This is a genomic window from Salinithrix halophila (genome assembly GCF_042650125.1).
Classification (GTDB): Bacteria; Bacillota; Bacilli; order Thermoactinomycetales; family DSM-45169; genus Salinithrix; species Salinithrix halophila.
The window spans coordinates 344,823-402,493 of record NZ_JBHSAP010000015.1 but is presented as its reverse complement, the minus strand read 5'-3'; the positions used below and the strand labels follow the sequence as shown (position 1 = coordinate 402,493).

The following is a 57,671-nucleotide window of genomic DNA, read 5'->3' as shown; positions in this document are numbered from 1 at the left end:
CATGGTCCGGAGCTACTCCAATCGCTCCCTCCGGTTCGGGGTGACCCTTCTTCCCAATATAGGCGATTTCGTATCCCTCCGCCACCTTCTCCCGGATCAGATCATGCGTCCGGGTGACATCAGGGCAAGTGGCGTCGACGATCGTTAAGCCTCTATCCCTGGCCCGTTGCCTTACTTCCGGAGAAACCCCGTGAGCAGTGAAAATGACGGTTCCTTTATCCACCTGTTCCAAGAGATCCAGCCGATTCTCTCCATCCAGGGTAATGATCCCTTCCTCTTCAAAGGCATCTGTAACATGTCGGTTGTGGACAATCATGCCCAGGATATAGATCGGGCGGGGCAGATCCAGGTTCTTGGCCGCTTCTCTGGCAAGCACCATAGCATCCACCACCCCGTAACAGTAACCCCTGGGGGTGATTCGCAGTACATCCATCCTATTACCTCCCAGGCCCGGAATCAGGGCCATCGTCCAGAGACATTCTTCCCCATTATAACGCACTTGGAGGGGAAGGCCAAGGCATCTAAAGGCTAAGACGGATCCGTTCAAAAAAGATGGGCTCGTTCTAACTGGTACAATTGCCAGGGGACATTCATAGGATAACGTGCCAGAATCAAGATTACAGGAACGAAAAGGAGTGAATAGGATGGGTGAAAAGAAACCACATCGTCCGGTACAGCCGATGCCGGTGCCCGAGCCTTATCCGGTTCCGCAACCGATGATGCCCGCACCACAGCCAATGCCGGTGCCGGTACCTGTGCCCCAACCGATCCCTTATGACCCCTGCGGTGGCGATCCCTGTGGTCCCGGCTTTCCCCTCGGTCACGGCTCCCATCACGGATATGACGGATTCGGCGGCTACATGAACCCCCACATGAACCCCCATATGATGCATTACTACCGATACATGGAAAAGTGCCACCGCAAATATGAGCGCAAGTGGATGAAACGGCACATGCACCATTGCGGAGGCCACTATCCAAAATACGAAAGTTCCAGTTCAGGTCGCTATGGCGAAAGTTCCCATCGATTCGGATGCTGATCAGACAGGATTCAAACTAACCGGTGCCTCCCGCCAGGGGGGCTTTCTTGTTGCGGCTAGGGTTATTTTCGATGGTTTTTCCCACGTTCCCGAATATAGAGAACCATCAAAGCAATTGAAATGATCAACATGAAAAAGATGAGCGCTTCTTCGAGCCAACCCGGGCCTTCCATAAACCCACCTCCCTTGCGGACGTGGTGTACTGGTATCAAGATACCTCTTTGAAAGCCGGATTGTACAGAGAAAAACCCCCTCTTTCATGCAAATAAGGAAAAGGACCTAGATCGTTCCAAATATTTTTACCGACAACATGAAGAATCAGCTGACCACCGAGTGATGAGCCATCGCTTCTTCCGGCAGCAAGCTCTGCCGGATCAACTGCAGATAATCGAGGGAAGCCTGGAATGCATTTTCCCTGGTGGTAAATACTTGTCGGTTTCCACAGAGAAGGGAACGTACCTCCACCACTTGCGGCGTGATCCCGAAAGAGCACACCGCCAGAACAACCGCCATATGAAAGAATGAACGAACCGCCTCTTCATGTCCGTCTACCGTATAACGGACAATCCGACAATGAATTCCGTCCCATTCCACCCGGTGGAAACAACCCTTCACCCCCAACCCTAATTCCTTCACCTCTGCCCGAACCTCTTTCATGGTGAAAAGAGGCGGTGGCACTACCCGATCTTCCTTCAGAAACTGCATGATATGGTCTGTTACCTTTACGCAGGTAAGAGCATAATGTTGGGCTGAAGGAAACCGTCGAAAATCCCGCACCCAATGGTTCTGGACCAATCGCAGAACAGTCTCGGCAGATCGGGTTTTCACCGGAAGGTTTTCATATGCCCCGATAATACGATCGATACTCTCCTGCACCTGATCTCTCCAGTGGGATTTTCTCTCCTCTCCCCTCACGATCCGATATCGGCACCGGGTACATGTACAACGAGCCAGCTGTTCGATGGATTTGTCGGACAATTCCAGGGTTGTACCCATCACGCTCATCCCTTCATCGAGGCGGAAACCGCCCGGATCAGATTAGCCCCTAGCTGTCGGCAAGCCTCCAGCTCCTCTTCTTCCGGGCTCAGTTCCACCTTGATCCCTGGTTGCAGGATCTGTGCCCCATATTTTTGGAGAAGGTTTTCCAACGTATCCACAGCCGCACAGAACAACGGGTAGGCGGTATCCCCTGAACCGAAGACTGCTGAGGGTACTCCTTTGAGATCCAACCCCTCCTCTATTTCATCGACAAAATCCTCAAACTCGTAAGGAAGGTCTCCATCCCCCCAGGTATAGGAACCGAGCAGAAGGCCGTCATATGCCGCCATCTCTGAGGGATTCGTATCCTCCACCGCTTTCAACGTCACGCGTCCCCCTGCACCCCGTATACCGTCTGCAACAGCTTCCGCCATTTCTTCCGTGTTGCCGGACATACTGGCGAATATTAAAAGAATATGAGGCAACCCGTTCAGCTCCCTCCATTGAAAATCATTCTCACTAACTCCTGCCTCCATCTTACCTTGATTGAGAATGATTTTCAATCAGAAAGTTGTGAAGCAGCATTAAAAAAACCGCCATTAGAGGCGGGTTTTTTGATGGTGTGAATGGGAATCCCTTACTGGTTAACCGCTTGGAGAGTCCGTTCCTTTTCTCGAATATATTGGGTCAATTCAGCCGTCATCCGCCAATAATGAAAGGGAGTGATCAGATAGATCCCATTAAAGTGCTTCACCGCTTCATCCAAGAGTTCCTTAGCTTGTGAAACACCGATTTCCCGGGCTTCCGGCCCTTTTTTCCCTTCCATCTGCGCCATGACGGGCGGGGGAATTTTCACTCCGGGCAATTCATTATGGAGAAAAAGAGCATTCCGGTGGCTGGTGAGGGGCATGATTCCGATAAAGACAGGAATACCGATATGACGGGTCGCTTCTGAGACACGACGGATGGATTCGCTATCGTAAACAGGCTGCGTCATGATAAAGTCCGCCCCCGCTTCCACTTTCTTCTCCAGACGCCGAATTGCCGGTTCCATCCTTGAAACGTTGGGGTTAAAGGCCGCCCCGACGACAAATCGGGCCTTCTGCTTCAGCGGTTTACCAGAGAAGGATATGCCTTCGTTCAGTTGCTTCACCATCCGGATCAGATCAAAGGAATTGACATCATAGATGGAGCTGGCTCCGGGCAGATCTCCGATCCGGGTCGGGTCCCCCGTCACCACCAGGATCTGGTCGATACCGAGAGCGTGCAATCCCATCAGGTGGGATTGCTGACCAATCAGGTTTCGGTCACGGCAGGTAATATGAACTAAGGGCTCTGCCCCGGTCTGGTGTTTCATAATCGAGCCGAGTGCCATGTTGCTCATACGGGTGGTCGCCATGGAGTTGTCTGCCAGAGTAATCGCATCCGCTCCGGCTCGGTTCAGTTCCTCCGCACCGATTAGGTATTCGGAGATATCCAAATCCTTGGGCGAGTCGAATTCGATGATCACCGTGGTCTCTTTTTTCACCTTTTCCACCACGGTTGGCCGGGACCGTACCTGTAGACGGGCGCGGGGCCCCGGTTCTGGTTCTGACGGCTGCTCCGGGTTGACACGAGGGAGTGGTTCCAACCCTTCCAGGCTCCGGGCCACCCTTTCGATGTGTGCCGGTGTTGTGCCACAGCAACCGCCGATCAAGTTAACCCCCTGCTTCCGTAGAGAGAGGGCTCGTTCCCCAAAGTAATCGGGAGTGGATTTATAGTGGAACTCCCCGTCGGTATGGCCCAGACGGCCCGCATTAGGAAAGACCGACAACCACACCTCCTCCGGCACGACTGTATTATCCAGGGCCCGTTCCAGCTCCAGGGGACCCAGGCGACAGTTGAGACCGACTCCGTCCGCTCCTGCTTTCTTCAGCTCACGAAATGCCTCCGACAGAAGGTGACCGTCCCGGGTGCGCCCTACTTCGATCATGGCTACATTGCAAAAGATCGGAGCATCGGTTAGAGGACGGATGGTCTCCAGAGCAAGCAATAGTTCCTCCAAGTCGAGGAAGGTCTCCAATACAATCCCTTCCACTCCCGCATACAGGAGTGCCGTTGTTTGTTCCTCATACATGTCCCGGTATTCCGCCCGGTCATAGTTGGGGACGCGCCCAGCGTTGATGGAGCCCACCGCCCCGACGACGTAAGCATCCGCCCCCGCCCCACGGCGGGCGATATGGACAGCTTCCCGATTGATACGGGTTAGCTTTCCCTCCATGCCGTAACGAGCGAGACGCTCCCTGTTAGCCCCGTATGTGTTGGTTTCGATTACACGGGCGCCGGATTCATAATAACGGCGATGGACTTCTTCGATCCAATCCGGACGGGAAAGGCAGAGTTCTTCCGCAGACACCCCCACCGGAATCCCCTGCTGATACAGGTAGGTGGACATCGCCCCGTCACCGACCAGGATAGAACGGGACAAGACGGACCTCAGATCCGGTTTCTCTCGCATCATCTTCTCCTCCCTTAAACCGCGTTGAAATAACGTCCTTCCGGATGGGCAAAGACCATCGCCGACACCGATGCCTCAGGCTCCATCATGAAGCCCTCGGTCAAGCGCACCCCGATCGCCTCCGGCTCCAGCAACTGAAACAGTTTGGCCTGATCCTCCAGGTCGGGGCAAGCAGGATAGCCGAAAGAGACCCGGATCCCCTGATAACGGGCACCGAAACGCTGCTGCATGGTCATATCCAGCGGATCCGGGAAGCCCCAGGCATCCCGCATGACATGGTGGATTCGTTCTGCAAAGGATTCCGCCAGTTCGAGAGCGAAGGCCTGCACCATATGGGAGCGCAGATAATCTCCGGTCTCTTTCCATCCTTCAGACAGTTCGCGCACACCCTTACCCGCGGTCACAGTCAGAAAACCTACATAATCCATCACCCCGGACTCCACCGGGCGAAGGAAATCGGCTAGGCACAAGTGGGGATCTTTCGTCTGGCGGGGAAACGTAAACGTGGTCAGCACTTTTTCTCCTGGGTGCTCCGGATCATAGATATGAATCGAATCCCCATCCGCCTGAGCAGGGAAAAAGCGGTACATCCCATCAGCGCAGATTTTCTTCTCCCGTGTCAGTTCCTCAACAAGTGCGTCCATCTCCCCTTTGAGCTCCAGGGCCTTTCTGTCCCCCTCAGCGAGGAGGGTACTCACATTCCCCTTCAGACCCAAATGCTTGCCAAGCAGCATTTGCTGGTTCACATAGGGAAGGAGGTGACTCACTGGATAATCCCGCAGGATGTGCCGTTTAAAGTCCGGTGGCTGGTAAACGGGGGCCTCCCTATCCACTGCGGAGCGAACAGGTGTTATAACAGCCGTGCCCCCACCTCCCTGCTCCTGCTTTTTCGCTTCTGCTGCCTTTAGGGAGGCTTCTCGGTTCCGGCGCAGCTCATCGATCAGCTGCTGCCTCTTGTCGGCATCCCGAAGTCGATTCGCCAGTTCCAGACCGTTCATGGCGTCCTTGGCATAAAGGACGGGTCCATCATACTGGGTAGCGATCCGGTTAGTCGTGAATTTGCGTGTAAGTGCCGCTCCTCCCACCATAATCGGCAAGTCGATACTGGCCGCCTTCATATCCTGGGCGGTTAATACCATCTGTTGTGCCGATTTGACAAGGAGGCCGGATAGGCCCACCACGTCGGGCTTTTCTCGGCGACAAGCTTCGATCAGTTGCTCCGGCGGTACTTTGATCCCCAGGTTAATCACCTGGTATCCATTGTTGGAGAGGATGATCTCCACCAGGTTTTTACCGATATCATGGACATCCCCCTTCACGGTCGCCAGAACAATCTTACCCTTGCTCTCCGTGGAGGCTTTCTCCATATAGGGCTCCAGGTGGGCAACGGAGGCCTTCATCACCTCGGCGCTCTGCAACACCTCAGCCACGATGAGTTGGTTATCGTTGAAGAGGCGTCCTACCTCATCCATCCCGGTCATCAACGGTCCGTTAATGATCTCCAAGGGATCATCATATTTAGCGAGGGCCTCATCCAAATCGGTGATTAAGCCGTCCTTGCTTCCCTCCACCACATAGCGGGCCAACCGCTCCTCCAAGGGAAGATCAGCGACGGGCTCTTTGGGGGCACTCTTTTTTCCCCGGTAAAAGGCAGCAAAATCCGCCAGCACGGAATCGTAATTTTCCTGGGTCGTTTCAAACAAAAAGTGTTCCGCCTGCTGCCGTTCTTCATCAGGAATGGAAGCATAGCGTTCCAGTTTCTCTGTATTAACGATCGCATAGTCGAGACCGGCTCGAGTGCAATGATAGAGATAAACGGCGTTTAATACCTCCCGGCCCGCCAAGGGTAAGCCGAAGGAGACATTGGAAACCCCAAGGATCGTCTGACAGGCAGGCAACTCCTTTTTGATACGCCGGATCCCCTCCACCGTCTCTGCCGCAGATCCGATATATGCCTGGTCACCGGTGCCCACGGGGAAGACGAGTGGATCAAAGATGATGTCCTCAGCCGGAATACCGTATTTATTCACCAACAAATCATAGGAACGCTTGGCTACAGCCAGCTTCTTATCCGCTTTGACAGCCATCCCTTCTTCATCGATGGTACCGACGACGACAGCGGCTCCGTACCGATGAATGAGGGGAACCACCTCGGTGAAGCGCTCCTCCCCGTCCTCCAGGTTGATCGAGTTGATGATCGCTTTTCCCTGGGAGTACTTCAGGGATTGTTCAATCACTTCATGGTCGGTGGAATCGATCATCAAAGGCACCTTTACCTTGCGAACGGCAAAATCGAGGAATTTCACCATATCCTCGGCTTCGTCCCGATCCGGGTCGGCAAGGCAGACATCGATAACCTGGGCGCCCCCTTTTACCTGACGGCGGGCGATTTCCGATGCGTCCTCATACTTCCCTTCCTTGATCAGATCTCGAAATTTCTTCGACCCGATCACGTTGGTCCTCTCCCCGACCAGCACCGGTCGGTTGTCCGCCTCTAGGTAAAGGGGCTCAATCCCTGATACCGCGGTGAGCGGCTCGACGCTTCGCCGGCGAGGAGATTTCTCTGCCAATGCCTCTGACAGTGCTCGGATGTGTTCCGGAGTCGTCCCACAACAGCCGCCGGCCATATTCAGCCAACCCTGATCCGCAAATCCAGCCAGTTTTTGCGCCAGCCCCCGAGGGGTTTCATGGTAGTTGCCATCCTCATCAGGCAAGCCCGCGTTGGGATAACAACTAACCCCGCATTCGGCCATACCGGCCAATGTCCGGAGATGATCTCGCATAAATTCGGGGCCCGTAGCGCAGTTGAGTCCAACAGTAAGAGGTTTCAAATGCTGAATGGAGAGGTAAAAAGCCTCTACATTCTGCCCCGCCAGCATCGTCCCCATCGGTTCGATCGTTCCAGAGATCAGCAGAGGAAGATTTGTACTCGTTTGTTCAAAAGCCTGTCGGATCCCGATGCCAGCCGCCTTCACATTGAGCGTATCCTGGGAAGTCTCCAACAGGAGTGCATCGACTCCCCCCTCAATCAGTCCCACCGTCTGTTCCTGGTAGTTATCAATCAGCTCATCGAAGGTGGTCCCTCCGGTAACAGATAGGGTCTTGGTCGTTGGCCCCAGTGCACCGGCGGCGTAGCGGGGATGTTCCGGTGTGGAATACTTCCTCACGGCTTCCACAGCCAATTGTGCCGCCACCCGGTTGATCTCTAGCGCCTTCTCCTCAAGACCATACTCCGCCAAGACAAGGGCCGTGGCACCGAACGTATTGGTTTCAATGATGTCGGCCCCTGCCTCCAGATAATTTTCGTGGATGCGACGGATCACATCGGGGCGGGTCAGGTTGAGATTTTCGTTACAGCCGTCATATTCTTCCCCCCCGAAGTCTTCCGGGGAAAGGTTTGCTTCCTGTAATTGGGTCCCCATCGCCCCGTCCAGGATGAGGATTTTCTCTTCCAATCGCTGTACAAGCGGCTTCTTCTTTTCCAGTGTCTGAGCCATATCCACCATCCCTTTTGATAATCAAAAAACCTTTCATCTCTGTCGATGAAAGGTTGAGTGTACTGTACCCTCTCTCATCCGCCAGAGAATTTCTCTGCAGGAATTGGCACCACACCGCCGCGACTTCGCGGGGTAGGTTGCCGGGCTTCATCGGGCCAGTCCCTCCACCACTCTCGATAAGAGAATCCTATAATTTTGTTCGGTTATAAACCGCCAATTTTCTTAACTATAGGGAATTCCAACGCAATTGTCAACCGGCAGATACCTGGAGGAACTTTTACTGGATCTGTAGGTACACCCTCTTTTTCCAGAAAGCGGAATTAAACACATGGACCGAATACCTTTCCTGGAAAGAAAAGCACGAACCTTTTTTCAAAAAGAGCTTTCGCTATATCGGGGGACTGGTTATGATGGGATAGGTCAACAATAGGAATGACGTCTATTAAAGTCGAAAAATCATCCGTCCCCTTCATGGGGCGAAAAAAGGAGTTTAAGCGATTGATCACCTTTTATGAATTAGAATTGGATCACCAGGTCGTTCGGGCCATCAGCGACATGGGGTTTGAAGAGGCTACCCCGATCCAGGCCCAAGCTCTTCCCGTGGCGCTGAACGGAAAAGACTTGATTGGACAAGCTCAGACCGGGACTGGGAAAACAGCTGCTTTCGGTATCCCATTGGTGGAGAAAGCTGATACGGAACAAGACAAAGTCCAAGGAATCGTCATCACCCCGACGCGGGAACTGGCCGTTCAGGTGGCGGAGGAATTGAATAAGATTGGGCAATTCAAAGGGATTCGCACCCTGCCTGTTTACGGTGGCCAAGACATCAACCGACAGATCCGTTCCTTGAAGAAACGGCCTCATATCATTGTTGGAACACCGGGGCGTTTCTTGGATCACCTTCGCCGTCGGACCATTCGCATGGATCATGTGAAACTAGCAGTGCTGGATGAAGCGGACGAGATGCTCAACATGGGTTTCATCGATGATATCGAAGAAATTCTGAAACAGGTGCCGGAAACCCGCCAGACCCTTCTCTTTTCCGCCACCATGCCCGAACCGATCCGCCGCTTGGCCACTTCGTTTATGAAGGATCCCGAGTTAATCCGGGTGAAAGCGAAAGAAGTGACCATGCCCAACATCCAACAACAGTACATGGAAGTCCCCCAACGGCACAAGTTCGATATCCTCTGCCGCCTGCTGGACATCCAATCACCGGACCTCGCGATTGTTTTCGGTCGGACAAAAAGGCGAGTCGACGAACTGGCAGAGGGGCTTAATAAGCGGGGGTACTCCGCAGAAGGCATCCACGGTGACCTTACCCAGGCGCGGCGGGATACGGTTATGCGTCAGTTCAAGGAAGGAACGATCGACATTCTGGTAGCGACGGACGTGGCGGCTCGTGGCCTCGATATCAGCGGTGTAACCCATGTCTATAACTTTGACATCCCCCAGGATCCGGAAAGCTACGTACATCGGATTGGTCGGACGGGACGGGCTGGGAATGAAGGGTTGGCCGTCACCTTCGTCACATCACGGGAAATCGGTCACCTCAAGTCGATCGAACGGATCACCAAGAAGAAGATGGCACGTCAGCCAATTCCCTCCGTAACTGCCGCAATGGAAGGACAGCAGCGACTAACGATGGAAAGGCTGATGAGCCTTGTCGAACAAGGCGGCTACCAGCCCTATAAAGAGTTGGCCGAAGAGCTGCTGCAGGAAACCGATTCCGTTACCTTACTAGCAGCTGCTCTAAAACTGTTGACCCGGGAACCGGACACTACCCCGGTCCGTCTGTCTGAAGAATCCCCAGGTTTCCGCGGGAAAAAACCGGGCGGACGCTACCAAAAAGGAAACCAACGCCAACGCGGTGGCACCGGCGGCGGACGCCGCCGCAAACGATAAAACCCGTCAAAGGACCGTTGATCGCCCACGGAAAAACCCCGCCTTTTATGGCGGGGTTTTTTTACCCAGTCACTTCAGAATTACCTTCAGCATCGGCTCTCCAGATTGGACCTCTCCGGATACGAGCGTCTCTAGCTGTTCCACATGATCCATATTGGTAATGACCACGGGAGTAACGGTACTGGCCGCTATTTCTCGTACCTTTTCCAGATCAAACTCAATCAGGGGCTGGCCCGTCTTCACTTTATCGCCGACTGCCACGCGGGCCGTGAATCCCTCCCCTTCCATGGAGACGGTCTCCAGTCCAATGTGAAGAAGCAATTCCACTCCTTCTTTCGTCCGGATCCCGATAGCATGGGCTGTGTGGAAAAGTTGGACCACTTCCCCATCCACCGGGGAGGTCAAGATGCCCTCCGAAGGATCGACAGCCATCCCGTCCCCCATCATTTTCCCGGAAAAAACCGGATCCGGAACGTCGGCAATCGGTACCCCCTTCCCTGACATCGGCGCTGTTAAAGTGAGTTCTTTGTTCTTTTTCTTCAACCAATTTTTGAACACGAGAATTCCTCCTTATGGGTCGGTGATTCTAAAAATCCCGGACACCCGGGGAGTCTGATAGATTGGTACAGGCGGTTCGGTTTCTATCGCCCTTCCCCCTCCCCTTTTCTCTATAAATCCTACCAACATGGTGGCGTTAAGAAAAGAGGACATTGATCCCTACAGAAATCCGGTACAAATTCTTTTCACGAAAAAAAGATCGAAGGCGCACATAAAATCGGGCCCAAAAGAACAGGACATAGATAAGCACGTAAAAAGGAGACCCGATATGAAAGCAACCAAAATAAGACTTGTTCACGTCATGTTGTGCACCTTCCTCGCCGTTACCGGTTGCGGGATGGGGAACACAGGGGGAAATAATCAATCTGCCCCCTCCCCCCCCGAAAACGGGACCGCCCGCCAACACCCCGGGCCGACTCAACCCGAACGGGTCACCTTCCCTCGGAAGGTGACTGACACCAAAAAAGCCAAGCAACCCGTGATGGAAATCAACGGGTATCTGGAACCTGCTACTCCCAAGGTGGACCGCCGCATCGCGAAAAGCACCGCTCCATACCTGACTCACCTCAGTCCCTTCAGCTACCGCGTTCGTGCCGACGGGAGCATGATCCCCCCGAAGGATGAGCCCGCATTGTCAGCCCTTCGCCGGACCAAGGTGGTACCGATGATGGTGATCACCAACTTTGAAGAGGGGAATTTCTCTCCAGAGATCGCCCGGTCCGTATTTAGAAATCCGCAAGCCAGAGAGCGGCTGATCCGAAATGTCATCAATACCCTGGAGAAAAAGGGGTATTATGCGCTAAACATCGATTTTGAACACATTAAACCGGCCGACAAAGCAGGGTACAACGACTTCCTCCGAGAGATCGCTCCCCGTGTTCGAAGAGCTGGCCACCCTGTCTCGACAGCCCTAGCTCCGAAGATCAACGCCAAACAGTCCGGCGGTTGGCACGGAGCCCACGATTATGCTGTTCACGGAAAAGTGGTCGATTTCGTTATCCTCATGACCTACGAATGGGGCTGGACCGGCGGACCTCCGATGCCTGTCGCTCCTATTCCAAAAGTTCGGCAAGTGCTGGACTATGCCACCTCTGTCATTCCCCCGGAAAAAATCATGATGGGCGCCCCCCTCTACGGTTATGACTGGACGGTTCCTTATCGAAAAGGAACCAACGCCAAAAAGATGAGTCCCGTACAGGCCTCGGCTCTCGCCAAGCGGGAAGGAGCGGACATCCATTATGACAAGAAAAACCAGGCTCCCTGGTTTCGATATACAGATGACCAGGATCGGGAACATATCGTCTGGTTTGAAAACGGACCCAGCGCCCATGCTAAGATAAACCTGGCTCAAAGGTACGGCTTGCGCGGAATAAGTTACTGGGTTTTAGGCGATGACTTCCCGCGCAATTGGGAGCTTGTTAAGGAGCACTTCCAGATCCGGAAGTACAAATAACCCGCTGACAGAAAGATTGGGCGTCCCATCGGACGTCTTTTTTATATATTTTGCGAGCGGGAAAACCCTTAGATGGATGAAAGCGAGCGTCGTTCGGTATCCCCCTGCGGGGATACTTAGAACGACAAATTCGGAAAATTCATTTACAAACATACGTTCTATGGCTTAAATTAAAAGTAGTTGCTCTTTGAAAAATGAATAGCATATGGGGTTGTGCAAGCCAATCGTCTTGCATGTAAAATGCTATGCGTACCTCCATGGTTGGAATGTCATGCGAAAACCAAGCAGTCATTTCAGCCTGAGACATGGCAACGAAACGCTTTTTTAACCGTGGGGCCCACGGGGTTCACTTGGTCCATTTCTCCGGGTTACTGGAGATTACCCAAGAGTCCCCTGCGTTTTCGCATGGGGAGTGGTCAATGGAAGCAATACAGGGTATAGAAAAGAAATAGAATACGATATTTTGGGAGGGAAACCATGACCACCGAAACCCCATACTCTGTTAAAAACCGGGCCGATGGTGATTGGATCACCCGGCTTCGTCGATATATCCACAGCCGTCCTGAAACTGCTGGCAACGAGGAGAGAACCGCCCGATTTATCGCGAAAAAACTCGAACAACTGGGGATGAGAGAGATCCGTACCGGCATTGCCGGGCACGGTCTGATTGCCCTTCTAGGGCCAAAATCGGAAGGACCCGTCGTCGCCCTTCGCGCTGATATGGATGCTCTCCCCGTCGAAGAGCAAACCGATGTATCCTTCACCTCTCAGCATCCCGGGGTCATGCATGCTTGCGGGCATGATGCCCACATGGCAATATTGCTGGGGGCCACCCGGATCCTCAAAGAAATGGAGGATTGCCTCCCCGGAAGGGTCCTCCTCCTGTTCCAACCTGCTGAGGAGAATAGCCCCACCGGCGGAGCCCAGCCGATGATCGAAGAGGGAGCTCTTACAGATCCGCGGCCTGACGCCATCTTTGGTCTTCATGTCTGGCCTGACCTTCCTGTCGGCCAAATCGGTGTGAAGCCGGACTTCCAGATGGGGGCCTCTGATCGATTTGAAATCCATATCCACGGACAAGGCGGTCACGCAAGTATGCCCCACCGGACGATCGACGCATCCTTGATCGCCGTCCAAGTGGCCCAGTGCCTCCAGACCGTGGTCAGCCGTAACGTCAATCCTCTGGAAACCGCCGTCCTTTCCATCACCAGTATCCAGGCAGGCGAAAATCACAATGTCATTCCCGGCTACGCCAGGCTGACTGGATCCGTTCGCACCCTCAAGTCCGAAATCCGAAACCTCATGGAAAATCGCCTACGCGAGGTGGCCATCGATGTGACCCGCGCCATGGGTGCCGAAGCGAAGGTCCATTATGAACGCGGCTATCAAGTACTCCACAATGACCCTGCCATGGTGGAAACCGTAAAGACGACCGCAAGGGATTTGTTGGGAGACACCTCTCTCCCCTTGATCGAACCAGCCCTCGCTGCTGAGGATTTCTCTGCTTACCTGAAGGAGGTTCCCGGAGCTTTTTTCTGGCTTGGCTGCGGGTTTTCCGAGGAATCGAAAAACTTCTCCCTCCATCATCCTCGCTTCCTTGTGGACGAACGAGCCCTCCCCCTCGGGGCGGAAATGATGGCCGGAACCGCTATTCGTTTTCTGAGGGAAAAAGCTCATGGATGAGGCAGTAAAAAAATAAGACCCGTCACCCGGGTCGAGAAAAGAGCTCTTTAAGCTCGTTTTCGATTTTAGCAAGGAGTTGTTTTTGAATAGGAGGCGGTTGCCGTTTGATCAAAAAATAGGCCTCCGTAGCATAATCATCCATGCAGTCTTCCTCTTTCATCTGACTGATAATATGTTCTCCCACGGCAAGTTTCATCATTTCCGCATCCGTTTTAGCTTTGGCATCCACAAACACCACCTGAACCATTCGACCGGCAACTGCCAAGAGCGCCTGTTCCACTTGTTCAGCATACCGCGACTCCAGCCAGTCTCGCCTCAAACGGTCCTGTACCAAAACGAAGAGACGACCCTCTTCCATCTTTAGAGCCTGGGTACCTTCGAACCACTGCTTAAAAGCCGGATGGGAGAGCTCTTCTCTCATATATACGAGCGCTTTGTTCCACATCATACGGGCTTCCATTTCTGACATATCGTGACCCTCCTTACTCCCTCTTTACCCGTATCCCCTGAAAAAGACACAAGGATCGGTTTTCGATCTTTTTTCAGCAGGAACCTGTACAAGTGGGACAGAATAAACATGACGAGGTGATTACTCTGAATGTACATCATGAGAGTGAAGAACGGCTGGAATACGAACTGGAGGTGATCGCCCGCTGGGAAAAAGATCAGAGGGATCTCTGGTTTTGGGAAAAGATCGGGCGTATCCCCTTCGCCCTACTAGACAGGGTGACTCCCCGCAAGGTGCATGAATGGATTGGACAAGCATTGGATGAACTGGGCAGCTATATTCAGACAGGTGGTCAATACCTAATTAACGACGACACAGTCCTGAATCATCTGTCTACGGAAGCGAAGATCTCTCCCACCTCCCTCCGCCTGGAGGATGTGTCTGAGCTCGTACCCCTCTCCGCCATGAACCAAACTTCCGACAAACTAAAACAAGCCCGTGTCCAACTGGCCACCTTACAAGGGGCAACCACGGGGGTCGGAGGAATCTTCACCCTGGCTATCGACATCCCTTTCCTGCTCGGTCTGTCCCTTAAGGCGGCCCAGGAGATGGCCTTGGCCTACGGGTATGATCCCCGGGAAAAAAAAGAACGGATCTTCATCGTTCAATGCCTCCAGTTTGCTTCCTCGGACTATGTGGGCAAACAATCGATCCTGAAAAGCCTGTCCGTCTTCCACGAAGGTAGCCCCGAACGGGAAACGCTCTCCCAAATTCAAGGTTGGCGCGAAGTAATCGCCACTTACCGGGATAACTTTGGCTGGAAGAAGCTCTTCCAACTTATCCCTATCGCAGGTATTCTCTTCGGTGCCTGGATTAACAAATCCACTGTGGAAGAAGTCTCAGAAACCGCCCAAATGCTATACAAGAAGCGGCGCGTGTTGGACCGGTTGCAAGCGATAAGGGAGAGCACCCTATCCTGATCGTAAAAGGGAAAGCCATCATCATTCCGGCAAAGCGCTATCGAAGTTGAGTGATGTCTCGCCGACTTCAAATGATACAAGGAAATCCTCTTCCCGACAACTGGCGAAAAAAGGCGGAGCGTCAACAAAAAATCCATGGCAATCTATGCCATGGATTTTTCCCTCTCCTACAACAAAAAGCCGCCACCTCATGTGACGGGTTCCTTGGTGGAGCATAGCGGGCTCGAACCGCTGACCTCTACACTGCCAGTGTAGCGCTCTCCCAGCTGAGCTAATGCCCCATGGATTGGATGCGAACAAATAAGAGTATAGCCTCTTAAGAAGAGGATGTCAATATCCTTAAGCCTATGTAAGAAAATTCAGGTAGACGGTCGATGATCCTGAAGCACCCATAGCGATCCATCCTGGTGACAACACGTAGAAACCCCCGGAAAACCAAGGGTTTCAGTTAAATGCGTATCGTTCGATTGCAGGAAAGGCGATACAAAAGGAATAGTGCTATGATGATGGACAAAGACACCGTACATTTTTTCATCCCTGATTCCGGCTCTCATATCCGATGGTATGTTTCACCTTTTTCTTCAATCGACCCAAAAAACGATCCTTATCACGATCCGTCGAGCGACCCTTGATTTCTTCTTCCCATTTCTTCAATTCCTCGAGTTGTTTAATCGCGTCAATACTCATGCCATCCCTCTCCTTTTCAAAAGGCTGATGATCATTCCCTTTTAATCATTATTATAAGGGATCCGGGATGGGCAAAAAGTGCGAATCGAATGCCTCCCTGTCCCCTTTTCCCCCAGGGACAAGAGAACTGGGAAGCATCCCATGACCACCAAAAAAAAGGCCCGTTTCAGGCCTATGACTGATCCATCCATTGATATCGTGACTAACGGTTCTTCGGAGGTTTCCCCCGCATTTCCAACAAATTGTCTGTAGCGTCGATTTTTTCCCCTCCCCGCAAACGATAGAGTTCTATTTTCACCAACCCTTCGTCTGGGAGCAACGGTTTTGGAATCTCTTCGACCCACTCAACGGGCGTATACAACAACCCCGGCTTCCTGTTGATCATCTTGCTTCTTCCCTTGAGGATTAACCGTGAACTAAACCGATCCACGACATATATATCATAATAAAATTGCTTGTCGGGTATATCTCCGACCTGTACCTGTATAAAATAGTTCCCGGAATTGGACTTGCCTCTTACCTTAAAAGCACGGAAGCTGCGGTTGTCTTGAGGCTCGCGTGGAATTTCTTTCCACCAAGGATGGTGGCCAGGCAGCTTATTCTTTTCTTTGTCCTCTTGGGTGGCTTTCTTCTCTTCTACTTGACGTTCTTGCTTCCCTGTGATTGGGTTGCCTTTTTCCAAAGCCGTCCAACCGAATATAGCCGCCGCTATGAAGGCGGCCCCAACCAAACCCATTAGGAGCTTTCCCTTTTTTGGCCTTTTATTGCGTTTCCTTTTCCTGGGTAAACCGTTATGATTTTCGGGTATAGGATGATGAGGGGAGGATTCACTCGGAGAAAGCGCTTGTCTAAGTTCTACTTTCATCTCGTTGGCTGTTTGAAACCGCTTGCTCGGGTCCTTTTCCAACGCTTTGTAGATGACACGGCACAAGCTGTCTGGAATAGCCGGATTGATCTCCCGCGGATCGCGAGCCTGTTCCTGCACGTGCTTTAACGAAATGGAAACCACACTATCCCCTTCAAATGGCACTTGGCCCGTCACCATTTGATAGAGGACAACACCCAAAGAATAAAGATCGGAAGAGTATCCGACGGGATGCCCTGTTGCTTGTTCCGGTGAAAAGTACTGGACTGAACCCATGACCATACCAGTCTGGGTAATCCCAGGGTTGCCAAGGAGAACAGAAATACCAAAGTCGGTAATCTTTACTCTCCCGTTCGGAGCGCACATGATATTATGCGGCTTGATGTCCCGATGAACAATGCCGTGCTCATGGGCATGGGTAAGACCATCACAGATTTGAGAAACGATAGAAACAGAATCTTCAAGGGAAAGCGGAGACTGTTTAGCAATTACTTCATGAAGGGTCGGTCCCTCTACATATTCCATGGTCATGTAGTAAAGCGAACCTTCCCGGTTGACATCGAATACATTGACTACATTCGGATGGGACAGGGTGGCTGAGGCTTTCACCTCTCGCATGAACCGACGGATAAATCCGTCATCGTGCGTGAGTGCCTCATTCATTACTTTGACGGCGACAAGACGGTCCAATAGCAAATCTTTCGCTTTGTACACGACAGCCATGCCGCCGCCGCCCGCACGCTGGAGGATGTCATATCTACCGGCCAATCTCTTGCCTTCCATGGCGAACGTCTCCTTGGTTATGGAGTGGACCATTTCTCAATATAACGGCTGGTCATGTCCGTATTATACTACCAGTTAGGGACCAGAGCAAAGAGAAACAGGACCACTCTCGTGCAGACCTTCTCTTTATTTTTGGCTGTTTGTGTTCACTCCTTTGACGGAAAACCATCTTCCGGTGGGAGTGGAGACAATCGCCGGAGCAAAGGTGGGGGATTGTTTCTGGAAAAGGGTTCTCAACCGCTTTAACTCATCCTCCTCCATCGAGATGGCAGGAATACTTAATTCATTGAGAAGGGAATGGAAGCTAGACTCCCTTACTTTCGATGGGATACCGTCACGTTTAATCAAACGTGTTGCTTCTTTTAACCTTCCCTGTTGTATCATATATTCAATAAAAGGAGGCAGAACTTCTTCAAGGGAACGTTTGAATTGAAGTTGCGACCGCTTCCCCCGTCCCCGTCCCGGCTTCCAAACAATCAGCTCTTCATTTTCCATGTTTTTCATCAATCGTTTCACATGACGCGGGGAACAATATAAAGTTTCCGATAACTCGGTTAAATCAATGAAAAAGGTTTGGTCTTCCCCAATCTCTTTATATATCAACCGCAGTTCGATATAGTATTCCAAGGTTTTCACAGTCATCACCCCACTGATAAGATTTTCACACGTTTAAAAAAGTAGCCACCGTTTAAGACCAGGTTAGGAGTGGACCATCTTTTGCAATGCAAAGGACTCCATGTTTTCATCTCCCCCTTCCCGGTTTGTAACCGCTGGCAAGGTGATATAAACCATTTGGGTGTTTCGAGGACCGTCCAGGTAACCGTTTGTCTATTTCAATCTGCTATGCATTCATTATACAGGAACATACCAACCTCTTACCATTACTGTGCATTTACTCAACCTTACATTTTTTTAAGGTTCAATCCGTTAAATTCACACTTACCCATATTTACCCATCCCGTGCATATACCTGATACCCCGGCACTTCACCTGTCGATGTCATCTCTGTAAAGGAAGAGGATAACCGTTGAATATCATGAAATATTGTTATTATTTTGATCATCAGGCATGATTCCACTTTCACAAGAGACTGGAAATGTTACAATATTACAAGCCGATGTTACCCTTCCAATCCCATTTTTCGGAATTATCGGGTTTCACTAGGCCGGAATTATCCGGACGACCTTTGCCATGGAGGAACCAAACATGAAAGGTTCAAGGGGGAAAACTCCCCTGCTGATCACCATTGCATTAATATTGACGGGATGCGATGGTTTCTCAGCCCCTGAAAAACTGATGCAGCCGCCTCAGATCGAATCGGGTCAAGTTGACGTGCAAAAGGCCGTCACCCGAAACTTACCTTCAGGAACCCAGTTGGCTCTCCCTTCCCGACCCGCAAGAGCTGGTGCCATCCGGAAAGTTGATTTGGATGAAGACGGAGAAAAAGAAGTGGTCGCCTTCTATACAGACAAAAGCCGGATCCTGATCGGAGCCCTCCTATTGAAAAAGAGAAAACCTTCCGGGTGGGTTCCCGTCGCAAAATATGAAGCCAATGGAGGTACCACGTTCGACTACGCTACATTCAAAGATATGAATGGAGATCGAATCCCTGAAATCATCATCGGTTGGGGAACACCAAAGTCAGATGGCATTAAAATGATGGCGGTTCTTAGCCTTACAGATGGGAAGCTGCATGAGCTGGTTAAATCTGAATACACCGATCTGGCTGTTGCAGACCTGGACCAGGACCGAAAGTGCGAGTTGGTTCTTTTTGTTCATAACCATGAACGACTCCAGTCACGGGCCTACCTTTATACCTTACAAAACCGGAAGCTGAAACAAACGGATTCTCTCCGTTTGTATGGATCGACCAACGGTTATGAACAGATTCTGACGGGCCTGGCCGCCAAGGGAAAAACAGGTATTTTTGTCACTGGAATCGGGGATTACACGCCTTATACAGAACTGTTGATCATGGATCGGGGGCGATTGAAAAGCGTTTTTGCCGGTAAAAACGGAAAAAAACCCGGCATTCAAACATTAAACATTGTCCCAAGCGAAGATGTCAATGGGGACGGCATTATTGAAATCGCCCTTCAAAAAACACCGCCGAAAACGGAAGACTTACGGTTAGCTGAGATCCCGTGGATCACCTCCTGGTACCAGTGGGACGGAAAAGATGGGCTTGATATGGTCTATCAGAACTACCTGGACTACAAATCCGAATACCAGTTCGATTTTCCACAGGACTGGTTACACAAAGTGACCGTCCGGAAACTACACCGCGATACAGAAAGAAGGATCTCTTTTTATCCCAAAAAAACTCCCACAAAGCGGGAGTTTCCTCTGTTAACGATTCATGATTGCCCCAGAAAGGACTGGGACAAGAAAAAAGATCAGCTCAACCCCCACAATCGCTCTGTACTTCTCCATGTCGGGAAGAAAAGAGTTTACTGGGCTACCTTCCCTTCCGCCAAAGTTCGGAAGTATGCACGGCGATCTCCGGAATTAAATCGATTACTTGTGAACCCGTCCCAAATTCGCAAACAATTCCGGACGGTTCCTTTCTGACCACCCCGGAAGGAGGAAACACCGGTGATCAAAGTTTTACTTTTGGAAGATGACCCCAGCATCCGCAGTTTTGTAAAAGTCAACCTGAAGCGACAAAACTTCCATGTGCTAGAAGCCACCACCGGAGAAGAAGCCCTCGCATGTTTCCGCAGGGAACCGGATGTGGCTCTCTCCATCTTGGATGTCATGCTTCCCGGGGTGGATGGCTTCGAAGTATGCCGACTCATGCGTGAACACTCTCCCCGCATGGGAATCATTATGCTGACAGCCAAGGGACAAGAGAAGGATAAGGTGGAAGGGTTTGATTGTGGAGCCGATGATTATGTCGCAAAGCCATTCAGCCCTGCCGAATTGATGTCCCGGGTGAAAGCTCTTGTACGCAGGTTAAATTCCATTCCCTCGTCGATCGCGAAACCTGTGATGAGTGTACCACCCTTCTCCCTTTCTCTGGATCAACGAAAGCTCTTTAAAAGCGGCGAGGAAATCGAAGTCACTCCCAAGGAATACGATATGATCCGTTTTTTGATGGAACGAGCCGACACGGCGGTTAGCCGGGACGAAATCCTGGACGGTGTGTGGGGAGAACATTATATCGGCGATTTAAAAACTATCGACATCCATATCCGCCGCCTCCGAAAGAAGATTGAAAAGAATCCGTCCAACCCCGTGTTTATCGAAACCATCTGGGGATATGGTTATATGTGGAGGCAACAAACAGCTGATGAAAAGCATTAAAACCCGGATCATCGTCTACTTTGGCATTGTCATTTTTCTTATTGTTACGATCCTTGAGGTCGTATTTGCTTTCTCTCTCCGCCAGTATTACTACGGAAGCGCGGAAGATACACTCAAACAACAGGCAACCTTAGCTGCCAGTCATTTTAATAAATATGGCCCCGCCTACCCTTTGAAGGAAAAAGCCAAATACATTTTTGACAGCCGTCCCGATAGCCATCCGGCTACTTTTGAAATCATCAGTTGGAACCGGGGTGTTCTTGTAAACTCATACGGCTGGGAACCCGGAACCCAGGTCAATACCCCGGACGTCCGATCTGCATTTCAAGGCCAAACCGGCGTCTGGCGGGGTAATAGTGAACCCGGTGGAGAGAGTGTGATGGCTGTTTCCACTCCGCTGAAATCCCACGGACGTATCCTCGGTGTCCTTCGCTACACTGTCTCAGTGAAACGGATCGATGAGACCGTGGAGCAAATTACTCTTATCGCTATGGGAATCGGCTTGTTTGTCGTGACACTTGCTTTTGCTTTCAGTATCATGCTGGCAAACAACATCGTCCATCCCATCGAAGAACTGACCAGTGCCTCCTTAGAGATGGCCAAAGGACGTTTCAGCGTCCGGGCGGATAAACGGAATGAGGATGAGATCGGTACCTTGGTGGATACTTTCAATACGATGGCAGAAGAGATCGAAAGGGCGGAGGAATTGAAAAATACCTTTATCTCTTCCGTTTCCCATGAGCTGAGGACCCCTCTCACTTCAATCCAAGGTTGGGTGGAAACACTATTGGCCGGAAACCTCCGCGATTACAAAGAAACGATGCTGGGGCTGGGGATCATAGCAGGAGAAACAAAGAGACTAACGATTTTGGTTGAAGACCTCCTCGACTTTTCCAAACTTCAGTCCGGAAAAATTAAGATGAAAATGGGGAAGCTGGATATTAACAAACTGGCACAGGAAGTGGGACACCAATATCGCGTACGGATTCAATCCAAGCGTCTAACGCTTACAATTCAAACCGACGAAAAACCCCTGTGGATGTACGGGGATCGGCATCGGATCAAACAAGTGTTAATCAACCTGGTGGAAAACGCCTTTAAATTCACCTCGCCAGGCGGCAGAATCGATATTTCCACCAAGAAAACCGATGGGTACATTCTACTGGAAGTGGCCGACAATGGTACAGGAATTCCTTCTGATGAGTTAAAACGAGTCATGGACAAGTTTTACAAAGGGAAATCCCAAAAAACCGGTAGTGGCCTGGGCCTCTCCATCTGCAAGGAAATTGTTGAGCTCCACCGAGGAACTCTACATCTGGATAGTACGGAAGGTAAAGGAACCCGTGTTCAGATCCATATCCCCGCCAAAGGATAAAGATAAAAGTCCAGCACCCGAAAAGGTGCTGGACTTTTTTGCTACACTGTCATTCCTTAGACATATAGGTTTACTTACCAATAGCTTTAGCAGCGTTGACACGACCGTGGGTGAACTTTGAACCGGCACCTTCAGTTTTATCGGAGGTGCTTTCGATCGCTTTGCGAATTTCGTCACCTTTTTTCCCTTGGGAAGCGATCAGCCCGGCCAGACCGGCTACATGGGGAGTCGCCATCGACGTACCCGAAAACTTTTCGTAGCCGTTATTCGGAACTGTGGAAAGGATGTCCACACCGGGAGCCGCTACGTCCACCCAATCCCCATAGTTGGAGAATTCACCTAGCTTATCATCTCCATCAGTGGCAGCTACTGCAATGGCCTTCTCATAGTAAGCCGGGTAGCTCGGAGCGTCGGTGCTTTCGTTACCGGCAGCAGCGACAATCACGGAACCTTTTTTATGAGCGTAATTGACCGCATCTTCAATCACTTTGGATTCTTCGGCTCCGCCCAAACTCAGACTGATGACATTGGCACCGGCATCCGCTGCGTCTGTGATCCCCTTAGCGACAGACTCATTGGAACCACTCCCGTTCGCATCCAGTACGCGAACTGCATAGATCGTCACATCCGGGGCAATTCCAGCGATCCCCTTGCCGTTATCCGTAGCCGCTGCGGCAATCCCGGCACAGTGGGTACCATGCCCCTGTTCATCCATCGGATCTTTATCATTGTCGATAAAGTCTCCGCCTTTCTCCACCTTCCCCTTCAGATCCTCGTGATTATAATCCACTCCGGTATCCACGATGGCTACTTTGACCTCTTTCTTCCCTTTTGTCGTATCCCAGGCTTGCGGGGCTTCCAACTTTTGCGGCCCATATTGTTCGCCGAATTTTGGATCGTTGGGTTCCCCGTATGCTTTCATCACGTAGTTGGGTTCGGCATACTCCACGTTGGGGTCATCCTGATACTTCTTCACGGCCTTTTGGATGGAGCCCTCTACTTTTACCACATCGAAGCCTATCTGCTTATTGCTGGACAGGACTTTGGCATTCATTTTTCCGTTCAAGGAGGCTTCCTTTTTCTCGCTTACATTCTCTTTATACTTGACGACCACCTCTCCCGGCACAACCTTCTTAGAGGAGGTAGCTTTAGCATGGGTATCAGGAGATGAGAAAGTGATCATAGCAGCAGAGAGGCAAAAAGCGGACACGACAGCGACCGTACGATTAGGGATTTTCATCCAATCACTCCTTTTTTTATTCAATCGTTTTAAAATTCTGTTTACAATCCCATCGTACAGAGGATGGTTTCGGAAAGGGTTAACAAAAAGTTAAAACTTTTAACAATCTTAACATCGGCACTCAGCTCCACTATTCATGAGGGCTCCGTCAAATAAAAAAAACCCCTTGCTTTCCAAGGGGTTGAAGGTTTTGCTTACTTCTTTTCTTTTTTCTTCTGGATCGATACCCATTTCAGACTGTACTTGGCCAATACGGGGTGGCGGTATAGGTTTTTCACACGTGGTTTGTGTAGGTATGATTCCCTTTCGTAATACAAGGGAGCCACTCCCGCGTCATCCACCAACAATTTCTCCGCCTTGATCAAATTCACTTCCCGCTGCCGGTAATCGACGGTGTCCTTCGAACGGTCGATCAGGGAATCAAATTCGGTGTTTTTCCAATGGCCGAAATTGATCGGGTTATTGGAATGCCACATATCCAAAAAAGTCATCGGATCATCATAATCCCCGGTCCATCTCACCAAGGAAAGTTGAAAGTTCCCCGCTTTTTCCAGCTCGAACTTTTGCTTTTGGGGCTGCGGATCAATTCGCACATTCAGTCCCAGGATCCTTTTCAGTTGTTCCTGGATCAAAACGGCTACTTTTTTCCGATCGTCGTTATAGGTCAGTAGGTCAATCGTCGGCATGGTGTCGATTCCGAGATCGTCCATCCCTTTTTCCAGTAATTCTTTCGCTTTTTCGGGATCGTATTTTACCTTCTCTTCCGTCTGATCACGGAACAACCGTCCACCATACCCTCGGATCGGTGGGGGAACCATCCCGCCAGCGGGCGTGTCATCTTTCAACACCTTGTCAACCAGCTCTTCCCGGTCGACCGCCATACTGATCGCCCGGCGGATATCGGCATTAGAAAGAAAGTCGTTCACGGTATTGTACCGTAAAAAATAAACGGTACCACTGTCCACTCGAACGAATTCCTTTGAGTTTTCAAAGGCTCCCACCAGTTGACTATCCAACGCGACAACATCCGCCTTATTGGCCTGGTACAGGCTGATTGCCGTAGAGTGGTCCTGGACGATCTGTACATTGATGGTATCCAGGGACACTCGGTCCCGATCCCAGTACCGGTCATTTTTTTTGTACCGATAGCTGTTTTCATGGGTCCACTCAGCAAGCTTAAAGGGACCGTTGAAAACCATGTTTTCGTCTTCCTTGGCGTATTGGTCTCCGTATTTTTCCACAATATCTTGCCGCTGGGGAAGGTACGTGATAAAGGCGGTTAAACTGAGGAAATAGGGAATCGGTTTCTCTAATCGCACTTGCAGCGTATGATCATTCAACGCCTTGACCCCCACCTCATCAGCCCCTACTTCTCCTTTGTTATACTTCTCAGCATTGAGTAGCGGGTACAAGATATAGGCATATTCCGATTGAATCTTAGGGTCAAGCGCTCGTTTCCACGCATACTCGAAATCCTGGGCCCTGACCGGTTTTCCGTCGCTCCATTCGGCTTCCCTAATTTTAAAGGTATAAGTCCGTCTGTCAGAGCTGATTTCGGGAAGGCCTTTAGCCATAGCCGGCTGGGGCTGGTTATCCTGATCCAATCTCATCAGGCCTTCCATCACATTGTTCATGATTTTGACGGAGCTGTCATCGATCAGCCGAGCGGTATCCAGGTTAACCGGCTCCGAGTTTTCCACTAAGTTTAAAACCTGCTTATCACCAGAGCCATCTTTCGCCTCTCCGAAGGGGTTGGAGCAAGCGGTCAATAAAGTAGCCATAAGAAAAAGACAGGCTGTCCATGCACAAAAGCGTTTTTTCATCATTCGCCTCCTGAATGGAAATGGATGAGGATAGGGAAAAGAGCTTGACCAATTATTTGAATATTGGTTCATTATAAGCGGGGAAGCGGTATTTTTCAACTAAAAATATAATGTATTTATTTCCATTCCCGTGTTAAGGCGATTATCGGTCTAGGGAACCATGAAATGGAATAAGAACCGGGTGACGTTCCCAAACCACCAAAGGGTTTTCAGCATAAAATAAGCGACTGCCTCTGTCGGGCACCCGCTTTCAATCCATCCTGATTTGCTGTTAGTCGTTATCTAACAAAGCAGACCCCGCAATGCCTGGGTGGGTCATTTCATAAGGATCCAAGATCAGATCCAGTTCTTCTTCGCTCAGTACATCGTACTTTAAGCAGAGGTCACGGATCGATTGGCCGGTTAGGACCGCCTCCCGTGCAACTCGTGCGGCTACTTCGTATCCGATATGCGGGTTGACGGCAGTAATCAAACCGACACCTTGCTCCACATACCGCTTCATTTGCTCTTCATTAGCCTTAATCCCCTTCAGACAATAATCCGTAAATACACGAAAAGCGTTGTTCATCACGCTGATGGACTGAAGGAGGTTGAAGACAAGAACAGGTTCCATCACATTCAATTCCAGTTGCCCCGCTTCAGATGCCAAACAAATGGTATGATCATTGCCGATGACTTGAAAGGCGACTTGGTTGATCAATTCTGCCATCACGGGATTTACTTTGCCCGGCATGATCGAGGACCCAGGCTGGCGGGCTGGCAAAGTGATTTCACTGAGCCCCGCCCGGGGACCGGAGGCCATCAACCGAAGATCGTTTGCCATTTTAGACATGTTCATCATGCATACTTTGAGGGCGGCGGAAACTTCAGTATAGGCGTCTGTATTCTGCGTTGCATCTACCAGATGGTCCGCACGGATCAGCGGTAGTCCGCTGATTTCCGCCAGATGCTTCACCACATTCTCCATATAGCGGGGGTCAGCATTTAATCCCGTTCCGACAGCCGTCGCTCCCATATTCACTTCATATAGATGCTGGCGAGACTGCTTGACCCGTTTAATGTCCCGGTCCAGCACCCTCCGATAAGCTTCAAATTCCTGGCCGAGACGGATGGGTACCGCATCCTGAAGGTGAGTCCGTCCCATTTTTATAATGGGATCGAATTCCTGTGCTTTCTTTTTTAACACGTCCTCCATCCGCTGCATCGCTTCTAGGAGGGTTTCCAACTGGTGGAGGGCGGCGATATGAATGGCCGTCGGGAAAACGTCATTGGTCGATTGCGCCATGTTCACATGCGTATTGGGACTCAGAGAGAAATAATCCCCTTTTTGCTTTCCCAAAAGTTCCAGCCCGCGGTTGGCGATCACCTCATTAGCATTCATATTGATGGAGGTTCCCGCTCCGCCCTGGATCGGATCGACAATAAATTGATCGTGCCACTTTCCGGCGATGATCTCCTCCGCTGCTGTAACGATGACATTCCCCATACGCGGGCGAAGGCGGCCGATTTCCATGTTGGCCAAAGCAGCCGCTTTCTTGACCATGGCTATCGCTCGGATGAGCGAGGGGTGAAGGCGGTAACCGGTGATGGGGAAATTTTCCGTGGCACGTAAGGTTTGAATCCCATAATACGCGTCAACAGGAATCGCTTTTTCTCCGAGAAAGTCCTTTTCCCTCCGATGGGTTGGATCAGATACGGCATTCATGTTATAACCCGCTTTCCAGAGGATCTTGGGGAGATAAGTCATTCGCGATGGGGGTTTCCATGATTTTTTTGACCTCTCGGATGTCCTCCGTTTTTCCTAGCGCCCACATCAACTTGGCAACCATCGCCTCGGTATTCATATCTTTGGAGAGAATGATCGTATCCTGCGCTACTTTTCGCCCGACCTCATACAGGACCAAATCCTCGCCTTCTTCCAGACATTGCGTCGTGATCACCACCGCCATTCCGGAAGCTGTCACCTCTTTCAGCTTGGGCAAAAGATCCCGATCTTGAAAAGGGATGCCCCCGTTTCCATAGCTTTCGATGATCAATCCTTTATATAACCCCTTGATGAAATCGAACAACTCCGGCTTCGTGCCCGGGTGCAATTTCATCAGAAAGACATCGGGGCAGAGGGACGTATCGAGTGTCAAAGGCTTCGGATCCGCCGCCAGCGTCCGCTTGTGATAGCGGACTTCAGACCCTTCAATGAAGGCTACGTAAGGATGGTTGATGCTCTCAAAGGCGTCATAGCTCTTCGTTCGCATCTTCACCGCTCGCGTCCCCTGGATGACCCGACCGTCGAAAACGACATATACCCCTCCGATATCCTCACAGGCAAACTGCATCGCATCCGCGATATTTTTCCTCGCATCGGTTTTCTCGTAGTTGATCGGTACTTGAGAGCCCGTAACTACAATCGGCTTGGAAGAATGCTGCAGCATGTAGGACAGGGCTGCGGCGGTATAAGCCATGGTATCAGTGCCGTGGGTGATGACAAAACCGTCAAATCGCTCATAATTCTCATAGACTACTTTCGCGATTTTCACCCACGATTCCGGTTGCATATTGGTGCTGTCTATGTTCATTACCATTTGACTTTCAAGATGATAATGATGATGTTCCGGCAAATAACGGATCAAATCGTCGGCATCCAGCCCAGGAGCCAAACCTTCCTCTCTCTGGACGGACGCAATCGTCCCACCGGTCGTCAATAAAAGGATTTTTTTCATACGATACACCTCGATGAAGTCCCAGTATTGTCATGAAGCGGACTTTCGTATAAGATAGGAACGTACGCATTACGCGAACCCTAAGGCTAATTATAATCATAACACAACAGAAATCAACCTATTATGTACTCAAATCGCGTACATTCTGGTTGGAATAAATCGGGAGGGCAAGCGATGTTTTTGGATCGATTGGTTGAATTGAGAAAGAGGAAAAAATGGTCAATACAAGAAACCGCCGACCGGCTGGGGATACCCAAAAGCACTTACGCGGGGTATGAATCGGGCTACCGCCGACCCTCCCTGGAAGCGATCACGATGATGGCCGATCTGTTCGAAACCTCCCTCGACGATCTGATGGGCCGAGCCATCGACTCCCCCAGCCCAACCGGAAAGAAAAAAAACACCCCGCCCCTTGAGCTATCCGACGATATCTCACTAACCATCGATGGCCAGCCCCTCTCCAAAGAGGAAATCCAGCAATTGATCGCCTATATCCGAGCCAAACGGCAGATCGAACAACGCAAAATCTCATCTTAAGAGAAGACCCGGCTTTTTTCGCCGGGTCTTCTCTTCCTTCATTTGAACCAATGAGCGAACAGCGATAACATCCCTGCTGCAATCAACGGACCGACCGGAACGCCGCGAAATATGGCTACACCGACGATGGTACCGATTAATAAGCCCGTTACAATCGTTGGTTGAGCCGTTAACAGACCGGCTCCTCTTCCCCCCAGATAAGCCACAAAAATGCCTACGGCAATCGCAGCCAAGCCGGAGGTACTTTTCATCGTATCTAGCAGAGCGGAGCCGGGGATTTTTTCTAATGCGACGGGAGCGAGTACACCCATCGTCAAAATGATTACGCCGATTTTCAGCCCGTATTGCTGGGTCCATAACAACGGCTGATCACTCGGCCACAAACGCAACACGATCAACCCCAGCCCGGCAATCCAAACCGTCGAATTTTGAGATACAACCCCCAATACCACAATGACTAGTAACATGATGAAACCATCCATACCCGTTCACTCTCTTCTGCAAAAAATCGACCGATGTTGCCACGATCCCAGCCCTCATTGTAATACAGCATCCCTTAGGATTCCAAAAACCGAGGATGAAACCCACCGATTACTCATAAAAGGAAATAAGGGATGAATGGAGAAACATGTTTAGGTTGACAAGTATCGACAATACCGATGAGGGGATAAAGATGCTGAAGAGAAAGCTGACGACTGCCACGATTGTTTATTTGTTATTCTTTGTAATATTTTCGGTTCATATCTCAACGGGCCCTACTTCTCAAGGTGAGTACTTCGGCATTTTTAATATGTATGCTATCCTATATATCTTCATTTACGGCGTTTCATTTTCCGTTTTTGCTTACAAGGTTGCTAACAGGATCAATCGCTTTTCCCGATTGACCAATCTAACCATCCACCTTTTAGGGGGAGCGTTGTTCCCGAATCGCTTTGCCCTTTACGATTAATGCGGATACAGCAGTCGAGAGATTGGATGAGCTGTTTTATTGGTTTGAGTCAGAAATCTTATGGTTCGGGCTTACTTTATCCCTATTATTTTGTGGAATCGATTCCATTTTAAAGAGAACGAAAAGGTATCGTGGGTAATTTACCAATCGGTTAACCTTACCGAAGAGATTGACTTATACAAGGAATTTGTTTTCTCACAATTTACACGAGGTGATTAAGGTGCTAAAAAGAAAGTTGGTTACCGCAACGATTGTTTATTTGTCATTTTTGGCTTACCTTTTTTGTTTTTTTAATGTTACCCTCGAGGATATAGAGGGTATTTACATAGTTAGCATATTTTCTATTTTATTTATTTTCTTTTATGGGATTCCATTTTCTATATTGGCAGATAAGGCCTATCAGAGGGTAAGCCAATTTCCCTTGTTTTATAATCTATCCATCTATATCCTAGGAGGGGTATTATTCCCTGTCGTTTTATCATTTGTTCTTAACCCTGATACCTTAGTAGAGAGATTTGATGATTTCAATTATTGGTATGATGTAGAAGATTTATGGCTAGGGCTTACTTTATCGCTGTTATTTTGGGTTGTCGATTTTGCTTTAAAGAAAACTAGGATGTTTAACAAGGGGTAATAGACAGAAAGGGTTATGCGATTGATCGCATAACCCTTTCTGTTTTATCTAAAATGATGCATAAAATTCAGCTTTTGGAGTAAAAAACCATAAATAAAGAAATCCTCTATGTTTAGTTCGGTGAATCGGCACAACAAAATCGCCCGGATAATTCATAAGATAAAACTCGTGAGAAGGAGCAAAATCATGAACTCCATAAGTTATTAACTTATTTTTATAAACCTTAGCGTAATAAAAAACATCGATAGTCGGAGCTTTGAAGATTAAAGGATGGGCAGATTGATGTTGCACGCCTTGAGCAATCCATCCGTTACCTTTTTCAACTTTAGTCAGTTTTAGGTCAGATTTAGGTGCCCATGCTTTTTTCACCACTTTCCCCTTTTTATACCCGATGGTCACGCCAATATTGCGATACATCTTTGCGTACTTTTTGCTTCCCTTAAAGGTCGTATAGACATCCGTATGTGTTTTTATAGCGTGTGAACCAGTGGCCCAGGGATCGAAGCCTCGGTTATTACCATTAAATTTATCATATGTGCATTTAGGTGGGCACTGAGGGTTATCCGCATACTTCATTGGAATAAAGGTTTTATACCGTAAGATCCACCCGTAACCTGGGGGTGGCGTAAAACCCTTCGTTTTACTTGTACGTATAACCACACGGTGGCGCAATTCCTTCCTTTCGTAAAAAAGGTTTTTTTCATCCCCTTTGTCATAGTCGATTTTCTTTTTCTCTAGTTCTTCTTTGATTTTATCAATCCGCTCTTGGGGAAGTTTTTTATACCCGACTATCGTGTAGATATAGGTTTTGTTTTCCTTTACCTTCGTATCGGTATATTGATGACCACTTACTACTTTCATTAACTTACCATTTCGATAGAGTTTATACTTTTGATTATCATCAGGAATCCCTTCCCATTTTAAAGTGACTTTGCTCTTCTTTACAGTTGATGTAATACTCGCATCCGTCATTGGATAAGAAATTTCCCACTCTTCTTTATCCCGAGTTTTGTATGGAGGGGTTGTTTGGATCGGGCGATACGAAGTCAGGTCTTTCTCAGATTTCTTCGTCGATGTATGAACGATCGCTTCATCAAGAAGATGATGCTCCATGCTCCTTGTTAAATGCTTGGAGACGATACTCGTAGATTCGGTCGCTCTCTAATTGATTGTGTATAAACTTTTGCTTCTTTCCGGACCACAATTCCTTTCCGCGATTGTTTTCATCGATCAATACGACCTTATAATAATCGCCACTCGAATTCCATGAAAGTTCGATTGACTTTTCCTTTGAAGTAGTCTGTACTTTCAGCCCATTTTCAGCAAGGACGCTGGGTTGAAAACCAACAAATGCCATGCACCCAACAACTGCAACAAGAAATGCCCAGAACAAAAAACGCGTCGATTTACTCATAATGGTTATACCTCCATTTTTTGTATTCAGGAGGATAGTATCCTAACAACAAATGATTTGCAAGCAAAATGAATATTTTCATATAGTTCCGTATTCTATTTCTGGATGCAGCCCTGTTGTAAATGGATAAAGAAACAGCCCCTTTTCTAGAAGTTATTTTATATCAAAACAGCCCGTGCATAAGCTACACGGGCTGTTAAGCGGGTATCGTTTTATATGAAAAGACTTGGTCTTGGTCTCGCCTTTTTTTAGAGTTTCTCGATTTTACCGTTTACAGCTGTGTAGTGAATCCACTTGACCGGAGAATGACCCGTGGCACCGGAGAAAACCGAAACACGAATATCTTTGACGTTGTCGTTGGTGAACTTCTTAAAGTACAGGGTGGGCTCGTAACCGTCCGCCTTCACGGTCTTTTTCATGGTCTTTTTCTTCGCTACATCGGTGACGGATAGATAAAATTTGTCGTAGTACACTTTGGAGCCTTCATAATTGTGCCCCATCAGCTTGACGACATCCTCTTTTCCATCCCCTGTGACATCCACTTTCTTTTGTGCTACCACTTTGTAACCCTTATGTGCCTTGTTAGCCTTTTTTGCTAAAGAGATTTTGCCGTTTTTGGCGGTGTAATATAGGTCTACTACCGGAGAATGACCCGTGGCACCGGAAGAAACCCGGACATGAATATCCTTGATGTTGTCTTTGTTGTACTTCTTAAAGGACAGGGTGGGCTCATAGCCGTCTGCCTTCACGGTCTTTTTCATGGTCTTTTTCTTCGCTACATCGGTGACGGACAGATAAAATTTGTCGTAGTACACTTTGGAGTCTTCAAATTTGTGCCCCATCAGCTTGACGACATCCTCTTTTCCATCCCCTGTGACATCTACTTTCTTTTGTGCTACCACTTCGTAACCCTTTTGTGCCGTGACGGGTTTCGCTGCTAAAGTTGGGGAAGCCGTAAGTGTAAACAAAATAGCTCCACCAAGCACCGTGGCACCAATTTTTCTGATGTTCATTCTTTCACCCTCCATTTCCTAATCTCACCTCAATTTTATACCGGGAAACGAAGTACAAACAGTGGCCAAAAATATTTCATATGTCCCCTTTCTATATGGTGGTTGTTATAAGTGAAATTCCTATTGAATGAAAGCCATACAACCTTGTTATGTCATGTTTTCCTATAACAACGGTGGGTTATGCATGGAAAAAGCCCACTGGGAAACCCGTCCCAACGAGCTTTTTACCACCCCTTTTATGGGGAGGCCGTGCTAGATGAAAGGTCTAACTGTTTACGCAGGATCCGGCTGACCCTTTTTCTCTCTTGGTCATTGACGAGGTAGTACCAAAGATGTTGGGAATTTTGGTTGCTGTTTTCCCCGCGAATCTTCACCATCTCAATCCGACCCGAGGGGATTTGACGGTATAGGTTTTCGAGGGCGAGCATCTCCTTCATTTTGATGTTGTGATTGATGTTTTGGCCAACGGCCTTCAAGATGTCATCCGTTTTCGTGACCGAGTCAAGACTGACCACTTTCTTCATCAACGCTTGAACAGCTTCTCGCTGACGTTCATTGCGTCCCAGATCACCCCGGGGATCCGATTTTCGCATCCGAACATAAGCGAGAGCCTCGTGTCCGTTCATATGGGTCGGCCCTTTTTTAAAGGTGTACCATTTGTAAAACAGCTTCATATTGAAATCAAAGGGTACTTTGACTTCGATCCCACCTACGGCATCCACCAGATCCATAAATCCTTTGAAATTAATCTTCATGTAATAGTCAATGGGGATATTGATAAAGTTTTCCACGGTCTCTGCTAAGTTGGTCATCGGATCTATATCGGCCTGTCGTCCATAATAAGGTGCAGCATTAATCTTCGTCTGTAATCCCTCAGTATTGGCGATTTCAGTCAGGGTATCCCGGGGGATACTTACCACCTTGATCGACTTTTTCGCCGGGTTGACGGCAGCGATCATAATAACGTCGGATCGCCAATTTTTATTTGTTGCGGTTCGTACATCGGTCCCGACCAACATTAAGGTAAATGGTTCATTCATGGTTACTTCTTTTTGACGATGAGAGGATTTATTCCGATTGAGAGGAGCATAGGATTGCTCATTGGCTTTCCATACTTGATAGGCAAAACAACCCGCAGTAGATAGAATGCCTACTAGAATCAGTATGAGAAACCAGATCCCTATCCTCCGGGCCTTTTTCTTTTTTTCGCGTTTCACGCCGGAATGAACGATAAGTCACCCCCCCTTCCTTTCCAATCAAGAAGATCGATTAGTTGCGATACGCCGGTTTATTGAACAGCTTGTCTACTGTCACGAACTCATACCCTTGATCTTTCAGGTACTGAATGACTTGGGGAAGCGCCTGAACCGTCGTGGATCGATCCCCTCCTCCATCATGCATAAGGATAATACTCCCAGGGGAAGCTTGGCTTTTCACCGCTTGGACCACTTGATCGGCCGTTCTTCCCGTTTTCCAATCCAAGGTATCGACATTCCAATTCACGGTCCAATAGCCCTTTTGGGAAAGACGCTTCTTTTGTACCCCTGTGAGTGCTCCATAAGGCGGGCGAAACCAGGCGACTTCTTTCCCGGTGGCTTTTTTGATCGCTCGATAGGTGGAATCTAACTCTGGGTCAATCTGGCTTTGAGCTGGCAAATAGCTATGGCTCCAGGAATGACTGGCAATGACATGCCCTTCGTCCATCACCTGCTTCGTCAACTCCGGATTACGACGAACTTGGCTACCAACAACAAAAAATGTAGCTTGAATATTTTCCCTATTCAGTAGATTTAATACTTGCTGTGTATCATGATCATTGGGTCCATCATCAAAAGTAAGCGCTACCTGTTTCTTTTTCGTAGACCCGTTGTAAAATACAGAGGGGGCATTAGCATCCTTTTCATCACTCTCTCTCGCCTCTAGATACCTCTTCTTCCGCTCCCTTAATAATCTCATTTTTTTCTTCTCTTTCGCTAAAATCTCTTTTTTCTTTCTAATTATTTCCTTTTCTTTCTCATTATTTTCCCTTTTTTCTTTCCCTGCCTCTTTTTTATCCATTTCCTGTTTTCCTTTTGTATCCAGGGAGAAAAGCCCGCTATTTGTGTAAAAATTCCCTATGAATATAAAGACAGAAAATAGGATGGCTAAAGCAAATAATAATTTAAATATTCTGATCACTGTTCCACCTCCATCTATTTGCTTTTTGAGTGGAATCATTTCTTCTTCAATTAAAATCCTAACCCGAAAAACAAATACGAAAAAGATCCCAAAAAAGAAGAGCGTGTCTCCTTTTTGGAGATAGACATAGCCTGGTCAAAGGTAGCCAGTGACCTCCGTAACCTGACATTTAACCGAAATATGCAAGGGTAAGTATACAACTGAAAATAAAACGGAAAATCAGCCGCTATCTATAGATGCCGGCCATTTGGATAAAAAAAATAACGAAAAAATTGAAACAAACGATCTAGGACTTCCGTTATCCATGCTGCGGTAAAATTATTTCATTTATTTTAAGGAGGAACACTTCTTGAAAAAAGCAATAGTGCTGTCAATGATTGTTGTGCCGATTGCCCTTATCGCATGGTTCTTCATTTATGGGAATTCGCCAACTGAACATTCGGCTGAAAAGCCGGATAATTCAAAAGAAGAAGCGGCCGTCTCCCCTAAGGATTCTAACAAAAAGCCGGATCCCCATATTACTCCCAAAACAAAATCCACGAAGGAACGCCAATTCTATATGGTCGACAACAAAGGAGATCATGTAGAAGTAAGTCACCCTACGCCCAAGGGGAAAGCATCCAATAGCGACCCCACAGTCAAAGAGCCGGTAAAAGTGGAACAGGAAACAACAGCCGACGTTTATAATGAAGACGGAAAGAAAGTTGGCAAACAAAAGATTTCACAAGACTTTATTGATGGAAAAGAAAAAACCTCTCAAACAGAGAATGCCCCTCAAGCACAGCAAACACCCAAAGCTCAGAGTGCCCCCCAAGCCCAAAACACAGAGACCCAAGCTGCCCCTGGGGCAAAACAAGTGATGACTGTCCAAGTTGTAGCCGACGAAGAATACCGAGCGGCTAACCCCGATTGGATGCGATTAACGACAGAGATCATGGAGAAAACCAACCAACCTTTTATGCGCGACCATAAAATCGATTTTAAAGTCCAAGCATTTGCTAAGTGGAAATCAGATGGCGCAAACAACCAACAGCTCTTGGATGATCTGGATCGCGACTGGAACCGAGGGAAATTTGATTTTGTCGTCGGTTTCACAAAGGATCGGAGCTTCAATATGGGCGGGATCGCTTATGTATATCCCTCTGCACCCACCGGCAGTGCGGTTAGCTTGAATGTGGATCAAGGAAGCCAGTTAACACCCTTTGCTGTTCAACATGAGCTCTCTCATAATCTGGGGTTAAATCATGACCAGCAGGGAAGCGGAATCAAATGCATCATGAATTATGACACCATGTACAAAACAGATACTTGGGACACGGATCACAACCATTTAATTAACAAAAATAAAAAGGGTTACGGGCATTCGGCAACTGACAACGAAGAGGATAACGATAACAATACCAATGATGAAAACAACGATGACGGGAACACCAATGAAGAAGAGAAACCCGAAGACCCGAATCAAGACAATAATAATGAAGATACCAACAACGAAGACAACAACAACGAAGAGCCCAACAACGAAGAGAACAATAACGAGGACAACAACAATGAGGACACCAATGGTGATACCGATGGTGATTCCAATGATGACACCAATGGCAACGGTGACGACGATACCAATAATAATGACGAAGATCTCCAAGGACTCTCCGACTATGAAAAGAAAGTGGTTGAACTTGTCAACCAGGAGCGTCAAAAAAATAACTTGAACCCGCTGGCAGTGGATACAGAACTTTCGAAGGTTGCTCGTATCAAATCGGAAGATATGAAGGAAAAAGATTATTTCCATCACCAATCCCCCACTTACGGATCCCCATCGGACATGTTGAAGCGATTTAACATCTCCTTCCGGTACGGGGGCGAAAACCTGGGTTCCTTTTATGCGGCACCGGAAGATATCGTTGCTGCTTGGATGTATAGCCCCAACCACCGTAAGAATATTCTGAACCCCTGCTACACCCACATCGGGGTCGGCCATGTAACGGGAGGACATTTCGCCGTCTACTGGACACAACTGTTTATCGCCAAATAAGAAAACACAAGATCTAACAAACAACCGGGCGGCTAGTGCCACCCGGTTGTTATTTGTTGTAATGTCTTCAACCCAACCGATCATTCATTCACTCAGCCTGTTTCCGCCAATCATTGCCCGTTTATAAAAAGCCGGGTTCTCTACAAATCTCTTACGGAAAACGAACGTACAGTGGTACACAAAGCCACGATCCCATATAAAAACGTATAGAAAATCATCACGTTACTCGGAGCAGAGACGCTTCCGAAGAGCCCCTGAGCTGCAAAGGAAATCGGGTTGTCCGCAGAATCAAACAAGCAAATGGTCATTTTGCGAAATAAGGAATCGATCGGGAATACCAAGCTGGTCACGATCCCAATATTAATCATGATGGTTTCCTTCACCAAACTGCCGATCTGTTCGATAAACCCACCAATCATACTGATCACATATAACATCATCATGATGATTCCGCTGTTCAGCGTCGAGATTCGTGCGCTGAACAAAAGAGAAACGGTCACCAGAATGATGGGCTGGAGGATGAATAAGCCCAAGGCCTGAAGGATTTGAACCATCGTAACAGTGGCTTTTAGGTCTCCTCCGAGCCATTGATTCACCAACGTGATCCCTAAAAACAACCAAACCCCATATAGGGCCAGTAAACCGCTCAGCCCGATAAATCTCCCAAAAACAAAAGAGTACCGGGAAAGGGGCCGAGACAACAGGGGGTCGATTTGCCGGCTTTCAATTTCTTTGGATATGCTCCCAACACTGCTGAAAATGGCCAGCAAAGAGGTGATAAAAGAGGCGAAATATAAACCCATACCATATATTTGTGTCGATAAGAACCCTTTGGCCATATAACCCATGGTAGAGTTTGCCTGGGCCATCTTTTCGCCTGCGTAATGCGTTCCCACCCCGTAACAGACCAGGAAGGCCAGAGACATCCAGAAAATCACGATAAAAATCCGTTTATATAAAATCTCCTTTACAGTCAATTCAGCGATGGTCCACATCGGATACGTTCTCCTTCCTGGTTATCCAATACATAAAGATGTCTTCCAGGTTTTGTTTCTTTGGCGTCACTTGGTATACCTCCAGCTTATGGGCGGTGAGTTCCGATACTAAGGCGGGAATCTGCTGGTCATCGGATAACGTCACTCGCCATGAGCTTTTTCCTTCCCATTGGTCCAACTGCTCCCGATTGAGTACGAGTCCTTGCGAAGCCTCCCAAAAACGGTCTGTCACACCGGAAATCGTGACCTCTACTTCCGTTTTTACCGCTGAAAGTTTGCGCCAATCCCCTTGAACAACCAGCCGACCTTTATCGATAATCGCCACATGATTACATACACTTTCCACTTCACTGAGCAAGTGACTGTTTAAGAAGACCGTTTTTCCTTCGTCTTGTAGTGTACTGACCAGTTCACGGACTTCTTTTCTCCCGATGGGATCCAGGGCAGAGGTGGGTTCATCGAGAAAAAGGACTTCAGGATCTCCCAGAAGCGCACAGGCCAGCCCAATTCTCTGCTGCATACCTTTGGAATACCCACGGATTTTTTCATCTCCCCGTTGGTGTAAACCAACGCGTTCCAGCAAGTTATGGATGATTTTTGTACGTCCGGCACGGGATACCCCACATAAATCCGCATGGAGTTTCAACAATTGCTTGCCTGTCATCCAGTCAGGATAGCGGAACAACTCCGGTAGGTAACCCACCTTATCCCGGGAAAAAACCGACGGAATCGGTTGTCCGAGAATGGAACCTGTCCCGCTGGTCGGACGAATCAACCCCAATAAGGTCCGGACAAATGTGCTTTTTCCCGCTCCATTCGGCCCGAGAAAACCGAATACCACACCCCGGGGAACCTTCAAGCTGATATCCCGACATCCGACGTTTCCATCGTACCATTTGGTCAAACGATCCGCTTCGATGACATAATCGCCCATTCCCGTCTCTCCTTTACAAGAGGAAGCAGAGCGGCTTCTCTTTTTAAAGCCACTCTGCTTGCTTTTTTCCTATTTAATTGAATTGCTGAGCCAGTTGGATCAATTGATCCTTGGTTGCCTTCTTGTCGTAGATGGAAAGAACGCGGATTTTCCCGTCTTTTTGCCAGAGAAGCGTGGACATCCAACCGTCTTTTTGAATGATTCCCTTCTCTCCATCGATGTTCACTTCCCTTACCTTTTTCCCTTGCTCTTCGAAAACAGGAATAGGAAGTGTTTTCTGCCAATCCATCGCCATCAACTGTGTTTTAATATTTTCTGGAACAAACGGGAGAGAAAGCAGGGTTTTTCGTAGCTGATCCACATCTACGCCCTTTTCCACTTTGATTTCCGGGGCATCCCCTTCCATATATTCAATAGAATCGGAGGAATCTTTATCGGTGAGGCGGAGGGCTACGTATTTTGGAATGGTTACATTGAAGGATTTACCATTTAGGTTCTCATCCAGTTGGACACCTGTTTCCATCGTCTTCATTAATTTATTGATGTTTTTGGTGTTTAACTGGAAATGAATCGTATAGGGTAAGTGAACAGCCACCTCTTCCGACTCATACCCTTTGGGAAGTTTCGGCAACGAATGGCCGGCTTTTTCTGCTTGGCTGTAATTGTCAAAAGACTGGATCTGGTCTTTTTTGTTCCCTTCCGTCCGTACCTTCCCTAACCCTTTCAAATCCAAAGATCCGACCTGTTGGTTATCCAGCCAGTCCTGCGTTTTTTGCAAATCTTGCTCTGTCACTTTTACATACTCCACTTGGCTTAAACGGAAGACCGATAACCATTCACTGGCCGCCGCCTGAACTTGTGGAATGCTAAAAGCCCCCAAAAGAACCCCAGCGGCGGCAACTCCCGAAATCCACCGTTTTGTCGATTTTTTCATATGATCCCATCCCCGTTTCATTGGAGTTATTCCTTTGTTTTTCTCCGGTTTCTCGTACTCTCCATCGTCGGCAAGGCGCTGTTGGAAACGAGCCCATGCATCTTCGGGATCGATCCTGACCGGCTGGCTTGGATGAGAAAAACTCTCCTCCATAACGATTCGAATCCAGTCTTCCGATTCTTTCATTTGGTTAAGCTTGGACTGACAATCAGAGCACTGCTCGATATGCATAGCCATTTCTTTTCGTTCATTGCGAGCTAATTCCCCGTCTATATAAGCTTGTAAAAGCCCTTCATCCTTACAGGTCAACAGCCATCCCCCCTTCGTTGATATAGCTTTTGAAATTGTTTTTTCGCCCGGGAGAGAAGGGAGCCTACGGACCCCTTTTTAATCTGAATCGCTTGAGCTAACTCATCGTAGCTAAAACCGGAATATTTCATGAGAAGCAGATTTCGGTCGCGTTCATTCATTTGTGAAAGGATGCGGCGGACAGCCAATATATCCTCTTGCTCCAGCCATTTGTTTTCAGATGATGGGAGAAATTCCGAAGCGACGTGTGCTTCTTTTTCCATCCGGGCCCTGTACCTTTTTTCGGAACGCACATGGTTATATGCGGTGTTGATCGCTGTTTTTGTCAGCCAAGCAGGGAGGTTTTCAATCCCAGTGCGGTCTGTATGATACAACTGAAGAAATACATCCTGAGCGACATCCTCCGCGACGGACTGCGAAGAAATGATTCGCATAATCTGGCGAACAACCATGGGATAATGGCTTTTAAACAGCCGCTCAAAGTCATCGGTTTCTCTCTCTAACGATGGATCCTCAACCATAACCGATTCCTCCATTCTATCCCTCCTTTCCACCCCTCTATATATAAGACACCGGATATCGAAAATATAGGACACCATCCAAGCATTTTTTTTAGACCCGACGATGCAAGGTTTCCAAGTCGGACTCAATAAGACAAAAACAAGGGTACCCCTTCTGCATTAGAAGTGAGGCACCTTGTTCTTCTTACCTGCCAATTTTTTTAATCAGTGACACCGCCAATGATTGCCTGTTAGGTGGCCTGCTTCAGCAGTTCTTCATTATCCTCGAAGATACGCCTGGCTTTTTTTAATAATGACATGGCTTGTGAACGGGAACCTTCCTGTTTGAGTTGATCGGTCACCGAACATAAAAGGGAGACTAATTGTCCTTCGATTTGTCCTTTCAGATCCAGTATCCAATCATCATACAAGCCTGGTAAAAAAGAATGACCCACCTGGTCCAGGAATCCTTCACAAACCTTCTTTTTGATTTGTATATCCTTCTCATCAGCAGCACGCTGGAGACGCTTCATCCATTTCTGCAGATCACAATCGATGGTCCCTTTCAGTGAAACCTGCTCCCTGTCAATCATTAAGAACGGAACTTCACCGGAATCGTCTGATGACAACATTTTTTTCAAATGATTCAGTGACACACGGAGATGATTCCGGGCGTTTTTCAGATCCAACCATCCCCAAAATGCATCGCACAATTGTTCACGGGTAACCGTGCGGTGAAACAGAAGGTAGATGAACAGCCGCTTGGCGTTTCGTTGGTTCCACCCTTTACTTACCTCTTCTCCATTCACGAATACTCGAAAGGTGGTCATCAACTCCACATTTATGACGTTGACCGAAGTAAACGTATGTTGACAGTAATCGATAATTCCTGTCATCCTCGCTCGAACCTGTTCAAACCACTCATTCTCAGAAGGTTTCGGCTGAGCTGGTTTATGCGGTCTACCGATAAACTGTTTAATCCATCTGGCGACCGTATGGGGTTGATCCAGAAATATCGCATGAGAAGCGTTAGGTACCAGTAAAAAACGAGAACCCGGTAACAAATCGGAGAAGAACACACTGGCTATCGAATGGGGAATATATGGATCAAACTCCCCCCATAGAGACAACGACGGCGCAGGAAATTGTTTTAACCGCTCCATCGGCAGGGACTCCATGAGGAGGCGCAGTGAAGCTGCGTAGGAATCGGGGGTTGTCGAAGAGATCATCGCGCTCAACTTCGTCTCTTTCTTCTCCGTCACAGGATAACAAAGTCGGGGGATGACTTCCTCTGCCAAAGATTCCATAGAACCTGTACTTAATAACCCTTTGAAATGATTGAGGACAATGGGCCGGACAAAAGGAGGGATATAACTGGGTACGGTGTTGAGAACAAGAGAACGAATGCGCGTGGGATGCGACAGGGCCATATAAACGCCAATTTTCCCACCTAAACTATCTCCGATAAAATGAAATTCAGGGATTTCCAAATAATCAACCAAGTCCAGTAGGTCTTTACCTAACCGATCAAAGGAAAAAGGATCCGAACCCGCCTCACTCTGCCCGTGTCCACGAAGATCATAGCGTAGAATATGGTATTCATCGTTGAGACAAGGAAGGATCCAGTCCCATTCCTCAAGCGTTAACCCCAAGCCATGAGCCAGAACCAGTACTCCTTTGCCCCTTGGAGAGGGGTGATATTCGTAACGGATTCTCACTGTATTCTGAAAAAACGCCACCCGAACCCCCCCATTTCCGATAGGTTGAAGTACCTTCAAATTACACCTCCTGTTACAAGAGGTCAACGCTTAAACCCTCTATAAAAGGTGACTTTATCGGTCGGAATAGGAACCTTTTTCTCTGTCTTCACGAAAAACCCCCCTGCTCGTTGACAACCATGGAGATGAAATGCCATAGCACAGGCACTTCTTTGGTCATCAAGGGAAAGGGGGGCTCTTTTCTGCGAAAAGGGATTCAAAGTGCCAGATCTGTTGCCATTTCACTGGCTTTTACTGCTCCATCAATTCAGTTCTCCCATCATGTTTGCCGCATCCTTTCGAAAATTATAGATTCCAAATCATCCATTACACAAACATTACAAAAATCGCCCCCCTACTGTCTTGAAATATTTTGATATTGATTGAAAATAAAACCCATGGTATGTTTTTTACAATTAACAGTCAATTACAGGAGGTGTCGTCTACTTTACCAGAACGATTTTGCCTAGTGTGTAATGAAAGTGTAATCATTTGCCTTCAAAACAAAATATGGAGGGAATTTTTGATGAAAACATGGATCGCTCGTTCACTTCTGTGGGTTTCTGTCCTGTCCCTGTTAGCTGGCCCACAGATGGTTTTTGCTGACACCGCAAAGGACAACTTTAATCAATTCGGATGTGCACAGGACCAAAACAAGCCCGATGGAGACTGTGACGGTGATAGAATAACAAATGATTTAGAAGCGAATGGATTTAAAATTGTTAAAGACGGTGATTTCGGTAAAAAAGCTGAGAAATGGAACTCAGGGGACAAGGAAAAGCGTTATGTAACCAACCCCTATAGTAAAAACAGCGATGGGGATCCATACTCCGATGATCAAGAAGTATCCGGAAAGGTACCCGCAGATGTAAAATCCCCCGGAGATGACCCGATGATCCCAGCTTATCCGAAGATCGAAGTTCAATTAAAAGAAATCACGGTCACCACTAAACAAACGATTACTTTTACTGAAGGAGGGGAATTAGCCGAAAATTGGAGCGATACGACCAAGGATGGCTTCAACTTTTCGTCTTCTCCTAAATTAACAAACATGCCAGGAGACCAGGGTGGCTTGCAACCGGAGTTTGGCGTCTCCTTTGGGTACAGCAAAGAATGGTCGAAAACCAAAGGGGGAGAAAAGAAAAATAGTTGGCAAACAGCCAAGGCGAAAGATACTGCCAAGGCCGCTGAGCTTAAATTAAACGTTCAGTACAAAAATACTGGTCTAGCATCGGCAAAAGACGTATCGCCCACTTTTAACATCAAATTGGGCGATAAACTGTTGGGAACGGTGAAAGCTGACCAAGATCGCTTTAAAGCCAATCAATTAGCTCCGAACGAAACCCACCAGGTGCTCATTGACAGCGTGGATACTCGACCCGATGTCAAGATCACTATGTCCTTGGACGAGTTGAAGAAATACGAACAAGGTGTCCCCCTTGTCGTAGAGCATACGGAAACCAAAATGAAATTGGCCGACGGAAAACAGTCAGAGACAAAAGAGGGCTCCGATCAGTCTGCTGATTGGTCAAGCTATCTATCTAAAATTCGAGCTTTGACAGCCCTATTGTCGACGGATACGGGAGATAGACCGGCCACTCGGATGTACGTTCCGAAAGACAACGAAACATCTAAAACCGTTACCGTCTCTGATATCATCAGCCATTCCGGTCTGGATGCCAACAATGCCAATCTCATCGACCATCATCAATTGAATAAAGTCGATACTCAGACTTCCTTGGCCCCTGGCTCTTGGATAGGACTTTACAAGGAAATCAAGAAGCCGAAAGTCTCGTGGGTATACTACAGCAAAGCAGATGGTAAACTCCGGGCCTACTTCACTCCCGGCACCTTGGGATTAAGCAGCTCAGCCATCTATGACCCCGATGGTGCGAAAGTGGAAATGCAACAAAAAGGCTCCTTCACTTTCGTCTCCAAAGATAAAGTGGATATAAAAGCCCTTTCTGATGGGAAAACGAAAAGCTTTCAGTTCGATTTTGGCGCTCTTAATGAAAACGAAAACAACATTGCCGAAACTTTAGCACCGTTAATCATTATCGATGACAAACAAACCGAACAAGAAACCTTGGTAGCCGCTGTGACCGCTACTCCTAAACAGATGAGCGGCTTTGGTACAGATTCACGGAATAGTGCGAGTTTCAGTCTCAAGGGAATCACCTTCCCAAGTGGTACGAAGAAGTTAAAATGGGTTGTCAAAAATAGAGAGGCCGGGGAAAATAGCCCCGATGATATCTCCTTCACCGTCAAGAAAGAGAATGTACCAAATAATGAGCCAACTGTATATGAACCAATCAAAAACAACGCTATAACCAATGATAAAGAGACGAAAGACTCAGCGAATGCCGCGGTTAAAGGAGAGGGCGCGACTACAGACCCAATGAAGTTAGATTATAGCAACTTGTATATTTCGAATGTTAATGGTACACAGAGCCGTTTCATCGTGGAAGTGTATGCCATTCATTCCGGTGAGGCTGAGGGTGGAGATGAAAAAGCAGAGCTCGGAAACGAAAAGGGAGAATTGGTGGCAGCAGTCTCCGCTAAAAATCATGAAGAGATCGCCAGCGGATATTTCAGTCTCACCAACCTCCCAGCCAACACGAAGAGAGTAAAGTTTGTAGTAAGAGGTAGAAAGGAAGTCTTGGAGAAAGAGGTGGAAGGTAAGAAGTATGAGCTAACCTTCGGAGTAAACGAGGAAGTGGATGTCAAGCAACATGTCTACACAAATGTAACAAACGATAGTACCCTAGATTTGAAACAAAGCTTTAAAGGAAATTTGAGACTATATATTGACTCACCCACCTATAAATTAAGGGATGAAAAGGACCATGCCAAATTTATAGACACTAAAGAAAATGAGTTCAAGGGCAGATTCACGGTACTCGTTTATGCCCTTGAGGGGTGAAAAATAACCAGCCACTGAGGTCTATCATCCCATGAATGTTGTGCCACTTTCACTCTTCACGAGGAGTGTGAGTGGCCTTTTTAATGGGTTAGCATAGTCGTTTACCACACAAAAAAACCCTCACCTGACAACCATAAAGTTGAAATGCCGGACCACAGGCACTTCCTTCGCTGTCAAGAGAGGGGGCTTACCTATTCTACGAAAAGGGTTCTGACCTCATTTGTAGGGATTATGCAGGTACGTTTTGCTGAAATCTCCAAGTCCGTCAAAATACTCGTCGACTAAATGCGCCGGGTCTGTTGCCATTTCACCGGCTTTTACTTCTCCATCATTCCAGTCGTCCCATTTCCACGGTGCATGGGCGGCATTGTCTTTGCCGTTATCCCCTCGAAAACTCCCCCAACTGGCGAATGTTTTCGAATCCTTCCGATGTGCCCAAAGCCCGTCCTTTGCAAACACATCGATCAATCGATATTTCACATCCCGATCCTTCCCATGCTCGGGCACTTCACTTTTATCCCCCGGATAATAAATCACCCCATCGCCGCCAGGAAAATCACCGCCCCCCCATGCTTTTAAACCATGCCCTTTCGCTTCTTGAAACGTCGTCGGTCGATCCGATTCGCCCACCTTTTTAAACCGGATGGTTCCATCAATCGTTTCCTTACCGTCGCGAAGGGGGCTGTCTGAGGTTTTATACGCATAAAAATCGTTATGAAAAACGGTCACCATCCCCTCTAACTTTCCGTAAGCGGTTTCATTTTTACGAATCACCATCAGGGCCCCTTCCATGTCGTTCTCATGGGTATCAAGCTCCAATGGATTCCACCACCAATCGACCCAATCCCGGGGATGATAAAAGCCGTACAGCACAAACCAGTGCGTCTTGGTTTCGGACACGGAGTAGTAAACATTTCCTTGCAGCCGCTTTTGATCGTCATCTTGATGTTCCCAATTATTTTTCGTATCCCAGTCTCCATCAAAGTTCACAGCGGATAGATAATCTGCATCATAATCGCTACTGTCTGTGTCCTGATAGTGTACTGGAGCCCACCGATTGGCCAGCTGCGTATCATCGACAGCAGCATCCGCCTCGGGACTTATCAAGATACTTCCCGTGATTAAGATCAAGCAGATGACCACCCATGAAATATGCTTCATCGTCCACATCCTTTCTCATTCACTTAGGTGAATGAATTATTGGATCCTTCGGAATAATAGGGTATCAAATCAACCATTACACTATCATTACAAAAAACAAAAAATAAAAGCTATATAATTTGAAATAATTTCAAATTGATAATTAATAAACTATATGATATATTTTTGTTGCGGATATAACCAAATTAAGGAGGTGTTCACCTACCATCTATAACATTTTTACCTATACTGTAATGAAAGTGTAACGTTTCGCCTTGAAAAAATCATATGGAGGAGTCTTTATTGAAAAATTGGGCAGCTCGTTCACTCCTATGGATTTCTGCGCTATCCCTGCTGGTTAGTCCACAGATGGTTTTCGCCGATAATCAAGGCGATAAAGAAGATAAACCGAATGATCAAACCGCATGCAAAGACGACCAGAAAAAACCCACTGGGGACTGTGACGGTGATAAGATATCCAATGAATTGGAAACGAGTGGATTTAAAATCGCGGATGATGGATTCGGAAAAAAAGTAGAAAAATGGAATCCAGGGGACGAGGCAAAGCGTTATGTAACGAATCCCTTAAGCGCCAATAGTGATGGAGACCCCTATTCCGATCACCGAGAAGTTTTCGGAAAATTGCCACCGGATGTCCAATCTCCCGGGGACGACCCGATGATTGCCGCTTATCCCAAAGTTGAAGTTCAACTAAAAAAAATTACGGTCACTCCGATCCAAACCATTACCGATACGGAAGGGGGCTCCATCACTAAAAGTTGGAGCACCACTACCACGGATCGTGTCGATGTGGGAGGCTCTCTGACAGCAGGGGCGGATGAAAAAGGCGCCAATGTGGGAGGCAGCCTCTCCCTCGGGTACAGCCATGAAACGTCGAACACCAACGGAGAAGATAAACAAATCAATTGGCAAAAAGCCCGAACAGCAGATACTTCCAAAGCCGCTCAACTTCAGTTCCATGTTCAGTACAAAAATACCGGTCTGGCATCGGCTGGCGACGTATCCCCCACGTTTAACCTCAAATTGGGCGATGAACTGTTGGGAACCGTGAAAGCGGAGCAAGAACGCTATAAAGCCAATCTCTTAACGACCAAAAAAGGGGGGAACAACACCCATGAGGTGCTCATTGACAGCGTGGATACTCGGCCCGATGTCAAGATCACCATTTCCTTGGACCAATTAAAAGCATTCCAACAAGGTGTTCCCCTAGTTTTGGAACATACGGCGACGAAAATGAGTTTGAAGAAAAAGAATGACAAGGGAGTCTATGAACATGTAGGAAACTGGGCCGATTATCAATCGGATATTCATGCTTCGACATCCAGATTGGTGACAGACATCGGAGATGTGCCGGAAACTCGGATGTATGTGCCATCATCCAATGTGACAACGAACTTTTTATCGAAGGTTTTTTTGGGACAAATAAAGAGTACGGATCATATGCCGCTATCCGTCCAAGATTTTATGGATCATTCCCAAATTAATTTCACAGGTGCCAAACATTTCATCCACCTTAACCGATTAAAAAACGTCGACAAAACCACTTTCTTGACCACTGGATCTTCTACAGGAATTTACAAAGAAATCAAGAAGCCAAAAGTCTCCTGGGTCTACTATAATACGAAAAATCGTAAACTTCAGGCACGATTCACGCCCGGCACCTTGGGATTAACCAGTCCAGCCATATACGATCCCGACGGGTTGAACGTGAAAATGTCCCCGTCATCAGCAGGTTCCTTCAATTATGTATCCAACGGCAAAGTCGATAAAAAAGCCATTTCCGATGCAAAATGGAAGAAACCGAAGTTTAAGTTCCAGTTCGGAGAGATTGATAAAAATTGCATCATCGAGGGAGTCTTTAACCATAATGGAAAGACGCCTTCTATCATTGTCGATAACAAGCCCGGAGAAAAACAGACCTTGGTAGCCACCGTGACCTCCGGTTCTGAACCACAAAAAGGACAAAATAGCCGTTCCAGCGGGAACTTCAGTATCGACAGCCTACCCGCAGGAACTAAGAAGTTAAAATGGGTCGTTGAAGGTGAAGGCGCTAGTTCCATCAAATATACGGTCAAGGAAGACAAATCTTCAGCCAACGATAACGTGTTTTGGGAAAGTCTCACCAATGGGATCGAAACCAATATCAAGAAAAGTAGAAGTTTGTATATTGCGGATCCTAAGAATGCAACGTCGAATTTTAAGGTAAAAGTGTACGCCATTCACCCCGATACGGACCAAACAGGAAATCCCGATGGTAGGGAGGAAGAACCTGAGGGGGATTTGATCGCCTCAGTCACTTCCGAAACCCAACCTCAATCCGGCCAATCCCATCGCTCCAGCGGGAATTTCAGTATCGAAAACCTCCCCCCTGGCACCAAAAAACTGAAGTGGGTGGTAAAAGGTGCGGAGGGCGTCAAGTTCAATATCAAGGAAGATAAATCCGTTTTGAAAGACCCTACCCACTTTACCGGTATAAGCAACGGTATGGAGACAGACGTAAAACAGGGAAGAAACTTTTACATTGCGGATCCTTCCTTTGCCGACGGGATGCCTCATAAACCCGGTACCTTTACGGTGTCGGTCTACGCCCTTTACTAACAGCTAACCCATGAATGTTGTGCCACTTTCACTCTTCACGAGGAGTGTGAGTGGCCTTTTTATTGCGTCAGCCGTTTCCAAATAAAAAAGACCCGGCCCCAATTGGAGACCGGTAAGGATATCGGTATGGCATTGCGTTTCCTGATGGATAGGAGCTTTCGTCAATCCCCCGGAGGGCCGAGGATTTCCTTGATCTTCCCGTTTTTGGCGGTCAAATGATAAGCTGCCAGTTGCCCTTCATGGATGATCTCATCGTCATACAATTCCAAGCGAATGTCTTTTACTTTGTCTCCATTGTAATCCATGAACGACCACTCCGGGAAACCGCCCGTGGCTGGCTTAAATTTCATTGTTTTTTTGTGGGCTTTATCTACGACCACAAGGTAACGCACAAAGGCGTCATCCCATGTTTTTTCCCCGAGCAGTTTGACCACATCCGCTTTTCCGTCCCCGGTTACATCCACTTTCTTTTGTGCAACAACTTCATTTTTGACCGCTTTGTGCTCTGCTGCAAAAGTCGGAGAAACCGTAAAGGTGAGTAAAGCAACGCCACCAAGGGCTGCAGCCATGATTTTTTTAGCGTTCATCCGAATCACCTGCCCTTTCTTGTATTATAATGAAAGTTTATAACGGAAACCAAATAAGAAAAAGCGGCTGAAGTTGAACGGTATGTCTCCTTTTTTCTACTCCAATTTTCAGATAAGGATTAATCCCTAATTTATATGTCCCTTTCAACTTGGTTTAAAAAAGAAGGAGCTTTCCCATGACCTTTCCTCAAATGTCGACGATCACCTTCGATACGGAAGCAGAATTGGCCTATCTATATCTCGTTCAGAGCTCTACTAGAGGTATTGTTTCCGTCACGGAAGACTTGGACGAAGAGTCGGATCTCATGCTGGATTTTGACAAATCAGGGCGTATCATCGGAATTGAATTTTTTGGGAGTACGGCACTCCAACTCAAAAGCCTCGCAAACATAAAAGGTATACTCACAAAAGAAAGGAAAGGAGACCAATCAAGCTATTCCTTTCGCCTATCGGATAAGAAGCCTGAAAGGTCGATTGAAAAGAATGGTCTCATTTTTTATTTCTCAGGGAAAACGAATGATTTTCTCGGGTTCGATATTGTGGACATTAAGTTATATGGAGAGAAAGTATTGGATTCCATCACTACTTTCCCTTAAAAGGAATCGAAAAACACCGGAAAGGGGATTTGGGATAAGATTGGTTATCCGCAACCATAGGAGGTGCTTCCCATCCGCATCCTCGGATCTGTAATCGTCTTGATTCTAGCACTAATCGTCGCTTATTCCTTTCTAACCGACTCTCTCCCCTGAATGGCCCGCATTTTGCGGTTCGTTTTTTATCTAGAACCATTGAGCTGCTAGAATGCCAAGTATGAGAAGAACCACCGTCCCTAACCCGATGAAAGTAATGGTTCGTAACAATTGGTTTTCTTGCTCAGGAATCCCTCCAATCGATGCAGCAAGTAGAACTCTGGACGGACAAGCCATGATGAGGTGTGAGGAACTCGTATTCTGGGCATAGGCAAAAAGATCGGGACTCATTTGTAGGTGCTGAGCAGTCTGCAGTTGTAAACGGATAAACATCGCGTTCGAGCCTGTATTGCTCCCTGTGAGAAACCCGCCCAGACCTCCAATTACAGGGGAAAGATAAAGTAATACTGGGCCAAAAAAAAGTGCAGCAGAGCTAGACAATAATTGGGTCATGCCAGCTTCGGCCATGATTTGGGACATCACCACAAACCCTAGGGTGGACAAGAGCACGGGTCTCAACTGCTTTAGACTCTGTTTGATACTTTTTTGAACCGTGGGCAAAGACAATTTAAAAGCGAAAATGGAGAAAATACAGACTAGGAAGAGATAGAATCCAGGAGAATACAACAGAGGTAGCTTAAAATGGTATGTAGGAAAGTGCAATACACCAGTGCGGCTTAGATACTGTGCAATCGAGGGAACCAGACGGGACACAAGCAGCAGCGCAATTAAGAGCATATAGGCACTCATCGCTTGAAAAATGGATAATCGGGTTTCGATCTCCCCTGTAGCGGTTTCGAGTTTTTGGGAAAGATCTATTGGTCGTCTTTGCGACCATCGGATAAAGAGCAACTCCACAGCAAGAGCGACAAAAGCTCCAAATACGCCAGCTAACTCTACACTGACAAAGGAATTAAAGAACCAAATCCCTCCCGACAATAAACTACTAACTAAAAGCACCTCAAAGAAATGTTTTCGTAAGGCCGAAAAGCCTCCACTAACGAGAACCATCAGACAGGCAAAGTAAAAAAAAGTAGGGACTGATAAGATGGCACTTCCGGTTCCTAGGCGTTGCAAGGGATAGTCAGCCAAGTTAGCACCAATCACCGTACCGGTAGCCAATGCTCCCCAAGGTACGGCGGTCAAGCTAATCAAGGAGATAAGAGTCGCTTTAAAGCGATCAAAACCGAGGGAGATCAGAATAGGAGCAATCACGATCATTGCGAGTCCAAACCCGCTGGCCGATTCCAGCAATGGGGAGAATGCAACGGCCAAAAGCAGGACTTGCCGCGTAGGGTGATGCGTCGCTTGAGCCACAAAAGCAGCAATGGTTTGGATGGCTCCTGCTTCGTTCATCAAATGGAACAAGAGAATACCGAAAATTAAAACATAAACCACGACTGAAGTAGTAAGCATCCCTTGAATGCCTGCGTCCAACAGTTGGGATCCATTTAAGGAAAATGAGCGCGACGTCAAGGACACCACCGATGCAGTCACACAGGCTGCAACCCCTGCCTCTACGGCTGATCTTTTGAAAATGAACAGCAAAACCAATACAATCAAAATAGGTAAGAGGGAAAGGACAAGATTCATGTCGGATCATCTCCACATCTTGTTGTATACTATAGGAGAAATCATATAGGAGATTATACACATGAATCACCCTGAAGTCAAAGGGATAAACGTCGAGTCTATATCTACTATAGTGATCAAGGGGCGCGCAAAATGGAAATTGGTCAACGTTTAAAGCAACATCGGTTAGAAAAAGGTTATTCCCTGCAAGAGCTGTCTGATCGATCGGGGGTCAGCCGCTCCATGCTTTCCAAAATTGAAAGAGGAGAAAAGAATCCTACCATCAACTTACTGTGTGAGATCGTAGAGGCTTTACAAATCACCATATCCCAAGTCATTGATGAACCTACCCAACGGGAGGTAATTGTAACAAGGAAGGATAAGCGGCCCGTGTTATACGATGAAAACTCGGGGCTGGCGCGACACTTACTCTCTCCAACGCTTCCCTCTAAAGGCATCGAGTTTGTGTTGAATATTCTTCCGAAAGGACATCAAACCGGTAATTTTCCTGCGCATCAAAAAAACGTCCGAGAACACATCTTTGTGGACTCGGGTAAACTCAAAGTTATCCTGGATAATACGGATAGTTTCTTTTTAGAAGCGGGTGATTCGATTTATTTCGAGGCGGATGTCAAACATGGATTTGTGAATATCGGAGAATCGGATTGTCGTTATTTTCTCGTTATATCATCGGTGGAATGAAGGGGGAAATGCTGGTGCAAGATCATTTGAAAGACTTGTATAACCCCCCGTTTTTTGAACGCTTTTCTGAGGTATTGAAAAAAGCCCATCCTTCCTTTGATCATTCTCGATTTTGCAAGCTTATCTTTGACCAGGAATGGGAAACCCGAGCGTTCAAGCAACGAATCGGTCATATCAGCCTTTGTTTACACGAGACATTGGGAATGAATTATATGGATGGTATATCATTGTTGAAATCGATTGCAAGGCAATGCCGCGGGTTGGAATACTTGTTTTTCCCCGATTACGTAGAGGTATACGGTTTGGAAGATTGGGAGCGATCGATGGCAGCATTGGAGCAGTTTACCGCCTTCTCCAGTTCGGAGTTTGCAGTCCGTCGCTTTATCCTTCACTCCCCGGAACACTATGCTGTCTCAAATGATGGACTGGGCTCATCATCCCAACCACCATGTTCGAAGGCTGGCTAGTGAAGGTTGCCGACCTCGACTGCCGTGGGCCAAACCGTTACGAATCTATCAAGAAGACCCAACACCCCTTCTTCCGATCCTGGAAACCTTAAAAGCCGATGAATCTGAATATGTTCGAAGAAGCGTATCGAATCACTTCAACGACATATCCAAGGACCACCCCAACCTTGTCTTAGAACTCGCGCGCCAGTGGACAGGGACCAACCCCCATACTGATTGGATCCTCAAACACGGTTGTCGCACCTTATTAAAAAAGGGAAACGCTGATCTTTCCCTGAAAAGCCGACATATTCGGCTAGGTGATTCCTTGCAGTTTACTTTTCAATTAGGCAACCAAGCCTCCTTTCCTCAAAAAATCCGTTTAGAATACGCCATTGATTATGTTAAAGCAGACGGGAAACCTTCTCGAAAGGTTTTCAAGATATCCGAGAGGAACTGTCCATCCGGAAACATGGAAATCGTAAGGAGGCAACCGTTCAAAGATTTGACGACCCGAAAACATTATGAAGGTTGGCATCGCTTCTTTATCATAGTGAATGGTCAGCCGTTGGCGGAAGAGACGTTTTATTTAAAGGTAGACTCCATTGGGCGTAATATCGGGCTTACGGATGCTCCTATGACTGATATTAACGCCTATATCTTTTATGGAAAGTCTACAACTTGATTGTGTGGAAATGCCCAGAGGGTTTCCCTCTGGATGTAAGTTTTTGCTGCCCCACGTTTTATGGATTGCCTCACCCTTCCCCAAAAATCTCGCAAGGCTCCTCGGAGATCCATCCCCTGACTTCCCAGACAGACCATGTCCACGAACTGTTAACCTCCTGTTTCTGTGGTTGGGAATGAAGCTGTTTCCACCAATCAAGAGGGCTTTGTGAAAAGCCATGAAAAATAAAATAGGCTATCCTGATGGATTACCCGCTTCTACCACATACAGAACATGGCCACTGTTCCCGAAATATAGCGTGTTATCATTTTGTAATCCCCTATCGATAAAAAAACGGGGGTACCACGACCAATGCAGATAGGTTGCCCCCCCCCAAAAAAAAGCACCCCCTAAACATTGTAGTTCGAAGGGCTGATCTTATAAAAAACAGAACTAAAAGGCATTCTATAATAATCCCATAACCCTTACAATATAATATATCTATGTAATACATGAACGGTTGTTTAAGGAGACCCTATAAGTCTAACAAGCATACCAATCCCATAAAAAAGAGGGTGTTCAGATTGAACCTGCCATTGAGTTTTACCGATGTTCTTCGAGCCAAGGAAAGATTGGATGGAATCAGTCATAACACCCCCATCATCACATCTCGTACTCTCAATAGTCGGGCGGGGTGTGAGGTTTTCCTTAAATGCGAGAACCTACAAAGAGGCGGTGCTTTTAAGTTTCGTGGAGCCTATCATACGATTAGTCGTCTATCGACTGAGGAAAAAGAAAGAGGTGTGATCGCTTTCTCCTCCGGCAACCATGCTCAAGCGGTGGCCTTGGCTTCTTCACTGTTGAAGGTACCGGCGGTTCTTTGTATCCCCAAAGACGCCCCCAGGATCAAAGTGGAAGCCACCCGGGAGTACGGAGCAGAAATCGTTTTTTATGATCGGTTTTCGGAAGACCGAGAGAAGGTGGCTACCCGATTAGCTGAAGAGCGGAAACTCACCCTGATCCCACCTTATAATCATCCTCATATCATGGCCGGAGCGGGAACAGCCGCGCTAGAGCTCTTGCGGGAAGTTCCAGACCTGGATACTGTCATCACCCCCGTTGGAGGCGGAGGGCTTTTATCCGGCACCTGTATCGCAGCCAAAGGGGTGTCTTCGGGAATACGACTATTCGGCATCGAACCGGCAGACGCAAACGACACAAAACAATCCCTCACCGCTGGGAAACGGGTAAGCATCCCTGCCCCCCGTACCATCGCTGACGGTCTTCGGAACACGATGCCTGGCGAGTTAACCTTTCCGATCATCCAACATTATGTGGAGTCTCTTTTAACTGTAACCGAAGAAGAGATCCTGGAAGCGCTCCGTTTTTCCCTGTTCCGATTAAAGCTAGTGGTGGAACCCTCCGGTACTGTTCCCCTGGCCGCTCTTTTGTTCCGCCGGGTACCAAATACGATCCGGCGAATCGGTGTGATCATTAGCGGTGGCAACATCGATCCTAAGACGCTAGCGAAGCTCCATTAAGGTCCCTCCAATAGCTGATATCTGCGCTGGCAAAAGGAATCCGCCGGCAAATTCACCAGGAAAAAAGGTACCAAACGGCTGTGAACCCTTTCCCTACCCCCCACTGCTCCCTTATAACTTTCCGTACAACCTAGACGAAACAAGCATATCCATGATATTCTGTGGATAGAAATAGTAACGGCGGCAGGGATGCACCCCTACCGCCGGGTAGCTGCCGCAGACGAGCGGCCACAGTGTTGACGAGAAGTAACCCGTACACCTTCACCACTAGGGCGGGTTACTTCTTTTTAAGTGCCCGATACGCAACGTAGACAGCTAATGCTTGTACAACAACACCAGCCACCTTGGCGATCAGGCTAAGAAGCTCCATGGCCTCACCCCCTCTCTGAAGAGGGTCGTGTGGCCGCCCGCCCTTGGCTACTACCATGGTCTATTTTACCATACCATTTGTTGGGCGTGGACTCATATTTCAAGCATCCTCAAATCCTTCTGAGGGTGCTTTATTAATATCCCCCGACCACCGTCCTGGCGACCACCACCTTAAGTCTCAAAAATAAAAAAGGGCGAGATAGGCAATGCCCAACTCACGATTAATGGATTAACCTACTTTTTTGCTTCCTTCTCAAGTTCAGCTATTACACCTTTCGCTACATTTTCCGAACAGTTAGCTTCTTTCTTTAATTACCCAATCTCTGGAATTGTCCCTGTATCACTCCATATGCGGTTAGCAACTTCCTTACATACTTCAGCCTGAGATTTTCGATCTCTTCCTGAAGTCGTTCTTCGATTTCCAACGGCATTCCCGAGCAAATCTTGAAAAAAACAGCTTAAATCCGATACTTTTCCATTTTTTATGAATGCCCTTCATTTCGATTCGTTTGAATTTTTGTAAATATATGTTTTGCATGATTTCGTTTGTTCCGATACAATAGTTCTATAACAGAAGAAGAGGTGAAACAATGAACAAGTTTAAAAAATTGATTGTGCCAATGACTGCATTTGCATGCGCTTTGGCTATGTTTGTTGCTGTTCCATTTGCATCAGCCAACGGATGGCAATATGTAGGTGAAGAAACCGTTTATAAGTATGGAGACAATTGGGATTCTGGCGGAGGTTACTGGAAAGTATCAAGTAGTTCATACAATACCGCTTGCGTGAAATATGAGCTTTGGGAGTATGATCCTTATGATGTCAATGATTACATAGGGACTCGCTCTGTATGCCCTGGTGGCTATGATACGTTTAATGTAAGTGGATTTACTGACGGTGGCGGTCAAGCAGAACTAATAGTTAAGAAACTAAACTATACAAACACCCCTACACGTTTAATTTATCACGACTGATCGAAAGCAAGCTAGCGTTAAGCTGGCTTGCTTTTTTATTACGCCAAAACAGGCCATTAGCAGCCTCTCCATCGACTGCAAGGAAGCGTGCAGGGATGATTGGTACCCAGGAGCAATCATCCCTATCAATTACCTATTACACAAAAGTGTTGCCAAGCCAACACATTTATACTATTGGCATAATGAAGTAGTGGTCTTTGATTTTTTGGAATCGAAATCCTCCATGGATCCACCATGGTATTATGAATAAACTCAGCTTCTGCATGTTGAAGTGGCCAAGGTAAATGATGAATATTTGTACGGAATAATTTTTTATGGTAAGTCGTGTACAAACAGTATCGTTCCATTAACCAATAATCTAATGAGTCTTTCTGCGCAAAAAACACGTCGGAGACAGGTTTGTATAGACAATGAAACTCAGCCTTTGGAGTATTCCGATGGGTTCGTTTGCTTTTAAACTCAATCTCCTCTTCCTTCTGGGCCAAGCACATTCTAGCATTAAGATAGGGTAAGTGATAAATAGAACGGGCAAAGACTACAGCCAAAGGGTTGGCGGCATCACAACTGAAGAAAAATACCCCTGGTTTGCCTTGATAGATAACATAGGTTCTTACGTTAAGTTCAGGAAATAAATTAGCCAAGGGAAACGCAGGTAACAAGCGCAATTGAATATCCGACATCTCAAATGGAACTACGCTAATCCATGCTTGATTATCAAAAGTATCGATCTCCAAAATAGGGGGAACTAAATCTCGGATCTGATCGACAGAAACAGGCCAATGACTGAATAAAGCCTTTCCCCACGTTTGAGACATGACCCAAGGTTTCTTTGGAAGTTTCCAAGGACGATGACTCGTTTGGTTCAGCATAAGCATGGTCTCCTCATAAGCAAGTCTACCTATATTCATCGCTGAGATCTTTCACTTCGACATCCGGTCTTACGAGAAGATAGGCATCTTACCCGTGGTGCTAATACCCCAACCCGAGATGTAGTTGGCTATGTCCCGGAAATCGTGGAAATGAAAGTGGCGGTCTCCTGAACCGTTTGGTATAACGGTGGCGGGCAAACCAACCGACACCATGTCTATGGTACAAGAAAAGCAAGGAAAGAACCAGAGCACAATCAACTTGCAGCTAAATATGGAAGAGATTCTGTCGACGGCAAAAGAGGGTCTACTTGCCCTTGGTGTCAACCCGGGATTACAAGTCCTCCAGGCTATACCATCCGACACGGAAAAGAGAGTGTCTTGGGCGGATAAAAAGTTGTGGAAAAGCCACGGGTTCGATCCGGTTAGGGGGAAGAACTTAAGGGAAGGACCTAAGTACATATTTTAAATATCTAACAGACATAAATAGGGATTAATTGCTTCGGCACAGGTCAATAAAAAAGGCAACGCCCCGATATTGAAGTAAGCATTAAA

At 47.6% G+C, this 57,671-nt stretch carries 48 protein-coding genes, 1 tRNA gene, 1 pseudogene and 1 riboswitch (1 of these 51 only partly in view); of the genes and pseudogenes, 20 read left to right on the top strand and 30 right to left on the bottom strand.

Annotated elements, in window-relative coordinates:
• Positions 1–433, bottom strand: partial view of a 4-hydroxy-3-methylbut-2-enyl diphosphate reductase gene (locus ACFOUO_RS12185; protein ID WP_380705385.1) — the 5' end (the start) only. 533 nt of this gene lie to the left of the window's left edge; only the first 433 of its 966 coding nucleotides appear in the window; it begins with the start codon at positions 431–433; the stop codon falls past the left edge of the window.
• A gap of 211 nt (positions 434–644) precedes the next feature.
• Between ACFOUO_RS12185 and ACFOUO_RS12180 the strand changes: the two genes are divergently transcribed.
• Positions 645–1,040 (top strand): hypothetical protein, encoded by a 396-nt coding sequence (locus tag ACFOUO_RS12180; RefSeq protein WP_380705384.1) that lies wholly within the window; start codon positions 645–647, stop codon positions 1,038–1,040.
• Positions 1,041–1,358: 318 nt separating this feature from the next.
• Here the strand turns inward: ACFOUO_RS12180 and ACFOUO_RS12175 are convergent, their stop codons facing one another.
• The 4 genes from ACFOUO_RS12175 to metH form a co-directional block, all read right to left on the bottom strand.
• Positions 1,359–2,036, bottom strand: coding sequence for a hypothetical protein (locus ACFOUO_RS12175; protein WP_380705383.1), 678 nt, complete (start codon positions 2,034–2,036; stop codon positions 1,359–1,361).
• Between the two features lie 5 nt (positions 2,037–2,041).
• Positions 2,042–2,503, bottom strand: coding sequence for a flavodoxin (locus ACFOUO_RS12170; protein WP_380705382.1), 462 nt, complete (start codon positions 2,501–2,503; stop codon positions 2,042–2,044).
• Positions 2,504–2,655: 152 nt separating this feature from the next.
• Positions 2,656–4,518 (bottom strand): bifunctional homocysteine S-methyltransferase/methylenetetrahydrofolate reductase, encoded by a 1,863-nt coding sequence (locus ACFOUO_RS12165; protein ID WP_380705381.1) that lies wholly within the window; start codon positions 4,516–4,518, stop codon positions 2,656–2,658.
• An 11-nt stretch (positions 4,519–4,529) separates the two neighbouring features.
• Positions 4,530–8,012 (bottom strand): methionine synthase, encoded by a 3,483-nt coding sequence (gene metH, locus ACFOUO_RS12160; protein ID WP_380705380.1) that lies wholly within the window; start codon positions 8,010–8,012, stop codon positions 4,530–4,532.
• Between the two features lie 71 nt (positions 8,013–8,083).
• A riboswitch (SAM riboswitch) is annotated at positions 8,084–8,195 on the bottom strand.
• A 315-nt stretch (positions 8,196–8,510) separates the two neighbouring features.
• Between metH and ACFOUO_RS12155 the strand changes: the two are divergent.
• Positions 8,511–9,914, top strand: a pseudogene (locus tag ACFOUO_RS12155) (DEAD/DEAH box helicase); the annotation flags it as partial.
• Between the two features lie 72 nt (positions 9,915–9,986).
• On the opposite strand, the gene ACFOUO_RS12150 reads toward ACFOUO_RS12155, so the two are convergent.
• Positions 9,987–10,475 carry a PTS sugar transporter subunit IIA gene (locus tag ACFOUO_RS12150; protein WP_380705379.1) on the bottom strand — a complete coding sequence of 163 codons (489 nt, stop codon included), beginning with the start codon at positions 10,473–10,475 and terminating at the stop codon, positions 9,987–9,989.
• A gap of 268 nt (positions 10,476–10,743) precedes the next feature.
• On the opposite strand from ACFOUO_RS12150, the gene ACFOUO_RS12145 reads away from it, so the two are divergent.
• A complete protein-coding gene (locus ACFOUO_RS12145; protein ID WP_380705378.1) occupies positions 10,744–11,928 on the top strand; it encodes a glycosyl hydrolase family 18 protein in 1,185 nt (394 codons plus the stop codon).
• Between the two features lie 477 nt (positions 11,929–12,405).
• A complete protein-coding gene (locus ACFOUO_RS12140; RefSeq protein ID WP_380705377.1) occupies positions 12,406–13,611 on the top strand; it encodes a M20 metallopeptidase family protein in 1,206 nt (401 codons plus the stop codon).
• Between the two features lie 22 nt (positions 13,612–13,633).
• Here the strand turns inward: ACFOUO_RS12140 and ACFOUO_RS12135 are convergent, their stop codons facing one another.
• Positions 13,634–14,080 (bottom strand): DnaA N-terminal domain-containing protein, encoded by a 447-nt coding sequence (locus tag ACFOUO_RS12135; RefSeq protein WP_380705376.1) that lies wholly within the window; start codon positions 14,078–14,080, stop codon positions 13,634–13,636.
• A 92-nt stretch (positions 14,081–14,172) separates the two neighbouring features.
• Here ACFOUO_RS12135 and ACFOUO_RS12130 point away from each other — a divergent pair, with 92 nt between their 5' ends.
• A complete protein-coding gene (locus ACFOUO_RS12130; RefSeq protein WP_380705375.1) occupies positions 14,173–15,039 on the top strand; it encodes an EcsC family protein in 867 nt (288 codons plus the stop codon).
• A gap of 205 nt (positions 15,040–15,244) precedes the next feature.
• On the opposite strand, the gene ACFOUO_RS12125 is transcribed toward ACFOUO_RS12130, so the two are convergent.
• From ACFOUO_RS12125 to ACFOUO_RS12110, 4 genes are all read right to left on the bottom strand, one after another.
• Positions 15,245–15,320 (bottom strand) — tRNA-Ala (locus ACFOUO_RS12125).
• A 250-nt stretch (positions 15,321–15,570) separates the two neighbouring features.
• On the bottom strand, positions 15,571–15,726 hold the full coding sequence (locus ACFOUO_RS12120; RefSeq protein ID WP_380705374.1) for a hypothetical protein: 156 nt from the start codon (positions 15,724–15,726) through the stop codon (positions 15,571–15,573).
• A gap of 202 nt (positions 15,727–15,928) precedes the next feature.
• Complete coding sequence (locus ACFOUO_RS12115) at positions 15,929–17,374, bottom strand: protein kinase domain-containing protein (protein ID WP_380705373.1); 1,446 nt, start codon at positions 17,372–17,374, stop codon at positions 15,929–15,931.
• Positions 17,375–17,500: 126 nt separating this feature from the next.
• Positions 17,501–18,010 carry an SgrR family transcriptional regulator gene (locus ACFOUO_RS12110; RefSeq protein WP_380705372.1) on the bottom strand — a complete coding sequence of 170 codons (510 nt, stop codon included), beginning with the start codon at positions 18,008–18,010 and terminating at the stop codon, positions 17,501–17,503.
• Positions 18,011–18,580: 570 nt separating this feature from the next.
• On the opposite strand from ACFOUO_RS12110, the gene ACFOUO_RS12105 reads away from it, so the two are divergent.
• The 3 genes from ACFOUO_RS12105 to ACFOUO_RS12095 are packed head-to-tail and all read left to right on the top strand — an operon-like array spanning position 18,581 to position 22,055.
• On the top strand, positions 18,581–19,945 hold the full coding sequence (locus ACFOUO_RS12105; RefSeq protein ID WP_380705371.1) for a hypothetical protein: 1,365 nt from the start codon (positions 18,581–18,583) through the stop codon (positions 19,943–19,945).
• 27 nt (positions 19,946–19,972) lie between these two features.
• Positions 19,973–20,680, top strand: coding sequence for a response regulator transcription factor (locus ACFOUO_RS12100; protein ID WP_380705571.1), 708 nt, complete (start codon positions 19,973–19,975; stop codon positions 20,678–20,680).
• Complete coding sequence (locus tag ACFOUO_RS12095; protein ID WP_380705370.1) at positions 20,667–22,055, top strand: sensor histidine kinase; 1,389 nt, start codon at positions 20,667–20,669, stop codon at positions 22,053–22,055. The genes ACFOUO_RS12100 and ACFOUO_RS12095 overlap by 14 nt, the downstream gene beginning before the upstream one ends.
• Before the next feature lie 70 nt (positions 22,056–22,125).
• On the opposite strand, the gene ACFOUO_RS12090 is transcribed toward ACFOUO_RS12095, so the two are convergent.
• From ACFOUO_RS12090 to ACFOUO_RS12075, 4 genes are all read right to left on the bottom strand, one after another.
• Positions 22,126–23,289: a S8 family peptidase gene (locus ACFOUO_RS12090; protein WP_380705570.1), complete on the bottom strand. Its 1,164-nt coding sequence runs from the start codon at positions 23,287–23,289 to the stop codon at positions 22,126–22,128.
• Positions 23,290–23,489: 200 nt separating this feature from the next.
• Positions 23,490–25,118, bottom strand: a complete 1,629-nt coding sequence (locus ACFOUO_RS12085; protein WP_380705369.1) for a peptide ABC transporter substrate-binding protein — start codon at positions 25,116–25,118, stop codon at positions 23,490–23,492.
• Positions 25,119–25,389: 271 nt separating this feature from the next.
• Positions 25,390–26,823: an aspartate ammonia-lyase gene (gene aspA, locus ACFOUO_RS12080; protein ID WP_380705368.1), complete on the bottom strand. Its 1,434-nt coding sequence runs from the start codon at positions 26,821–26,823 to the stop codon at positions 25,390–25,392.
• Position 26,824: 1 nt separating this feature from the next.
• Positions 26,825–27,835 (bottom strand): asparaginase, encoded by a 1,011-nt coding sequence (locus ACFOUO_RS12075; RefSeq protein WP_380705366.1) that lies wholly within the window; start codon positions 27,833–27,835, stop codon positions 26,825–26,827.
• A gap of 174 nt (positions 27,836–28,009) precedes the next feature.
• Between ACFOUO_RS12075 and ACFOUO_RS12070 the strand changes: the two genes are divergently transcribed.
• A complete protein-coding gene (locus ACFOUO_RS12070) occupies positions 28,010–28,372 on the top strand; it encodes a helix-turn-helix domain-containing protein (RefSeq protein ID WP_380705365.1) in 363 nt (120 codons plus the stop codon).
• Positions 28,373–28,410: 38 nt separating this feature from the next.
• Here the strand turns inward: ACFOUO_RS12070 and ACFOUO_RS12065 are convergent, their stop codons facing one another.
• Positions 28,411–28,839: a DUF441 domain-containing protein gene (locus ACFOUO_RS12065; protein ID WP_380705363.1), complete on the bottom strand. Its 429-nt coding sequence runs from the start codon at positions 28,837–28,839 to the stop codon at positions 28,411–28,413.
• 161 nt (positions 28,840–29,000) lie between these two features.
• Here ACFOUO_RS12065 and ACFOUO_RS12060 point away from each other — a divergent pair, with 161 nt between their 5' ends.
• Together ACFOUO_RS12060 and ACFOUO_RS12055 are read left to right on the top strand one after the other, a co-directional pair.
• Positions 29,001–29,321, top strand: coding sequence for a hypothetical protein (locus ACFOUO_RS12060; RefSeq protein ID WP_380705362.1), 321 nt, complete (start codon positions 29,001–29,003; stop codon positions 29,319–29,321).
• Between the two features lie 220 nt (positions 29,322–29,541).
• Entirely contained in the window at positions 29,542–29,955 is a 414-nt protein-coding gene (locus ACFOUO_RS12055) for a hypothetical protein (protein ID WP_380705361.1), read from the top strand.
• 48 nt (positions 29,956–30,003) lie between these two features.
• Here ACFOUO_RS12055 and ACFOUO_RS12050 read toward each other — a convergent pair whose 3' ends face one another.
• The 5 genes from ACFOUO_RS12050 to ACFOUO_RS12030 all read right to left on the bottom strand — a co-directional run bounded on the left by ACFOUO_RS12050 (position 30,004) and on the right by ACFOUO_RS12030 (position 34,599).
• The gene (locus ACFOUO_RS12050; protein WP_380705360.1) at positions 30,004–31,068 is read right to left on the bottom strand and encodes a DUF3238 domain-containing protein; all 1,065 of its coding nucleotides are present in this window, start codon (positions 31,066–31,068) and stop codon (positions 30,004–30,006) included.
• A complete protein-coding gene (locus ACFOUO_RS12045; RefSeq protein WP_380705359.1) occupies positions 31,049–31,369 on the bottom strand; it encodes a fibronectin type III domain-containing protein in 321 nt (106 codons plus the stop codon). Before ACFOUO_RS12045 ends, ACFOUO_RS12050 begins: the two co-directional genes overlap by 20 nt.
• 248 nt (positions 31,370–31,617) lie before the next feature.
• Positions 31,618–32,382, bottom strand: a complete 765-nt coding sequence (locus ACFOUO_RS12040; RefSeq protein WP_380705358.1) for a hypothetical protein — start codon at positions 32,380–32,382, stop codon at positions 31,618–31,620.
• 236 nt (positions 32,383–32,618) lie between these two features.
• The gene (locus ACFOUO_RS12035) at positions 32,619–33,422 is read right to left on the bottom strand and encodes an LCP family protein (protein WP_380705357.1); all 804 of its coding nucleotides are present in this window, start codon (positions 33,420–33,422) and stop codon (positions 32,619–32,621) included.
• A 229-nt stretch (positions 33,423–33,651) separates the two neighbouring features.
• Positions 33,652–34,599 carry a polysaccharide deacetylase family protein gene (locus tag ACFOUO_RS12030; RefSeq protein WP_380705356.1) on the bottom strand — a complete coding sequence of 316 codons (948 nt, stop codon included), beginning with the start codon at positions 34,597–34,599 and terminating at the stop codon, positions 33,652–33,654.
• A 310-nt stretch (positions 34,600–34,909) separates the two neighbouring features.
• On the opposite strand from ACFOUO_RS12030, the gene ACFOUO_RS12025 reads away from it, so the two are divergent.
• A complete protein-coding gene (locus tag ACFOUO_RS12025; protein ID WP_380705355.1) occupies positions 34,910–36,595 on the top strand; it encodes a CAP domain-containing protein in 1,686 nt (561 codons plus the stop codon).
• A gap of 140 nt (positions 36,596–36,735) precedes the next feature.
• On the opposite strand, the gene ACFOUO_RS12020 is transcribed toward ACFOUO_RS12025, so the two are convergent.
• The 5 genes from ACFOUO_RS12020 to ACFOUO_RS12000 all read right to left on the bottom strand — a co-directional run bounded on the left by ACFOUO_RS12020 (position 36,736) and on the right by ACFOUO_RS12000 (position 42,045).
• Complete coding sequence (locus tag ACFOUO_RS12020; RefSeq protein ID WP_380705354.1) at positions 36,736–37,590, bottom strand: ABC transporter permease; 855 nt, start codon at positions 37,588–37,590, stop codon at positions 36,736–36,738.
• Entirely contained in the window at positions 37,574–38,524 is a 951-nt protein-coding gene (locus ACFOUO_RS12015) for an ABC transporter ATP-binding protein (protein WP_380705353.1), read from the bottom strand. Before ACFOUO_RS12015 ends, ACFOUO_RS12020 begins: the two co-directional genes overlap by 17 nt.
• 73 nt (positions 38,525–38,597) lie before the next feature.
• On the bottom strand, positions 38,598–39,767 hold the full coding sequence (locus ACFOUO_RS12010) for an anti-sigma factor family protein (protein WP_380705352.1): 1,170 nt from the start codon (positions 39,765–39,767) through the stop codon (positions 38,598–38,600).
• Complete coding sequence (locus tag ACFOUO_RS12005) at positions 39,764–40,303, bottom strand: RNA polymerase sigma factor SigX (RefSeq protein ID WP_380705351.1); 540 nt, start codon at positions 40,301–40,303, stop codon at positions 39,764–39,766. The genes ACFOUO_RS12010 and ACFOUO_RS12005 overlap by 4 nt, the downstream gene beginning before the upstream one ends.
• A gap of 215 nt (positions 40,304–40,518) precedes the next feature.
• Positions 40,519–42,045, bottom strand: a complete 1,527-nt coding sequence (locus ACFOUO_RS12000) for an alpha/beta fold hydrolase (RefSeq protein ID WP_380705350.1) — start codon at positions 42,043–42,045, stop codon at positions 40,519–40,521.
• A gap of 505 nt (positions 42,046–42,550) precedes the next feature.
• On the opposite strand from ACFOUO_RS12000, the gene ACFOUO_RS11995 reads away from it, so the two are divergent.
• Positions 42,551–44,947: a binary toxin-like calcium binding domain-containing protein gene (locus tag ACFOUO_RS11995; protein ID WP_380705348.1), complete on the top strand. Its 2,397-nt coding sequence runs from the start codon at positions 42,551–42,553 to the stop codon at positions 44,945–44,947.
• 216 nt (positions 44,948–45,163) lie between these two features.
• Here the strand turns inward: ACFOUO_RS11995 and ACFOUO_RS11990 are convergent, their stop codons facing one another.
• On the bottom strand, positions 45,164–46,108 hold the full coding sequence (locus ACFOUO_RS11990) for an NPP1 family protein (RefSeq protein WP_380705347.1): 945 nt from the start codon (positions 46,106–46,108) through the stop codon (positions 45,164–45,166).
• 282 nt (positions 46,109–46,390) lie between these two features.
• On the opposite strand from ACFOUO_RS11990, the gene ACFOUO_RS11985 reads away from it, so the two are divergent.
• The gene (locus ACFOUO_RS11985) at positions 46,391–48,706 is read left to right on the top strand and encodes a binary toxin-like calcium binding domain-containing protein (protein ID WP_380705346.1); all 2,316 of its coding nucleotides are present in this window, start codon (positions 46,391–46,393) and stop codon (positions 48,704–48,706) included.
• Positions 48,707–48,867: 161 nt separating this feature from the next.
• On the opposite strand, the gene ACFOUO_RS11980 is transcribed toward ACFOUO_RS11985, so the two are convergent.
• Positions 48,868–49,293 (bottom strand): hypothetical protein, encoded by a 426-nt coding sequence (locus tag ACFOUO_RS11980; protein WP_380705345.1) that lies wholly within the window; start codon positions 49,291–49,293, stop codon positions 48,868–48,870.
• Between the two features lie 176 nt (positions 49,294–49,469).
• Here ACFOUO_RS11980 and ACFOUO_RS11975 point away from each other — a divergent pair, with 176 nt between their 5' ends.
• Positions 49,470–49,889, top strand: a complete 420-nt coding sequence (locus ACFOUO_RS11975; protein ID WP_380705344.1) for a DUF2283 domain-containing protein — start codon at positions 49,470–49,472, stop codon at positions 49,887–49,889.
• A 183-nt stretch (positions 49,890–50,072) separates the two neighbouring features.
• Here the strand turns inward: ACFOUO_RS11975 and ACFOUO_RS11970 are convergent, their stop codons facing one another.
• Positions 50,073–51,575 carry an L-lactate permease gene (locus ACFOUO_RS11970; RefSeq protein WP_380705343.1) on the bottom strand — a complete coding sequence of 501 codons (1,503 nt, stop codon included), beginning with the start codon at positions 51,573–51,575 and terminating at the stop codon, positions 50,073–50,075.
• A 132-nt stretch (positions 51,576–51,707) separates the two neighbouring features.
• Here ACFOUO_RS11970 and ACFOUO_RS11965 point away from each other — a divergent pair, with 132 nt between their 5' ends.
• The 5 genes from ACFOUO_RS11965 to ACFOUO_RS11945 all read left to right on the top strand — a co-directional run bounded on the left by ACFOUO_RS11965 (position 51,708) and on the right by ACFOUO_RS11945 (position 56,250).
• Entirely contained in the window at positions 51,708–52,256 is a 549-nt protein-coding gene (locus ACFOUO_RS11965; RefSeq protein ID WP_380705342.1) for a helix-turn-helix domain-containing protein, read from the top strand.
• Positions 52,257–52,270: 14 nt separating this feature from the next.
• A complete protein-coding gene (locus ACFOUO_RS11960) occupies positions 52,271–52,723 on the top strand; it encodes a hypothetical protein (RefSeq protein ID WP_380705341.1) in 453 nt (150 codons plus the stop codon).
• A gap of 307 nt (positions 52,724–53,030) precedes the next feature.
• Complete coding sequence (locus tag ACFOUO_RS11955; protein WP_380705340.1) at positions 53,031–53,387, top strand: hypothetical protein; 357 nt, start codon at positions 53,031–53,033, stop codon at positions 53,385–53,387.
• A 563-nt stretch (positions 53,388–53,950) separates the two neighbouring features.
• Positions 53,951–54,907: a pyridoxal-phosphate dependent enzyme gene (locus tag ACFOUO_RS11950; protein ID WP_380705339.1), complete on the top strand. Its 957-nt coding sequence runs from the start codon at positions 53,951–53,953 to the stop codon at positions 54,905–54,907.
• Positions 54,908–55,866: 959 nt separating this feature from the next.
• Positions 55,867–56,250: a hypothetical protein gene (locus ACFOUO_RS11945; RefSeq protein WP_380705338.1), complete on the top strand. Its 384-nt coding sequence runs from the start codon at positions 55,867–55,869 to the stop codon at positions 56,248–56,250.
• A gap of 125 nt (positions 56,251–56,375) precedes the next feature.
• On the opposite strand, the gene ACFOUO_RS11940 is transcribed toward ACFOUO_RS11945, so the two are convergent.
• A complete protein-coding gene (locus ACFOUO_RS11940) occupies positions 56,376–57,119 on the bottom strand; it encodes a YqjF family protein (RefSeq protein ID WP_380705337.1) in 744 nt (247 codons plus the stop codon).
• Positions 57,120–57,671: the final 552 nt, after the last annotated feature.

Excerpts from the sequence above, each read along its gene's own strand:
- ACFOUO_RS12165 (WP_380705381.1), bottom strand. The coding sequence starts at position 4,518 with ATGATGCGAGAGAAACCGGATCTGAGGTCCGTCTTGTCCCGTTCTATC.
- ACFOUO_RS11990 (WP_380705347.1), bottom strand. The coding sequence starts at position 46,108 with ATGAAGCATATTTCATGGGTGGTCATCTGCTTGATCTTAATCACGGGA.
- ACFOUO_RS12040 (WP_380705358.1), bottom strand. The coding sequence starts at position 32,382 with ATGAACATCAGAAAAATTGGTGCCACGGTGCTTGGTGGAGCTATTTTG.
- ACFOUO_RS12030 (WP_380705356.1), bottom strand. The coding sequence starts at position 34,599 with ATGATTCCACTCAAAAAGCAAATAGATGGAGGTGGAACAGTGATCAGA.
- metH (WP_380705380.1), bottom strand. The coding sequence starts at position 8,012 with ATGGCTCAGACACTGGAAAAGAAGAAGCCGCTTGTACAGCGATTGGAA.
- ACFOUO_RS11970 (WP_380705343.1), bottom strand. The coding sequence starts at position 51,575 with ATGAATCTTGTCCTTTCCCTCTTACCTATTTTGATTGTATTGGTTTTG.
- ACFOUO_RS11965 (WP_380705342.1), top strand. The coding sequence starts at position 51,708 with ATGGAAATTGGTCAACGTTTAAAGCAACATCGGTTAGAAAAAGGTTAT.
- ACFOUO_RS12085 (WP_380705369.1), bottom strand. The coding sequence starts at position 25,118 with ATGAAAAAACGCTTTTGTGCATGGACAGCCTGTCTTTTTCTTATGGCT.
- ACFOUO_RS11980 (WP_380705345.1), bottom strand. The coding sequence starts at position 49,293 with ATGAACGCTAAAAAAATCATGGCTGCAGCCCTTGGTGGCGTTGCTTTA.
- ACFOUO_RS12060 (WP_380705362.1), top strand. The coding sequence starts at position 29,001 with ATGTTTAGGTTGACAAGTATCGACAATACCGATGAGGGGATAAAGATG.
- ACFOUO_RS12145 (WP_380705378.1), top strand. The coding sequence starts at position 10,744 with ATGAAAGCAACCAAAATAAGACTTGTTCACGTCATGTTGTGCACCTTC.
- ACFOUO_RS12120 (WP_380705374.1), bottom strand. The coding sequence starts at position 15,726 with ATGAGTATTGACGCGATTAAACAACTCGAGGAATTGAAGAAATGGGAA.
- ACFOUO_RS12140 (WP_380705377.1), top strand. The coding sequence starts at position 12,406 with ATGACCACCGAAACCCCATACTCTGTTAAAAACCGGGCCGATGGTGAT.
- ACFOUO_RS11975 (WP_380705344.1), top strand. The coding sequence starts at position 49,470 with ATGACCTTTCCTCAAATGTCGACGATCACCTTCGATACGGAAGCAGAA.
- ACFOUO_RS12020 (WP_380705354.1), bottom strand. The coding sequence starts at position 37,590 with ATGTGGACCATCGCTGAATTGACTGTAAAGGAGATTTTATATAAACGG.
- ACFOUO_RS12075 (WP_380705366.1), bottom strand. The coding sequence starts at position 27,835 with ATGAAAAAAATCCTTTTATTGACGACCGGTGGGACGATTGCGTCCGTC.
- ACFOUO_RS12175 (WP_380705383.1), bottom strand. The coding sequence starts at position 2,036 with ATGGGTACAACCCTGGAATTGTCCGACAAATCCATCGAACAGCTGGCT.
- ACFOUO_RS12105 (WP_380705371.1), top strand. The coding sequence starts at position 18,581 with ATGAAAGGTTCAAGGGGGAAAACTCCCCTGCTGATCACCATTGCATTA.
- ACFOUO_RS12180 (WP_380705384.1), top strand. The coding sequence starts at position 645 with ATGGGTGAAAAGAAACCACATCGTCCGGTACAGCCGATGCCGGTGCCC.
- ACFOUO_RS12015 (WP_380705353.1), bottom strand. The coding sequence starts at position 38,524 with ATGGGCGATTATGTCATCGAAGCGGATCGTTTGACCAAATGGTACGAT.
- ACFOUO_RS11995 (WP_380705348.1), top strand. The coding sequence starts at position 42,551 with ATGAAAACATGGATCGCTCGTTCACTTCTGTGGGTTTCTGTCCTGTCC.
- ACFOUO_RS12035 (WP_380705357.1), bottom strand. The coding sequence starts at position 33,422 with ATGAATGAACCATTTACCTTAATGTTGGTCGGGACCGATGTACGAACC.
- ACFOUO_RS12115 (WP_380705373.1), bottom strand. The coding sequence starts at position 17,374 with ATGGAAGGCAAGAGATTGGCCGGTAGATATGACATCCTCCAGCGTGCG.
- ACFOUO_RS12045 (WP_380705359.1), bottom strand. The coding sequence starts at position 31,369 with ATGAGTAAATCGACGCGTTTTTTGTTCTGGGCATTTCTTGTTGCAGTT.
- ACFOUO_RS11945 (WP_380705338.1), top strand. The coding sequence starts at position 55,867 with ATGAACAAGTTTAAAAAATTGATTGTGCCAATGACTGCATTTGCATGC.
- ACFOUO_RS12095 (WP_380705370.1), top strand. The coding sequence starts at position 20,667 with ATGAAAAGCATTAAAACCCGGATCATCGTCTACTTTGGCATTGTCATT.
- ACFOUO_RS12050 (WP_380705360.1), bottom strand. The coding sequence starts at position 31,068 with ATGGAGCATCATCTTCTTGATGAAGCGATCGTTCATACATCGACGAAG.
- ACFOUO_RS12005 (WP_380705351.1), bottom strand. The coding sequence starts at position 40,303 with ATGGAGGAATCGGTTATGGTTGAGGATCCATCGTTAGAGAGAGAAACC.
- aspA (WP_380705368.1), bottom strand. The coding sequence starts at position 26,823 with ATGAATGCCGTATCTGATCCAACCCATCGGAGGGAAAAGGACTTTCTC.
- ACFOUO_RS12065 (WP_380705363.1), bottom strand. The coding sequence starts at position 28,839 with ATGTTACTAGTCATTGTGGTATTGGGGGTTGTATCTCAAAATTCGACG.
- ACFOUO_RS12070 (WP_380705365.1), top strand. The coding sequence starts at position 28,010 with ATGTTTTTGGATCGATTGGTTGAATTGAGAAAGAGGAAAAAATGGTCA.
- ACFOUO_RS11940 (WP_380705337.1), bottom strand. The coding sequence starts at position 57,119 with ATGCTGAACCAAACGAGTCATCGTCCTTGGAAACTTCCAAAGAAACCT.
- ACFOUO_RS12135 (WP_380705376.1), bottom strand. The coding sequence starts at position 14,080 with ATGTCAGAAATGGAAGCCCGTATGATGTGGAACAAAGCGCTCGTATAT.